This window comes from Pseudomonas sp. NBRC 111130, from assembly GCF_001320485.1.
In the GTDB taxonomy this organism is placed as follows: Bacteria; Pseudomonadota; Gammaproteobacteria; order Pseudomonadales; family Pseudomonadaceae; genus Aquipseudomonas; species Aquipseudomonas vlassakiae.
In genome coordinates this window covers 1-44,642 of sequence record NZ_BCBG01000045.1, presented here as the reverse complement: position 1 = coordinate 44,642, position 44,642 = coordinate 1, and the positions used below count along the sequence as shown (strand labels likewise).

The following is a 44,642-nucleotide window of genomic DNA, read 5'->3' as shown; positions in this document are numbered from 1 at the left end:
GCCGCCCCGCGATCAAAGCTAACGAAGCTGAAACCGGGTGTCAGGCTGCCTGTTGGCGCTTGATCTGGCTTTTGCGCACCTGGGCGCGGCAGGCGTCGCCGAAGGCCTGGAAGATCTTGATCGAATCAGGGTTCTTCGCCGCTTGCCATTCCGGGTGCCACTGCACGGCAAACAGGAACGGCGAGATGCTTGGAGCGTGGATCGCCTCGACCAGGCCATCTTCGGCGTGGGCGATCGGCTCGATGCCGGCGCCGAGGTTGCGCAGGCCCTGGCCGTGCAGCGAGTTGACGCGGATCTCGTCGGTGCCCAGGGTCTCACGCAGCCAGCTGTCCGGCTTGATCTTCACGCCATGCACCTGGGCGTATTGCACATCGACCGGGTCTTCCGGGTTTTCCCGATGGTCGTTGAAGCCAGGCTCGGCGTAGACCTTCTGGTAAATGTCGCCGCCCAGGGCAACGTTGATTTCCTGCATGCCGCGGCAGATGCCGAAGATCGGCAGGCCGCGCTTGAGCGCCGCCTTCACCAGCGGGATGTCGAACAGGTCGCGGTTCTTGTCCTGGCCTTTGCCGGGGGTTTCGTTTTCCTGGCCGTACAGGGTCGGGTCGATGTTACTACCGGCACCGGTCAGGTACACGCCGTCGGCCATGTCCAGATAGGTCTCCAGGTCATCGATGCCACAGCAGGTGGGCACCAGTACCGGGACGCAATCGGCGAAGTCGACCAGCGGGGTGATGTATTTGTGGGTCATGACCTGATAATCATGGCCTTTGCGCTCTTGGCTGCCCATGGTCATCAGGACGACGGGTTTGCGCAGGGAAGGTTGCTTGTTGCCAATGTTGCTGTTGGACATATGTCACCTTATGACAGGGCTCTGCCTGTCGTTGTTGTGCAGGTGCACGGCCGGTGGCCAAATTGTGCTACCTGAAGTCCCGAGCACTGCCGGCTCATCACAGGACGATTCCGGTCGGGGCTTGTAGATAGCTTGCCAGAGCCGTTCGATATGTCAAACGAGCAAAAAGCGGTTAGGGCGCCGAATTACGGGGGTGTAACCCTTGCGAGCCTGAGCCGGCAAGGGTTTGGCGGGGGGTATGGTCAATTATATTTAACGACGCAGTCGGTTCATTGCAGCGCTGCAATGATCGACCGCTCAGTGCAGTATCTGCGCCAGGAAGGCCTTGGCCCGTGCAGTGCGCGGCTGGTTGAAGAACACCTGGGGCGGGCTGTCCTCGATGATCTGCCCGCCTTCGAGGAACAGCACCCGCTCCGCCACCTGGCGGGCAAAGCCCATTTCATGGGTGACGCACAGCATGGTCATGCCGGTGCCGGCCAGTTGCACCAGTACGTCCAGCACCTCGGCGACCATCTCGGGGTCGAGCGCCGAGGTCGGCTCGTCGAACAGCATGATCCGCGGCTTCATGCACAGCGCCCGGGCGATGGCCACGCGCTGCTGCTGACCACCGGACAACTGGCTGGGGTATTTGTGCGCCTGGCTCTCGATACCTACCTTGCTCAGGTACATGCGCGCCCGTTCCTCGGCGTCCTTGCGCGACAGGCCGCGCACGCTGGTGGGGGCGAGCAGGCAGTTGTCCAGCACGCTCATGTGCGGGAACAGGTTGAAGTGCTGGAACACCATGCCGATCTCGCTGCGCACCTGGGCCGCCTGGCGAGTGTTGGCGGCCAGGTCGATGCCGGCAACCCGGATGCTGCCCTGTTCGGCGATTTCCAGGCGGTTGATGCAACGGATCAGCGTCGATTTGCCCGAACCGGACGGGCCACACAGGACAATGCGCTCACCTTCGCGCACCTGCAGGTCGATGTCGTGCAGCACATGGAAGGCGCCATAGTGCTTGTTCAGGCCCTCGATGCGGATCAGCTCCGGACGAGGGTCAGTTTCGGGGGCAAGGCTGGCAACGCTCATGGGGGCGGTCATGTTGTTGTTCTCCCGCTGGGTGTCAGTCGAAACGTGCCGCGCTGTAAGGCGCAGGGTCAGTGAAAGGGCGCTCGCCTGTGAGCAGCTCGGCCACCAGGCGGCCGCTGACCGGGCCCAGGGTGAGGCCGTGGTGGGCGTGGCCGAAATTGAACCAAAGGCCTTTATGCCGTGGCGCAGGGCCGATTACCGGACGCATGTCGGGCAGGCATGGCCGGCGGCCGAGCCAGGGCTTGTCATCAAGGCGCTCACCCAGCGCCGGGAACAGCTTGCGGGCCAGCGCTTCGCAGCGCTTGAGCTGGATCTCGTTGCCCGGTGCGTCACTGGCAGCGAACTCGATACCGGTGGTCAGGCGCACGCCGCGGGCCATCGGGGCTAGCACATAGCCACCCTGGGTGTCGCAGATCGCATGCAGCAGCTGGGTACCCTCGCGGGTGCTGTAGTGCATGTGGTAGCCACGCTTGATGCCCAGCGGAATGCGGTAGCCCAGGCGCTCGAACAGGTCGCCCGACTGTGGCCCGAGGCAGGCCACCACCTCCTCGGCGGTAATCAGCCCCCGTTGGCTGTCGACCTGCCACCGGCCGTCGACCTGGCGCAGGCTGCGCGCATCGCCATGCACGAACTGCCCGCCGCGCTGCACGAACAGTGCGGCATAGCCACGGGTGAGGGCGCCGGGGTTGGTGACGGTCTTCGGATCGAGCCAATGGATGCCGCCAACCACCGTGCTGTCGAGCTGGTGCTCGCGCGCCTGCAGCTGGCCACGCTCGAGGATTTCGTACTGCAGGCCGTAACGGGCCAGGCCCTTGAGCTCGGCCTTGGCCTGCTCGAACAGCGCTGGGGCGCGATACACCTCGATCCAGCCTTTGGCCTGGATCAGCCCTTCAAGGCCGGCCGCCTGGACCAGTGCATCATGTTCCTCGACGCTGCGCTGCACCAGCGGGAGCATGTCGGCCGCCGCCCCGGCCAGGCGCCCGGGCGCCGACTGTTGCCAGTAGCGCAGCAGCCACGGCGCCGCCTTGGGCAAGTGCAGCACGCTGTAGCGCACATCGGGCTGGCGGTTCAGGCCATAGCGCAGCAAGGCGCCGAATTGCCGCGGGAAGGCATAGGGGATCACGCTGGAGCGCTCGATCAGCCCGGCGTTGCCATGGCTGGTGCCGGTGCCGGGGTCGTCGCGGTCGAGCAGGATCACCTGGCGCCCGCGGGCCTGCAGGTGCAGTGCGGTGCTGACACCGACGATGCCGGCGCCGAGGACAAGGGTCTGGCAATGCATGGATATATCCTTCGGTCAGTTCAGGTGGCGGCCCAGGCGGGCTTCCAGGTGTTTGAGCACGCGTCGGACCAGTTCGACGATCACCAGGTAGAGCACCGCGGCCCAGAGGTAGATCTGGAAGTCGAAACTGCGCGAGAACGCCAGCTTGGTCACGCCCATCAAGTCATAGAGGGTCACCAGCGAGGCGATGGCGCTGGCCTTGATCATCAGGATCAGCTCGTTGCCCAGCGGCCCGATGGCCACCAGCAACGATTGCGGCAGGATGACCTTGAAGAAGGTGGTTGAACGCTTGAGGTTCAGCGCCCGTGCCGCTTCGTACTGGCCCGGCGCAACGGCCATCAGGCTGCCGCGGAAGATCTCGGCCTGGTAGGCGGCGGTGTTGAGGGTGAACGCCAGCAACGTGCAGAACCAGGCTTCACGGAAGAACCACCAGAGGCCGAGGTCCTGCCAGAAGCCTTTGAGCGAGCCCAGGCCGTAATACAACAGGAACAGCTGGGCCAGCAGCGGCGAGCCGCGGAAGAAGTAGATGTAGCCGGCCGCCAAGCGTTGCAGCAGCGAGTGGCGCGACAGGCGCGCCAGGGCCAGCAACAGGCCGAGCACGGCGCCCAGGCTGAAGGAGATTGCCACCAGCTTGGCGGTCACCAGCAGGCCATCGACGAAGCGCGGCCCATAGCGCTCCAGCAGGTCCGGGTCCAGTACCAGGCCCAGCAGTTGTTCGGCACTCATGCGCGTGCTCCTTGCAGGTGTCGGTTGCTGCGCCGCTCGATATAGGCGAACACCCGTCCCGAGGCGGCCGAGAACAGCAGGTAAGCCAGGCAGGCGACGCCATAGAAGAACATCGGCTCCTTGGTCACGCTGACCGCAAGGTTGGTCTGGCGCATCAGGTCGACCAGCGAGATGGTCGATACCAGCGACGTGTCCTTGAGCAACGACAGCCAATTGTTCGACAGGCCCGGCAGGGCGATGCGCGTCAGTTGCGGCAGCACCACCTTGAAGAACCCGGTGCGCTTGCTCAGGCCCAGCGCCGAGCAGGCCTCCAGCTGGCCCTTGGGCAGGGTCTTGAACGCCGCCAGCCAGATTTCGCTGGAGAACGCCGCGAATACCAGGCTGAAGGCGATCATGGCGGCCAGGAAGGTGTTGATCAGGAACTCGCCTTCATAACCCATGGCCGCCAGCAGCTTTTGCGCGGCGATCTGGCAGCCGTAGTAGATGATCAGCAAGGTCAGCAGCTCGGGCAGGCCGCGGAATACGGTGGAAAAGGTGGTGGCCCAGGCGCGTGGCAGGCGCTTGCGCGAACGCGCCGCCAGGGCTACGGCCAGGCCCAGCGGCAGGCCGATGGGCAGGCAGGCGAGGGCCAGAGAAACGGTGACCAGGGCGCCGGCCAGCAGCGCCTGGCCCCAGCCACCACTGGCGAAGGACAGCAAGGACAATTGATCGAGCATGACGAACCCCTTGGGCGGGTAATGCGGTCTCTGTGTAGGAGCGGCCTTGTGTCGCGAAAGGGCTGCGCAGCGGCCCCAGGATTTATGCAGCAGCACAGATTGCCGGGGCCGCTATGCGGCCCTTTCGCGACACAAGGCCGCTCCCACAGGGATTTCGCAAAGACTTTCTACGGATCAGTTGTAGATATCGAAGGCAAAGTACTTGCTGGCGATCTTCTGGTAGGTGCCGTTGGCGACAATCTCGGCCAGTGCGGTGTTCAGCCGCTGGCGCAGGGCGTCATCGTCCTTGCGCACGGCTATCGCAGCGTCGGCCTTGGTGTTGGCTACATCGCCAAGGATCTTGCAGCAGTCGCCGCCGTTCTTGTTCATCCACTCGTGCAGCGGGAACTTGTCGGCGATCACCCCGTCCAGGCGGCCGGCGGCAAGGTCGGCGTTGGCCTCGTCCATGGTCGGGTACAGCTTCACTTCGGCGCCGGCCTTGGCATACACGTCTTCGGCATAGATGGCCTGGGTCGAGGACGACTGGGCGCCGACCGTGTAGCCGTCGAACTTGGTCTGGGCGTCGCCGATCTTGCTGTCCTTGGCCACAGCGACGGTCAGCGGGGTGCGGTAGTAGTGATCAGTGAAGGCGATTTTCTTGCGCCGTTCTTCGGTATCGATCATCGAGGCCACCACCGCGTCGTACTTGCGCGCCATCAAGGCGGGAATGATGCCTTCCCAGTCCTGGGCAACCAGGGTGCATTCGACCTTCATCTGTTCGCACAGGGCGTGGGTGATGTCGATGTCGAAGCCGTGCAGCTGATTATCGGCATCGACATAGTTGAAGGGCGGGTAGGCACCTTCGGTGGCGAAGCGCAGGGTCTCGGCGCTGGCGTTGCCCGCCAGCAGCAGGGCACACGCACCCAGCATAGCCATGGTCTTGTTCATCTCGCACCTCTTGCACTCTTGCTATTGTTGTTTGCCCGCCGGCCACGAGGTGTAGCCGACGAACTCGTTATGTAGAGCGGCAGTTGCTTCCAAGCGTTTTTCAACATCAGGCCCGAGCTTCTTGCAGACCTCGTTGACCATCAGGTGCACCCACGACAGCATGGTCGCGGTGGATTCCCAGAACAGGTTGAATTCGGTGGGGATGCGGAACACTTCGTCGGCATGGGCATCGGCCCAGTCGCAGAAGGTGTCGGTCACCAGGGTGACCGGGATGCCGGCGGCGCGTGCCTTCTGGCACAGCTGCAGGGCATGGCGCGAATAGCGGCGGGCCTCGAACACCACCAGCGCGGTGTCTTCGCTGCGGCCGAGCAGCACGTCGCCGAAGTGCCCGGCGCTGCCATCGACCTGTTGCACGCCATCGCGCAGGTACTGCAGCAGGTGGCTCATGCACATGGCAATGCCGCGTTCGGTCTGGAAGCCGGCGATGCACACCCGGGGCTTTTCGGCCAGGCGCTGGGCCACGGCGTGCCAGGCGTCGCTCTGGCGGTATTCGTGCACGCGCACCAGGGCCGCGATTTCCCGCTCGAGGCTGCCGGCGTTGTCGCGGTCATCCTGGTTCTGGCGGTATTCTTGCAGGCGATCACCCATCAGCCAGGGGCCGTCGCCGAGGTCGCTCTGCAGGTCTTGCTTGAGGGCCTTGAGATGGGCATAACCGAGGGAGCGGCAGAAACGCCCGACACTGGACTCGCTGACACCCAGCTTGGCGGCAATGCTGGCCGAGGTCTGGAACGGCAGTTCGTGCAGGTTGGCGAGCATGTAGCTGGCGATCTTGCGGCCTGAGGCTGCGGCCCCTTGCAGGCTGTTTTCCAGGCGTTGCTTGATCGGTTGGCTCATGCTGCGGCTCCAGGTGAGGCGTGGAATAGAAAATGGCTGTTTTCTGTCATCGAGTCAACATTTGACAGATAGCTGTCACTTATCGGAAAGTTTTTGTCGTTGCATACGCTGTTGCCATTCCAATTCCAAGAAAGGAGCTACAGATGTCCGCACCTTCCGCCAGCCCGCTCGTGCGCCTGCCCTTCGCCGAGCTGCAGGGGCTGTTGCAAGCGATCCTCCAGCAGCACGGTTGCAGCGAGGCGGTGGCCAACGTGCTGGCCCACAACTGCGCCAGTGCCCAACGCGATGGCGCCCACAGCCATGGCGTGTTCCGTATCCCCGGTTACGTTTCGACCCTGGCCAGTGGCTGGGTCGACGGGCGTGCCATCCCCCAGGTGACCGACCTGGCGCCAGGCTACGTGCGCGTGGATGCCGCCGGTGGTTTCGCCCAGCCCGCCCTGGCCGCAGCGCGTGGGTTGCTGGTGGAAAAGGCCCGCAGCGCCGGCATTGCCGTGCTGGCGATCCACAACTCGCACCATTTCGCCGCACTGTGGCCGGATGTCGAACCCTTTGCCGATGAGGGCCTGGTGGCGCTGAGCGTGGTCAACAGCATGACCTGCGTGGTGCCGCACGGTGCGCGCAAACCGTTGTTCGGCACCAACCCGATCGCCTTCGCCGCGCCGTGCGCCGGGCATGACCCGATCGTATTCGACATGGCCACCAGCGCCATGGCCCACGGCGATGTGCAGATCGCTGCGCGGGCCGGCCAGGCATTGCCCGAGGGCATGGGCGTGGATGCCCAGGGCCAGCCGACCACCGACCCCAAGGCCATTCTCGAAGGCGGCGCGCTGTTGCCATTTGGCGGGCACAAGGGTTCGGCGCTGTCGATGATGGTCGAGTTGCTGGCGGCGGCGCTGACCGGCGGGCATTTCTCCTGGGAATTCGACTGGTCCGGCCACCCGGGGGCGAAAACACCGTGGACCGGGCAACTGATCATCGTCATCGACCCAAGCAAGGCCGAAGGTGACCGGTTTGCCCAGCGCAGCCGCGAACTGGTTGAGCACATGCAAGCCGCCGGGTTGTCGCGCATGCCAGGCGAGCGTCGCTACCGCGAGCGGAAACAGGCCGAGCGGGAAGGGGTGGCGGTGACTGAACAAGAGTTGCAAGGACTGAAAGAATTGCTTGGCTGATCCGGCCTCTTCGCGGGCAAGCCCGCAGGTACTGCACAGTCCCAAGGGCTGTGATATCCCTGTGGCAGCGGGCATGCCCGCGAAGAATCCAGCGCGAATCCCCAGCTGTGCAAAGTTGCATAGACAACCTTGCACTTATGTGATGTTCCTTGGGCCCGACTCCGGGTATCCTCAGGGCAGTCTTTCCGAACTGTCCTGATCCAAGGAGCTGCACGCTGTGTTCAAACATGTCGATGCCTATGCCGGCGACCCGATCCTCTCGTTGATGGAAACCTTCAAGGCCGACCCGCGCGCCGACAAGGTCAACCTGAGTATCGGCCTGTACTACGATGAGGCCGGTGTGGTGCCGCAGCTGGAAGCGGTGGATGCGGTGGAAAAGCGCATTGCCGGCCAGGCCCATGAAGCCTCGCTGTACCTGCCGATGGAAGGCCTGGCCAGCTATCGCCAGGCGATCCAGGCGCTGCTGTTCGGTGCCGACCACCCGGCCGTGACCGGCAAGCGCGTGGCCACCGTGCAGACCGTCGGCGGCTCCGGCGCGCTGAAAGTCGGTGCTGACTTCCTCAAGCGCTACTTCCCGCAGTCGGAAGTCTGGGTCAGCAACCCGACCTGGGACAACCACCGTGCCATTTTCGAAGGTGCCGGGTTCAAGGTGCACACCTACCCGTACTTCGACCAGGCCAGCCGTGGCGTCGACTTCGACGGCATGCTGCAGGCCCTGCAAGGCCTGCCGGCCAACAGCATCGTGCTGCTGCACCCGTGCTGCCACAACCCGACCGGTGCCGACCTCGAGCCTGCGCAGTGGCAGCAGGTGGTGGAAGTGGTCAAGGCGCGCCAGCTGATTCCGTTTCTCGACATCGCCTACCAGGGCTTCGGTGCAGGCCTGGTGGAAGACGCCTACGCCATCCGCGAAATGGCCCGTGCCGGCGTGCCGTGCCTGGTCAGCAACTCGTTCTCCAAGATCTTCTCGCTGTACGGCGAGCGGGTAGGGGGCCTGTCGGTGGTCTGCGACGACGAAGCCACCACCCAGAGCGTGCTCGGCCAGCTCAAGGCCACCGTGCGTCGCAACTACTCCAGCCCGCCCAACTTCGGTGCCCAGCTGGTGGCAGGCGTGCTCGGCGATGCCGCGCTGAACGCCCAGTGGGCCGCAGAGGTGGAAGTGATGCGCAAGCGCATCCTCGACATGCGCCAGGCGCTGGTCGATGCCCTGGCGGTGCTGCTGCCAGGCCAGGATTTCCAGTTCTTCCTGCGCCAGCGCGGCATGTTCAGCTACACCGGCTTCAGCGTCGAGCAGGTGCGTCGCCTGCGTGACGAGTTCGGCGTGTACCTGATCGACAGCGGCCGGGTGTGCATGTCTGGCCTGCGCCCAGCCAACCTGCAGCGGGTTGCCGAGGCGTTCGCCGCAGTACAGAAGTAATTGCGGTTCTGCGCAGCCCTTGCAGGAGCGGCCTTGTGTCGCCAAAGGGCCGCAACGCGGCCCCAGCAATCTGTGGCTCTGCACAGATCTGGGGCCGCTGCGCAGCCCTTTCGCGACACAAGGCCGCTCCTGCAATCAGCCCCATCTGTGCAACCTGCTTGTAAAGACAAGTGCAACCGCCTCTCGGAAAGGGGCTTCGCAAGTGCAACCTTTCGGTGCACAATCGCGCCCCTCTTTCCCGGTTGAGTTGGGCGATCACGCAATTTCGCCATTCTCAGCCTGTTGCAGTCTTGCGAGTGGAGCTTCACCCGGAATGAATGAGCAGGCCCCAAGCGTTGAACAACGCTTTGCAGAATCGACCCCCGCCACCCTCGGCAGCTGGTCGCGTAACGACACCACCTGGATGCTGGGCCTGTTCGGCACGGCCATCGGCGCAGGCACCTTGTTCCTGCCGATCAACGCCGGTCTGGGCGGCTTCTGGCCGCTGCTGATCCTGGCCGCGCTGGCCTTCCCGATGACCTATTTCTCGCACCGTGGCCTGACCCGCTTCGTGCTGTCCGGGCGTAGCGGCGGCGACATCACCCAAGTGGTCGAAGAGCACTTCGGCGTCAAGGCCGGTGCGCTGATCACCGTGCTGTACTTCTTCGCCATCTTCCCGATCCTGCTTATCTATAGCGTGGCGCTGACCAACACCGTCAGCAGCTTCATGGAGCACCAACTGCACATGGCGCCGCCACCACGGGCAGTGCTGTCATTCGTGCTGATCCTTGGCCTGCTGGCGATCGTGCGCTGCGGCGAGCAGGCCACGGTCAAGGTCATGAGCCTGCTGGTGTACCCGTTCATCGTTGCGTTGGGGCTACTGGGTCTGTACCTGATTCCGCACTGGACCGGTGGCATCCTCGACAGCGCCGCCCAGGTGCCGTCGGGCTCGGCCTTCCTGCACACCCTGTGGCTGGCCATTCCGGTGATGGTGTTCTCGTTCAACCATTCGCCGATCATCTCGGCCTTCGCCGTCGACCAGAAGCGCAGCTATGGCGAACACGCCGACGAGCGCAGCGGCCAGATACTGCGCCGTGCCCACCTGCTGATGGTGGTGATGGTGCTGTTCTTCGTGTTCAGCTGCGTGCTCACCCTGAGCAGCGCCCAGCTGGCCGAGGCGAAGGCGCAGAACCTGTCGATCCTGTCGTACCTGGCCAACCACTTCAGCAATCCGACCATTGCCTTTGCCGCGCCACTGATCGCCTTTGTCGCCATTGCCAAGTCATTCCTGGGCCACTACATCGGTGCCAGTGAAGGCCTCAAGGGCATCATCGCCAAGGCCGGTGCCCGCCCAGGCGCCAAGACCCTGGACCGCGTGGTCGCCGCGCTGATGCTGGTGGTCTGCTGGATCGTCGCCACCCTCAATCCGAGCATCCTTGGCATGATCGAATCGCTCGGCGGCCCGATCCTCGCCGTGCTGCTGTTCCTGATGCCGATGTACGCCATCCGTCGCGTGCCGTCGATGCGCCAATACAGTGGTGCGCTGTCGAACGTGTTCGTGGTGGTGGTCGGCCTGGTTGCGCTGACCTCCGTGGTGTACAGCCTGATCAGCTGACTCACTGCCTGAATCGGAAAAAGCCCGGGGCGTTTGTCGCCATCCGGGCTTTTTTTTGTCCACAGTAATTGTCCGGAAATAGAACAATTTCAATGCCCCCATAGGCACCCGGCCGCCTTCATGATTAACTCAGTGTCCTTTTCAAACCCCCGCATAAGGATTTCGTCATGGCTCAAGTGACCCTCAAAGGCAACCCGGTTCAGGTCAACGGCACTCTGCCACAGGTCGGTGCCCAAGCCCCGGCTTTCTCCCTGGTCGGTGAAGGCCTGGCTGACAAGTCGCTGAAGGACTTCGCCGGCAAGCGCAAGGTGCTGAACATCTTCCCGAGCGTCGACACCCCGACCTGCGCCACGTCGGTTCGCAAGTTCAACGCCCAGGCCAACGACGTGGCCAACACCGTCGTCCTGTGCATCTCGGCCGACCTGCCGTTCGCCCAGGCGCGCTTCTGCGGTGCCGAAGGCCTGGACAACGTGAAGAACCTGTCCACCCTGCGTGGCGCCGAATTCCTGGAGAACTATGGCGTCGCCATCGCCGACGGTCCGCTGGCCGGCCTGGCTGCCCGCGCTGTGGTCGTACTGGATGAGAACGACAAGGTGCTGCACAGCGAGCTGGTTGGCGAGATCGCCGACGAGCCGAACTACGACGCAGCCTTGGCTGTACTGAAGTAAGGATCGCTTAGGGCAGGGTGTGCAGTATCAGCCTGTCCCGGCCTATTCGCGGGTAAACCCGCTCCCACAGGGACGGTGTAATACCTGTAGGAGCGGGTTTACCCGCGAATAGGCCGGGACAGGTGAAGGAACTCTTCAACCCATCACAGCTCAAAGCAATACCCTGTAACGGCCCGGAACCTTTTCCGGGCCGTTTTCGTTTAAAGTTCAGCCTTTTGGCAACGTCAGGCAAAGGTAAACCTCTGGTAAAGGGCCTTTGCTAAAACAGAGCCAGTGCTTATCGTTCAACCTTCCCAAGCCGCCATTTCTGAACAAGGTTCGTTCAACCCATGCAAGTGTCCAATTCCCGATCCCCTCGTCGCTGGCTCGTCGGCCTGCTGATCCTGCTGCTGGTGGCCCTGCTGGCCTGGTGGCTGTGGCCTGCGGCAACGCCTGCCCACAAAGCGGCCAGCGCGGGGCGCGGCAACAAAGGCATGGGGATGGGCATGGGCCGGCCGGGTTTCGGCGGCTCCACCGACCCGGTGCCGGTGCGTGTCGAGCCGGTGCGAGTGGGCGACTTCCCGCTCTACTACAAGGCCTTGGGCACTGTCACGGCGACCAACACGGTGAATGTGCGCAGCCGGGTGGCCGGCGAGCTGGTGAAAATCCTGTTCAAGGAGGGCCAGCAGGTCAAGGCAGGCGACCTGCTCGCGGAAATCGACCCGCGCCCTTACCGCATTGCATTGCAGCAGGCCGAAGGCACCCTGGCACAGAACCAGGCGCAACTGAAGAACGCCCAGGTCGACCTGGCGCGCTACAAGGGCCTGTATGCCCAGGACAGCATCGCCAAGCAGACCCTCGATACAGCCGAAGCTCAGGTTGCGCAGTTCCAGGGTCTGGTCAAGACCAACCAGGCTCAGGTCAACGATGCCCGCCTGAACCTCGATTTCACCCAGATCCGCGCCCCGATCAACGGCCGCGTGGGCCTGCGCCAGCTCGACCTGGGCAACCTGGTGGCGGCCAACGACACCACCGCCCTGGTGGTGATCACCCAGACCGAGCCGATCAGCGTCGCCTTCACCTTGCCCGAGACCGAGCTGAACACCGTGCTTGACCGTTACCGCAGCGGCGCCAGCCTGCCGGTCGAGGCCTGGGACCGCACCGACAGCAAACTGCAGTCGACCGGCGTGCTGGGCAGCATCGACAACCAGATCGACACCACCACCGGTACCCTGAAGTTCAAAGGCCGCTTCGAGAACAAGGACCTGGCCCTGTTCCCCAACCAGTTCGTCAACGTGCGTCTGCTGGCCGACACCCTCAAGCAGGTGGTGATGGCGCCGGCCGCGGCCGTGCAGTTCGGCAACGAGGGCACCTTCGCCTACGTGGTCAATGACCAGGGCACGGTCAACATCCGCAAGCTCAAGGTTGGCGCCAGCGATGGCCAGAACAGTGTCATCCTTGAGGGCCTCAAGGCCGGTGAGCGCCTGGTGCTGGAAGGCACCGACCGCCTGCGTGAAGGGACCAAGGTCGAAGTGGTCGAAGACAGCTCGCAAGTGCCGACCACCCCCGGTCAGCACCTGCAGGGCCAGGACGCCAAGGGATCAGCCCAGAGCGATGAGGCGCCTTCCGGCAAAGCGGCAGCCAGGGCGGGCGCATGAACCTGTCACGCCTGTTCATCCTGCGCCCGGTCGCTACCACGCTGACCATGCTGGCCATCGTCCTGGCCGGGCTGATCGCCTACAAGTTGTTGCCCGTTTCCGCCTTGCCCCAGGTCGACTACCCGACCATCCGGGTCATGACCCTGTACCCGGGCGCCAGCCCACAGGTGATGACCAGTGCTGTCACCGCACCGTTGGAGCGCCAGTTCGGCCAGATGCCCGGCCTTGAGCAGATGGCATCGACCAGCTCCGGCGGCGCCTCGGTGCTGACCCTGCGCTTCAGCCTGGACATGAACATGGACGTCGCCGAGCAACAGGTGCAGGCCGCGATCAACGCCGCCAGCAACCTGTTGCCCAGCGACCTGCCTGCGCCGCCGGTATACAACAAGGTCAACCCGGCCGACACCCCGGTGCTGACCCTGGCCATTTCCAGCAAGACCATGCCGCTGCCCAAGCTCAACGACCTGGTCGACACCCGGGTGGCGCAGAAGCTCGCGCAGATCAGCGGGGTGGGCATGGTCAGCATCGCCGGCGGCCAGCGCCAGGCGGTGCGGATCAAGGTCAACGTCGACGCACTGGCGGCCAACGGCCTCAACCTCGACGATGTGCGCACCCTGATCGGCGCGTCCAACGTCAACCAGCCCAAGGGCAACTTCGACGGCCCGACCCGGGTGTCGATGCTCGACGCCAACGACCAGCTGCGCTCGCCGGAGGAATACGCCAACCTCATTCTCGCCTACAACAATGGCGCGCCGCTGCGCCTGAAGGACGTCGCCGAGATCGTCGACGGCGCCGAGAACGAACGCCTGGCTGCCTGGGCCAACCAGAACCAGGCCGTGCTGCTGAATATCCAGCGCCAGCCTGGGGCCAACGTCATCGACGTGGTCGACCGCATCAAGGCGCTGCTGCCATCGGTCACCGATAACCTGCCGGCCGGCCTCGATGTGTCGGTGCTGACCGATCGCACGCAAACCATCCGCGCTGCAGTCAAAGACGTGCAACATGAGCTGCTGATCGCCATCGTGCTGGTGGTGATGGTGACTTTCGTGTTCCTGCGCCGCTTCAGCGCCACGATCATTCCCTCGATTGCCGTACCGCTGTCGCTGATCGGCACCTTCGGCGTGATGTACCTGGCCGGCTTCTCGGTGAACAACCTGACGCTCATGGCCCTGACCATTGCCACCGGTTTCGTGGTCGACGACGCCATCGTCATGCTCGAGAACATCTCGCGCCACATCGAGGAAGGCGAAACGCCGCTGCAGGCGGCACTCAAAGGTGCCAGGCAGATCGGCTTCACCCTGATTTCGCTGACCTTCTCGTTGATCGCGGTACTGATCCCGTTGCTGTTCATGGCCGATGTGGTCGGCCGGCTGTTCCGCGAATTCGCCATCACCCTGGCGGTGGCCATCCTGATTTCCCTGGTGGTGTCGCTGACCTTGACGCCGATGATGTGCGCGCGGCTGCTCAAGCGCGAGCCCAGGGAGGAAGAGCAGGGCCGCTTCTACCGCGCCAGCGGTGCCTGGATCGACTGGATGATCGAACACTACGGCCGCGGCCTGCAGTGGGTGCTCAAGCACCAGCCGCTGACCTTGCTGGTGGCCGTGGCGACCTTGGCACTCACCGTGCTGCTGTACATGGTGGTGCCCAAGGGCTTCTTCCCGGCGCAGGACACCGGGGTGATCCAGGGTATTTCCGAAGCGCCGCAATCCACCTCGTTCGCCGCCATGAGCGAGCGCCAACAGGCGCTGAGCAAGGTGATCCTGCAAGACCCGGCGGTGCAGAGCCTGTCGTCCTACATCGGTGTCGACGGCGACAACGCCACGCTCAACAGTGGCCGCATGCTGATCAACCTCAAGCCCCACGGCGAGCGTGATGTCAGCGCCGGGGAAGTCATCAGCCGCCTGCAACCGCAGCTCGACAAGCTGGTCGGTATCCGCCTGTTCATGCAACCGGTGCAGGACCTGAGCATCGAGGACCGGGTCAGCCGCACCCAATACCAGTTCAGCCTGTCTTCACCTGACGCTGACTTGCTGGCGCAGTGGAGCGGCAAGCTGGTGCACGCCCTGCAGCAGCGCCCGGAGTTGCAGGATGTGGCCAGTGATCTGCAGGACAAGGGCCTGCAGGTGTACCTGGTGATCGACCGTGACATGGCCAGCCGCCTGGGCATCAGCGTGTCGCAGATCACCAACGCCCTGTACGATGCCTTCGGCCAGCGGCAGATTTCAACCATCTACACCCAGGCCAGCCAGTACCGCGTGGTGCTGCAGTCGCAGGACGCGGCAGTCATCGGCCCGCAGGCGCTGGAATCGATCCACGTCAAGGCCACCGATGGCGGCCAGGTGCGGCTGTCGGCACTGGCGCGGATCGAGCAGCGCCAGGCACAGCTGGCCATCTCGCACATCGGCCAGTTCCCCGCAGTGACACTGTCGTTCAACCTGGCCCAGGGGGCGTCGCTGGGCGAGGCGGTCAAGGTGATCGAGCAGGTGCAGCAGGACATCGGCATGCCGCTCGGTGTGCAAACCCGCTTCCAGGGGGCCGCCGAAGCCTTCCAGGCCTCGCTGTCGAGCACCTTGCTGCTGATCCTGGCGGCCGTGGTGACCATGTACATCGTGCTGGGCGTGCTGTACGAGAGCTACATCCACCCGGTGACCATCCTCTCGACCTTGCCGTCGGCGGCAGTCGGCGCGTTGCTGGCACTGATCCTCAGCGGCAACGACCTGGGCATGATCGCCATCATTGGCATCATCCTGCTGATTGGCATCGTCAAGAAGAACGCGATCATGATGATCGACTTTGCCCTGGAGGCCGAGCGCAACCAGGGCATGAGCCCGCGCGATGCGATTTACCAGGCGGCGCTGCTGCGCTTCCGGCCAATCCTGATGACCACCCTGGCCGCATTGTTCGGCGCCGTGCCGCTGATGCTGGCCACCGGTTCCGGTGCCGAGCTGCGCCAGCCGCTGGGCCTGGTGATGGTTGGCGGCCTGTTGGTCAGCCAGGTGCTGACGCTATTCACCACACCGGTCATCTACCTGTACTTCGACCGTCTGGCCCGCCGCTGGCGCCCGGCCGCTGACGCGCAGCAGGCCGAGGCATGAACCTGTCCGCACCGTTCATTCGCCGGCCCGTGGCGACCATGCTGCTGAGCCTGGCGATCATGCTGCTCGGTGGTGTCAGCTTCGGCTTGCTGCCGGTGGCGCCGTTGCCGCAGATGGACTTCCCGGTGATCGTCGTGCAAGCCAACCTGTCCGGGGCCAGCCCGGAGGTCATGGCCGCCACCGTGGCCACGCCGCTGGAACGCAAGCTTGGCAGCATTGCCGGCGTCACCACCCTGACCAGCAGCTCCAACCAGGGCTCGACCCGGGTGATCATCGGTTTCGAGATGGGGCGCGACATCGACGGTGCCGCACGTGAGGTGCAAGCGGCGATCAATGCCACGCGCAACCTGTTGCCCAGCGGCATGCGCAGCATGCCCACCTACAAGAAGATCAACCCGTCGCAGGCGCCGATCATGGTGCTCTCGCTGACCTCCAGCGTGCTGCAGAAGGGCCAGCTGTACGACCTGGCCGATACCATCCTGTCGCAGAGCCTGGCGCAGGTCAGCGGGGTCGGCGAAGTGCAGATCGGTGGCAGCTCGCTGCCAGCGGTGCGCATCGCCGTGGAGCCTCAGTTGCTCAACCAGTACAGCCTGTCGCTGGACGAGGTGCGCACGGCGGTCTCCAACGCCAACCAGCGCCGGCCCATGGGCTTTGTCGAGGATGCCGGGCGCAACTGGCAGGTGAGGGCCAACGACCAGCTGGAAACCGCCAAGGACTACGAGCCGATCGTGATCCGCCAGTCGAATGGCACCATCCTGCGGCTGTCGGACGTGGCCACCATTACCGATGGCGTCGAGAACCGCTACAACAGCGGCTTCTTCAACGACCAGAGCGCCGTGCTGCTGGTGGTCAACCGCCAGAGCGGCGCCAACATCATCGAAACCGTCGACCAGATCAAGGCGCAGCTGCCGGCCCTGCAGTCGTTGCTGCCGGCCAGCGTCCAGTTGAACGTGGCCATGGACCGCTCGCCCGTGATCAAGGCGACCCTGAAGGAGGCCGAGCACACGCTGCTGATTGCCGTGGTGCTGGTGATCCTGGTGGTCTACCTGTTCCTCGGCAGCTTGCGCGCCTCGCTGATCCCCAGCCTGGCAGTGCCGGTGTCGCTGGTGGGCACCTTCGCGGTGATGTACCTGTGCGGTTTTTCGCTGAACAACCTGTCGCTGATGGCGCTGATCCTTGCCACCGGGCTGGTGGTCGACGATGCCATCGTGGTGCTGGAGAACATCTCCCGGCACATCGAGGACGGCCAGCCGCCGATGCGTGCGGCGTTCTTGGGCGCCAGGGAGGTCGGCTTCACCTTGCTGTCGATGAACGTATCGCTGGTGGCGGTATTCGTCTCGATCCTGTTCATGGGCGGCATCGTGCGCAACCTGTTCCAGGAGTTCTCGGTCACCCTGGCGGCGGCCATCATCGTCTCGCTGGTGGTCTCGCTGACCCTCACGCCGATGCTCTGCGCCCGCTGGCTCAAGCCGCACCGCGCCGAGCCGACACGCCTGCAGCGCTGGAGCGACAGGGCCCACCAGCGCATGGTCGATGTCTATGACCGAAGCCTTGGCTGGGCCTTGCGCCACAGGCGCCTGACCCTGATCAGCCTGTTGGCGACCATCGGCCTGAACGTCGCCCTGTACGTGGTGGTGCCCAAGACCTTGATACCGCAACAGGACACCGGCCAGCTGATCGGCTTCATCCGTGGTGACGACGGGCTGTCGTTCAACGTGATGCAACCGAAGATGGAAATCTACCGCCGCGCCTTGCTCGCCGACCCGGCAGTGGAAAGCGTGGCCGGCTTCATCGGTGGCAACAGCGGCACCAACAACGCCATGGTGCTGGTGCGGTTGAAACCGATCAGCGAGCGCAAGCTCGACGCGCAGAAGATCATCGAGCGCCTGCGCAAGGAAATGCCCAAGGTCGCGGGAGGGCGGCTGTTCCTGATGGCCGACCAGGACCTGCAGTTGGGCGGCGGTGGCCGCGACCAGTCCTCCTCGCAATACCTGTATACCCTGCAGAGCGGCGATTTGGCGGCCCTGCGCCAGTGGTTCCCCAAGGTGGTCGCGGCACTGCGCGCATTGCCCGAGCTCACCGCCATCGATGCCCGCGACGGTTCCGGCACCCAGCAGGTGACCCTGGTGGTCGACCGTGACCAGGCCAAGCGCCTGGGCATCGACATGGACATGGTCACCGCCGTGCTGAACAACGCCTACAGCCAGCGGCAGATCTCGACCATCTACGACAGCCTCAACCAGTACCAGGTGGTGCTGGAGATCAACCCGAAATACGCCTGGGACCCGAGCACGCTGGAACAGGTGCAGGTCATCACCAGTGACGGTGCGCGGGTGCCGCTGTCGACCATCGCCCGTTACGAGAACAGCCTGGCCAACGATCGGGTCAGCCATGAAGGCCAGTTCGCCTCCGAAGACATTGCCTTCGACATTGCCGAAGGCTACAGCCCCGACCAGGCCATGGCTGCCGTGGAGCGGGAGGTTGCCAAGCTGGGCTTGCCCGAGGAAGTAATCGCCAAGCTCGGTGGCACGGCCAGTGCCTTCGCCAAGACCCAGGAAGGGCAGCCGTTCATGATCCTCGGCGCCCTGGTGCTGGTGTACCTGGTGCTGGGCATCCTCTACGAAAGCTACATCCACCCGCTGACCATCCTGTCGACCTTGCCCTCGGCTGGCGTCGGTGCCTTGCTCGCCCTGTACGCCACCGGCGGCGAGTTCAGCCTGATCTCGTTGCTGGGCCTGTTCCTGCTGATTGGCGTGGTGAAGAAGAACGCCATCCTGATGATCGACCTGGCGCTGCAGCTGGAGCGTCACCAGGGCCTGAGCCCGGAGGAGTCGATCCGCCGCGCCTGCCTGCTGCGCCTGCGGCCGATCCTGATGACTACCCTGGCCGCCATCCTGGGCGCCTTGCCGCTGCTGATCAGCCGTGCCGAAGGTGCGGAGATGCGCCAGCCGCTGGGCCTGACCATCATTGGCGGCCTGGTCGTAAGCCAGCTGCTGACCCTTTACACGACGCCGGTGGTTTACCTTTACCTGGACCGCTTGCGTCACCGATTCAACCATTGGCGCGGTGTACGCACCGACGCCGCCCTGGACACACCGCTATGAACTTCGCCCAGACCCGACTTCACCGTGCCTTGCAGCTCTTGACCCGTGGGCGGGGCTCTCGCCTGGCCGGCACCGGTCTGTGCGTGGCCATGCTCAGTGCCTGTACCCTGAGCCCGGACTACCACCGCCCGCAGCTGAGCACCCCGGCGCAGTACAAGCAGGCCGAAGGCTGGACCCAGGCCAATCCGTCCGATGCCATTGCCCGTGGCGCCTGGTGGGAAATCTACGGCGACGCCGGGTTGAATGCGCTGGTCGAGGAGCTCAACCGCAGCAACCAGACCGTCGCGCAGTCCGAAGCCCAGTATCGTCAGGCCCAGGCCCTGGTGCGCAGCAGCCGGGCGTCGCTGTTCCCCAGCCTGGACCTGAGTGCCAGCAAGAACCGCTCGGCACAAGGCACCGGCAGTTCCAGTTCGAGCCTGTCCAACAACAGCAGCGGCATCCGCAACACCTACAACGCGCAGCTCGGCGTAAGCTGGGAAGTCGACCTGTGGGGCAAGCTGCGCGAGACCCTGAACGCCAACGAGGCCAGCGCCGAAGCCAGCTTCGCCGACCTGGCCGCGATTCGCCTCAGCCAGCAGTCCGAACTGGTACAGAACTACTTGCAACTGCGGGTGATCGACGAACAGAAGCGCTTGCTCGAAGCCACCGTCGCAACCTATGAGCGCTCACTGCGGATGAACGAAAACCAGTATCGCGCTGGCGTTGCCGGCCCGGACGCGGTGGCGCAGGCGCGTACCCAGTTGAAGTCCACGCAAGCGGACCTGATCGACCTAGTCTGGCAGCGCGCACAGTTCGAGAACGCCATCGCCGTGCTGCTGGGCAAGGCCCCGGCGGAGTTCTCCCTGGCCGACAGCAAAAGCATTCCGGCACTGCCGCAGATTCCGCTGACGCTGCCGTCGCAACTGCTCGAACGCCGCCCGGATATCGCCTCGGCCGAGCGCAACGTGATGGCCGCCAACGCCAATATCGGCGTGGCCCGTGCTGCCTACTTCCCGGACTTGAGCCTGAGCATGAGCGGTGGCTATTCCAGCAGCAGCTTCAGCAACTGGATCGAACTGCCCAACCGTTACTGGTCGGTGGGGCCGCAACTGGCGATGACTTTGTTCGACGCTGGCAAGCGCAGCGCCGAGGTTGATCGCACCCGGGCGGTGTATGACCAGACCGTGGCGCAGTACCGCCAGACCGTGCTCGACGGCTTCAAGGAGGTTGAGAACTTCCTGGTGCAGTTGAAGGTGTACGCCGATGAAGCCGTGGTGCGCCAGGAAGCGCTGGACGCGGCACGCGAATCGTTGCGCCTGACCGAGAACCAGTACCGGGCGGGCCTGATCGGTTACCTCGATGTGGTCAACGTGCAGACCACCGCGCTGAGTAACGAACGCAGTGCTTTGACCCTGTTGCAGGGGCGGCTGGTGGCCAGCGTGCAACTGATAGCCGCGCTGGGCGGCGGCTGGGATGCCGAACAGGCGTTTGCCCGGCAGGACTAAGGCACGTTCATTGTAGGAGCGGCCTTGTGTCGCGAAAGGGCTGCGGAGCAGCCCCACGATGTTGGCGTTTACCCCATAACTGCTGGGACTGCTCCGCAGCCCTTTCGCGACACAAGGCCGCTCCTGCAAGATGCGGGTCAACCGACAAATGGCAATGTGCCTTCATTCGGTGCTGAAAGCGCTCTAGATCAAGCATTCCGAAATCTCGTGTCGTTCGTTGGATCCATTCCCATTCGCACAAAGCCCGTGCGTTTCGCCAAAGCTTGAGTACAATCGTCAGTTTTTTCGGGCCCCCTGTCCCGAGCTGGATTTTCCAATGCTGACCGGTACTTACTCCTCCGCGCTGGTGCTCATATCACTCTGCGTGGCCATCCTTGCTTCCTACACCGCTCTCGACCTGACTGGCCGTATCGCCACGGCCAAGGGCCGTGCCGTGCATCTGTGGATGGGCGGCGGCGCGTTGGCCATGGGCATCGGCGTCTGGTCGATGCACTTCATCGGCATGCTCGCTTTCAGCCTGCCCATCGCCCTGGGCTACGACATCGGCCTGACCGCGTTGTCCCTGCTGATTGCCGTACTATCTTCCGGTTTCGCCCTGTGGCTGGTCAGCCAGCCCAGCATGCCCCGGTTGCAGCTGGCGTTTGGCGCCCTGATCATGGGCACGGGCATCGCCTGCATGCATTACGTCGGCATGGCGGCGCTGCGCATGCTGCCCGGCATCGATTATGACCCGGCCTTGTTCGGCGCCTCGCTGGCCATCGCGGTAGGTGCCTCGGCGGCCGCGCTGTGGATTGCCTTTCGCCTGCGTCAGCACACGCCATACGTGCGCCAGATCCGCGGCCTGGCGGCGATGGTGATGGGTGTTGCGATCGTCGGCATGCACTACACCGGCATGGCGGCAGCGAACTTTCCCGAGGGCAGCTTCTGTGGTGCGTTGAGCGATGGCCTGCAGGGCGATGGCCTGGTCTATCTGGTGCTGATCACTACCTTGGCGGTGCTGGCTGTGGTGCTGCTCACCTCGGTGCTGGATGCACGCCTTGAAGCGCGAACGGCAGCGCTGGCTCATTCGCTGACCCTGGCCAACCAGGAGCTGACCCAGCTGGCCTTGCACGACACCTTGACCGGCTTGCCCAACCGCACGCTATTGTCCGACCGCATCGAGCAAGCGATTGGCAAGGTGGCGGAGCAGGGCGGCTGCTTTGCGCTGATGTTCATCGATCTGGACGGTTTCAAGCCGGTCAACGACGCTTTTGGCCACCATGTCGGCGATCTGCTGCTCAAGGCCGTCGCGGCCCGCCTGCGTGGCCACCTGCACAGCCAGGACACCCTGGCGCGGATCGGCGGTGACGAATTCGTGCTGCTGGTGGAGCTGCAGGAGCCTGAGGACGCCATGGACGTGGCGGCCAAGCAGGTCAACCTGGTGTCGCGCGCGTTCCGCGTTGCCGAGCATGACCTGCAGCTGACCGCCAGCCTGGGTATCGTGTTGTACCCCGGCAATGGCCAGGACCAGCTTGAGCTGCTGCGCAATGCCGACGCCGCCATGTACCACGCCAAGAGCGCCGGCAAGAACGGCTACAGCTTCTTCGATGCCTCGATGAACAGCAATGCGCGCCAGCAGTTGCAGCTGTTGCAGGACTTGCGCACGGCCCTGGAGCAGGGGCAGTTCCGCCTGCACTACCAGCCCAAGTTCGCCGCCCAGGCCTGCCTGCCGATCGGCGCCGAAGCCTTGCTGCGTTGGGAACACCCACAGCACGGCCTGATGCTCCCGGACCGTTTCATTGGCCTGGCGGAAAAAACCGGCCTGATTATTCCCATCGGCGAGTGGGTACTGGGTGAAGCCTGCCGACAGATGCGCCAGTGGCTCGAGCAAGGCCACAGCCAATGGCGCATGGCGGTCAACCTGTCGGCTATCCAGTTCTGCCATGCCGGCCTGGTCGACAGTGTCGCCCGCGCCCTGCAGGAAAACGGCCTGCCGGCCAACCGCCTGACCCTGGAGATCACCGAAACCACTGCCATGCACGACGCCGATGCCAGCCTGGCCGTGTTGCAACGGCTTTCCGACATGGGCGTGGACCTGTCCATCGACGACTTCGGTACGGGTTATTCGAGCCTGATGTACCTCAAGCGCTTGCCGGCCAACGAGCTGAAGATCGACCGTGGCTTCGTGCGTGACCTGGAGCAGGACAGCGATGACGCCGCGATTGTTTCGGCGATCGTCGCCCTGGGCCAGGCGCTGGGCTTGCGTATCGTGGCTGAAGGCGTGGAAACCGACCGCCAGCAGGACTTCCTGACCCGCCTGGGCTGTGATTCGCTGCAGGGCTACCTGTTGGGCCAGCCGGTGCCGGCGGAGCAGTTCATGGCAAGGTTGCAAACATTGCGCGAAGAAAGCGTCGCGGCTGTCTAGCCTGCGTCACGCAAGGCAAAGGCCGGTGCAAAAGCATCCATCTCGGCTTCCACGGCTTCGATGATGCGTTCGACATCCGCTGCGGCCATGATCGCCGTGCAGGGGATTCCTGCAATGGCCAGCAGGGTCTCGCCCGTGGCCCGGTCGAACAGCCGGGCAACCATACTGCGTGGGGCATCCATGGTGGCTTCGAAGCCCAGCGGATGGAAGTGCCAGCGCATCACCTGGCAGGCGTTGGGGAACGTCATCTTGTTCATGCCAGCCTCCTTGTCCTTGCCTGGTCAGGGTGATGGGCAACCTTGCGTGGTTGCCGGGAAGGTAACCATAGCACCTGCCACAGCGCATGTTCCGTGTAAATCATGACAAATGTGCTAATGCATGACGGTGATCACAAGGTGAGCAATGGCGCCGGCAGCAAGCAGAGCGCCGTGGCTGACGCTCTCTGACGGAGGGTGGGCGAAATTGCACCGGTTTTCGAGGATCCCCGGCCGCTTTTGTTTCGGACGAATGGCCTTGGACGTCGGCTACCGTTCATTCAACCCAGCAGGCCGGCAGCGATGTTGATGGTGAAGCCGAGAATCGCCGTGTTGAACACAAAGCCCACCAACGAATGCGCCAGCACCACCCGGCGCATGCCGCGCCCGCCGACGCCGACGTCGGAGGTTTGCACGGCAACGCTGATGGTGAACGAGAAGTAGTGGAAGTCCCAGTAATCCGGGTTGCACTCGCCGTCGGGGAAGCGCAGCGCCGGCGCATCGCGCTCGCCGGTGTAGAACAGGCGGGCGTAGTGCAGGCTGAAGATGCAACCGATCAACAGCCATGAACCGGCCACGGTCAGCCCGGTGTACAGGTAGTGCAGCGCCTGCGCGCTGCCTTGCAGGCCGCGGCTGGAAACCAGTTGCAGCGTCACGGCGGCCAGGCTGGCGATGGCGGCGATGCACACGGTGAACAGCACCAGGCCGGCGTTTTCGTCTTCGACCCGGGCGACTTTGCGCACCTTGTCGGGGGTGGCGCGGCAGGTCAGCCACAGCACCAGCAACAGATACAGCCAGACGCCCAGGTTCCAGCCCGCAAGGATGCGCTGGACGATATCGTCGGCCGGGATCAGCCAGGCGCCGAGCAGGCCGACCAGTGCGGCGATGCTCAGGCGCGGGTGAGTACGGGTCAGGCGGTGGAATACCATGGGGGCTCGCAGGTGGGGGCTTGGGCTGAACTCTAGACCACAGATCACTTGGCAAGGCGAGGGTTCGATCAAGCCGCCTGGTTTACGGTACCATTGCGCGCCGTTGCTTCGATTCGCTTCAGGATTCACGTTTTGTCCGACCTTTCACAAAATCCACTGCTGCAATACCTGGCCCGGCTGGCACCGTCCAGCCAGCAGACCATGCGTTACATCCTGCAGGATGCGGCCGACCGGCTTGGTTTCGTTGACTGCAACCTGGTCGATGTGCCGTGGCACCGGCTTGAGCCTGGCCATGTGATTGCGCTGGTGGCGGCATTGCGCGCCGATGGATACGCGCCAAACAGTTCCTCGCTGTATGTCAACGCGGTACGCGGGGTGATGAACGAAGCGTGGCGCCAAGGTCTGATCGACCATGAACAGCTGTTGCGTATCCGTGAAGTCAAGCCGGCGTCGGGCAGCCGCCTGCCGCCCGGGCGCAACCTGCGGCGCAGCCTGATCCGCGAACTGATGGACTTGTGCGAGGCCGACCCGCGGCCCCAGGGTGTGCGCGATGCGGCGATCATCGCCTTGCTCTACGGTACCGGCATGCGCAAGTCGGAGTCGGTGGACATCGACCTCAGCCAGGTCGACTTCGAGGCGCGCAGCCTGCAGGTCACGGGCAAGGGCAACCGGCAGCTGATCAAGTACGCCCCGGCCTGGGCTTTCGAGAAGTTGCAGGCCTGGCTGGACCTGCGCCGGGACGCGTTGCCCGAAGGGGCCTCGGATGACCCGTTCCTGTTCAACCGCATCCGCCGGGGCAACCACATCACCCGTGCACGCATCACCAAGCATGCGATCTACTACATCGCCCGCCAGCGCGGTGCCCAGGTCGGGGTGAAAATCATGCCCCATGATTTTCGCCGCGCGTTCATCACCCGGGTGATCGAGGAGCATGACCTGTCGATCGCGCAGAAGCTTGCGCACCATGCCAACATTCAGACCACGGCCGCATATGACCGGCGCGATGACAACGAGCGGCGGCGTGCGGTGGATCGCTTCGACTATTGATTCGCCTGCACCGGCCCTTTCGAGGCGTCGAACCGCCGCGAAGAGGCCCTGCAGGCTAGTGAATACTTGAAGCCAGGTCGAAGATCGGCATGTACATCAGGATCACGATCCCGCCGATCAGCAGGCCGATGAAGGTCATCAGCAGCGGCTCGAACAGTTTCACGAACCACTCCACCCAGCGGCCGATTTCCTGATCATGGAAATCCGCGCAGCGTTCGAGCATCTCCCCCAGGTTCCCCGATTGTTCCCCGGCCCGCAGCAGGCGCAGTGACACCGGAGTGACCAACTGCCCGGCCTCCAGCGCGTCCGACAACGGCAACCCTTCACCGACGCGTCGGCTGGCCTGCTCAAGGCCCTGCGCCGAAGCGCTGCCGAGCAGCCCGTGGGCCATGCCCATGGCGGTAAGGATCGGGATGCCGCCCTGCAGCAGAATGCCCAGCGAGCGGTAGAAGCGCGCCAGTTCATACATCAGCAGGCGTTGATGCAAGGCTGGCAAGCGCCGCAGTTGTCGGGAGGCACAGCGCCGCACCAGGGGGTTGCGCCGCAATATCAGCAAGGCCCCGATACCGCCGGCAACCGCCAGTGCCAGTGGCATCTGCTGGGCATGCAGGAACAGGCCGACATCCATCAGCACCCGGGACAACCAGGGCAGGTCGCTGCCCATGCCCTCGAACACCAAACTGAAGCGCGGCACCACATAGCCGAGCAGGAACAGCACCACACCACCGCCCACCAGCAACAGCAGCAACGGGTAGACCGAAGCCCCCACCAGCTTCTGCCGAACCAGGTCCAGGCGCTGGCGATAGCCGATGTAGCGGGCCAGGGCATCGCCCAACGCGCCGGTACGCTCGCTGGACTGCACCAGCGCCACGTACAACGTCGGGAATACCCGCGGTTGCTTGGCCAACGACTGCGACAGCGAATGGCCTTCATAGAGCTGGCGTACCAGCTCGGTCAGGACCTTGCGCGTAGCGCCGACGGGGGACTTTTCCGCCAGGCTTTCCAGCGCATCGATCAGCGGCAGGCCAGCGTGCAGCAGGGTGGTCAGTTCCTGGCTGAACAGCACCAGGTCGAACGCCGCCGCACGGCGCCAGGCCAGGCCGCCCAGGGTTTTGCCCTGTCCGCGCACGCTGACCACTCGCAGCCCCTGGTTCTCGGCCTGGCGACGCGCGTGCTCGGCATCCTCGGCGTCGATCTGCAACTGCACAATGCCCTGCCTGCCGAGGGCCTTGAGGCTATAGCGCATGGCGGTTCTCCTCATTGCCAGCTGGTGATTTCGGCGTTTTCACCATCGCCGCCGGGCTGCCCGTCCTTGCCCATCGACAGCAGGTCGTATTCGCCGCCGTTTTCCCCGGGTTGGCGGTAGATGTAAGCGCGGCCCCAAGGGTCCTGCGGCACGGCCTTCTGCAAGTAGGGCCCCGACCAGTGCGCCTCGCCACTGGGGGCGGTGACCAGCGCCTGCAGGCCTTGCTCACTGCTGGGGTAATGGCCCACCTCCAGGCGATACAGGTCCAGGGCCTTGCCCAGGCCTTCGATCTGCGCCTTCGCCACCTTGGCTTCCGAGCGACCGAGCTGGCTGAAGTACTTGGGCGCGACGATACCGGCCAACAAACCGAGCACCACCAGGACCACCAGGAGTTCAAGCAGGGTGAAACCACGTTGGGGGTTGGATTTGCGCTGCATGGTGAAGCCCTCCGCTGCATGGGGACACAGGTTGCCCAGCTCCATGCAACAGCCGTGCACGTCTGTCACGGGGCCTTGCGCCATGCGTCACGGCTGGCGGCACGGTGCTTGCGTCGTAGCAGAAAAGCCCGGGTTTTCCGGGGCATTTCCCCCACATCGGGGGAGCACGGCGGGGAGGTAGCCGACATGCGTGTGGTGATCCTGGTAGTGACCTGGCTGGTGGCGGCAAGCGCCCAGGCCGACATGTACATTTCCATCGATGCCAACGGTGGTTATGTACTGAGCAACGTGCACCGGCCAGGACGCCATTACGAAAGGGTGATCAGTGAATCGCTTGCCCAGGCGGGCCCGGTCGACGCGCAGATGATCACCGGGCGACCCTATGCCGAACTGGTGGCGGCGGCGGCCCGTGATTTCGATGTGCCGCTGGCGCTGCTGCATGCCCTGATCAAGGCCGAGTCAGGCTACAACCCGACGGCCCGGTCGGCGGCCGGAGCGGTGGGGCTGATGCAACTGATGCCGGACACGGCCAGGGAGATGGGAGTGGAAAACCTTCTGGACCCCGAAGACAACGTGCAGGGCGGGGCACGCTACCTCAAGCGCATGCTGACCCTGTTCGACAACGACATTACCCTGGCCGTGGCCGCCTACAACGCCGGCCCCGATGCCGTGCGGCGGCGCGGCGCGGTCCCCCCGTACGCCGAGACCCGCCGTTACGTGCCAACCGTGTTGCGCGAATACCGCAAGCTGCAGGGGCTGGCTGATGACTCGCCACTCTGAATGGGGCCAGCGTCGCGAAAGTGACGCAACTCGTCCTCAAGCAATGCCATGGTTACCCAACTCTGGACTATAACCTTTGAAAGGTGCCCGGCAGTGGAGTCCGTCATGGTCATCGCCCCCCGTTCCGAAGTACTCGAGGCGCCCGCGGGCACCGAAGGCGCTGCTGCGCACCGGTCATTCAACCTGTTGCGCTGGTACGCCTGGGTGAGTTTGGCGGTCATCCTGTCTGTGGCCGCTGGCCTGGGGCTGATCTCCAGTCGCTTCATCATCGATGAAAGCATCGAGCGCGACGCCTTGCTCACCGCGCAGTTCATCACCTCGATCGCCGACGCCGAAGTGCGCCATGTGGCGATCCCCAATGTGCGCACCATGGGCGAACTGCTTGACCCACGCACCGACCGTGCGGCAATGCCCGATGTCGACCCCGAAGCGCGGCGCAAGGCTCGCGGTGAGTTCCTGGATCATATCGCCCACCTGCCGGACATGCTGCTGGCCAACATCTATGCCCCGGACCGGACGGTGATCTGGTCGACCAACCCGGCGCTGGTGGGCAAGCTGATCGAAGGCGATGGCGACCTGGACCGTGCCTTCGAATACAAGATGCGGGTCTCGGCCAGTTACCACAATTTCGAGCAGGCCCGTGCCGAGCAGAAGTTCGTGACCCCGCCGCAACAGCTGTTGATCGAAAACTACATCCCGTTGTTCGATGCCGACGGCGATACCGTCACGGCGATGGTGGAGATCTACAAGGAACCCCGAGACCTGATCGTGCGCATCGAGCACGGGCTGATTCTAATCTGGCTGGCCATCACCGTCGGTGCCGGGCTGGTCTATATCGGCCTGTACGGCATCATGCGCCGCGCCGCGCGGGTGATGGCGGTGCAGCAGAAACGCTTGATCAACAGCGAGACCTTCGTGGCCCTCGGCGAGGTGTCCTCGGCGGTGGCCCACAGCCTGCGCAACCCACTGGCCAGCATCCGTTCCAGCGCCGAGCTGGCCCAGGCCTTCGATGAAGGCCCGGCGCAACGCAACATCAATGACATCATCAGCCAGGTCGATCGCATGTCGCAGTGGATTCGTCAGTTGCTGCAATCCTTGCGGCCGCTCAATGACGAAGCGGTGCCGGTCGATTTACCCCAGGTCCTGCAAGAAAGCCTGCAGAGCTTCGCCGTGCCGCTGGCCCGCAGCGGGGTAACCCTGGACCTGCGGCCATTACCGCCAGTGCAGGTGCTTGGCCAGCCGGCGTTGCTCGCCCAGATCTTCAACAGCCTGATCGCCAATGCCCTCGAGGCGATGGAGAACGGTGGGCGGTTGCGCATCGAGGTGGTCAAACGTGACCGGCGCAGCCTGACCCTGCGCCTTGCCGACACCGGCAAAGGCATGAGCGAGCAGCAGCAGCGTTTGGCGTTCCGGCCGTTTTTCAGCACCAAGCAAGGTGGGCTGGGTGTGGGGCTGGTACTGGTCAAACGCATCATGGAGCGCTTTGGCGGCTCGGTCCGCCTGAGCAGCAGCCAAGGCCATGGCACGCGGGTCTCGCTCGGCTTCCGGCTGGCACGCTTGTGAAGACAAATATCAAGAAATACGTGTAAGTGTTTGATCCATAAGTATTTACAAACTTATGGGTATACGGCACCCAAATGTGGGGGGTGAACCTCCAACCTAAATCAGTAATGCGGCTTAAGCTGTTGATTTATAGAGATTTGACGATTGGTTATAGGGCATGGCGAAGTTCTTGCAGTGTCCCGCAACAGGTAACGCGCGACATTGGCGGCAATAGCTACCCGGGTGGGATGGCGTCAATTTGCTACTATCGGTAGCAATGCGGTGACCACCTTCTGAACGGACTCCCTGTACGGGAACGACGCGATGCAGATGCTCGATGAAGATGTTCCCGTGAAGCCCGCTGGACTGCCTGGCAGCACCGGCTTGGCCGTACCGCTTCGCGAGTTCAACCTGCTGCGCTGGTTTTCGCTGATCAGCCTGTTGATCATCGCTTCGGTGGCTGGCGGGCTGGGCTACGTGTCGACCCGCTTCGTGGTGCGCGACAGCGTCGAGCGGGATGCCATGCTTACCGCCCAGTTCATCCAGTCCCTGGCGGTGGCCGAAGTGCGTCATTCGCAGCTCCCTCCGGGCACCACCATGGGCGAACTGCTCAACCCGCAACTGGACCAGCAGCATCTGCAGATCAGCCCGGGCCTTGTCGCGGCGACCCGGGCGGAGTTCCTCGACCACATCGAGCACTTGCCGGATACCTTGCTGGCCAATGCCTATGCCCGAGACCGCACCATCGTCTGGTCCACCAACCCCGAGCTGATCGGCAAGCGTATCGAAGACGATGGTGGCCTGAACCGCGCATTCAGCTCGCGCAAGGCGGTATCTGCCAGCTATCACAAGGTTCTAGGCGGCCGTGAAGAGCAGAAATTCCTCCGTGAACCCAAGTACCTGTTCATCGAAAACTACATCCCCTTGTTCGATAGCCAGGGCGACCAGGTCCTGGCCATGGTCGAGATCTACAAGGAGCCGCAGGACCTGGTACGGCGAATCCAGCGCGGTTACGTGCTGATCTGGGCTTCGACGCTGGTGGGTGGCGCGCTGATCTATTTCGGCCTGTTCTGGATCGTGCGCCGCGCTGCATTCATGCTGAATCAGCAGCAGAACCGGCTGGTGGCCAGCGAAACTTACGTAGCCCTGGGCGAGATGTCCAGCGCAGTGGCCCATAGCTTGCGCAACCCGCTGGCCAATATCCGCTCCAGCGCCGAGCTGGCCGAGGGAATAGCCAGCCCGCTGGCGCAGAAGAACATCAATGACATCATCTGCCAGGTCGACCGCATGTCGCGTTGGGTGCGCGAGTTGCTGGTGTCGCTGCGCCCGGCCAGCGATACCGCCGAGGCAGTGGACCTGGTGGCAGCCATTGAAGATACCCACCAGGCCTTCGCCCAGCAGATCGAGCGCAACGGCGTGCACTTCAGCTTCGAAGGGCCGCACATGCTATGGGTGGCCAGCCAGCCCCTGCAATTGACGCAGATTCTCAACAGCCTGTTTTCCAATGCCCTGGAAGCCATGCCCAAGGGCGGCGTCCTGCATGCGCAGGTCAGCGTGCAGGAGGGGCAGCGTGCGCAACTGGTGCTCAGCGACACCGGCAAGGGCATGAGCCAGCAGCAGGAAAGAATGGTGTTCAAGCCATTCTTCACGACCAAGCAGGGCGGCCTGGGTGTTGGCCTGGCCCTGGTCAAGCGGATCATGGAACGGTTTGGCGGCTCGGTCAGCCTGAGCAGCCGTGAAGAGGAAGGAACCCGCGTCAGCCTCACTTTCAATATCGCAGCGGGAGAGGACCATGGAGCACAGCATCCTGGTAGTTGAGGATGACGAAATCCTCGGCGACAACATTCGCACCTACCTGAGCCTCAAGGGCTTTGAGGTGACGCTCTGCAACAGTGCGGAGCTGGCGCTGGAACAGATCAAACGGGCCCAGCCCGATGCGGTATTGACCGACAACTCATTGCCGGGCATGAGCGGGCACGACCTGCTACGCACCCTGGTGGAGCGGGCGCCGGACCTGAAGGTGATCATGATGACCGGGTACGGCAATGTCGAAGACGCCGTGCAGGCCATGAAAGAGGGCGCATTCCACTACCTGACCAAACCGGTGGTGCTGGCCGAACTCAAGTTGACCCTGGAAAAGGCCCTGGCGGCCGAGCGCATGGAGCGCACCTTGTCGTTCTACCAGGAGCGCGAGGCACAGAAGTCCGGGTTTCAGGCGCTGATCGGCGAATCGCCGGCGATGCTCACCCTCAAGCACACCTTGCATCAGGTGCTGGACGCCGAGCGGCGCATGGCCAGTGACGACCTGCCGCCGGTGTTGATCGAAGGCGAGACCGGGACCGGCAAGGAGCTGGTCGCCCGTGCGCTGCATTTCGACGGTTCGCGCAGCAAGGGGCCGTTCATCGAATTCAACTGCGCGTCGATCCCGGCCAATCTGCTCGAGGCCGAGCTGTTCGGCCACGAGAAGGGTGCGTTCACCGACGCCAAGGAGCGTCGTGTCGGCCTGGTGGAAGCGGCCGATGGCGGTACGCTGTTCCTCGACGAGATCGGCGAGATGGACCTGGTGCTGCAGGCCAAGCTGCTCAAGCTGCTGGAGGATCGCAGCATCCGCCGCATCGGTGCGGTCAAGGAGCGCAAGGTCGACCTACGGGTGATCAGTGCCACCAACTGCAACCTTGAACAGATGGTGCAGCAAGGCAAGTTCCGCCGTGACCTGTTCTTCCGCCTGCGCATCATCGCCCTGAAAGTGCCACGGCTATACGCCCGCGGCCAGGATGTGCTGCTGCTGGCCCGGCATTTCCTGGCGCATCACGGGCGCCGCTATGGCAAGCCGAACTTGCGCTTCAATGCCGAGGCGGAAGCCTTGATGTTGAGCTACAGCTGGCCGGGCAACGTGCGTGAATTGCGCAACATGCTGGAGCAGACCGTGTTGCTGGCGCCCAATGAAGTGATACAGGCGCATCAGCTGAACCTGTGCCTGACCTTGGTCGACGAGCCGCTGGTGGCTCAACCCACGGCGACCGTGTACGAATTGCCGCGCCATGAACCGGAGCCTGGCACCAGCCTGCCGGACATGGAGCGTGACCTGGTATGCAAGACCCTGGATCGAACTGACTGGAACGTCACCAAGTCGGCGCGGATGCTGGGGCTGTCGCGGGACATGCTGCGTTATCGCATCGAGAAGCTGGGGCTTACCCGGCCTGACAAGCGTCAGTGGTGAGGCTGGGGCCGCTTTGCGGCCCTTCGCGGGCTTGCCCGCTACCACAGGAGCCGCGCATTTTCTGAGCTCAGTGGGAGCGGGCAAGCCCGCGAAGGGCTGCAAAGCAGCCCCGATGAAAATGACTGCGCGGGACTTTATTGCTGACTACCGCCTGAATTATTACCACCTTGCCGCCCAGTACCCTCGGAGCCACTGCCATCCATCCCCGGCAGGTCGCGGTTTTCATTCTGCCTGGCTGGCGGGCTTTCCGGGTCATTGCCCTGGATGCGCGGGTCGGTATCCCGAGGCATGGGCTTCTCGATCGGATTGAGGGTGCTGTCGACTCCCGGCTGCGGCGCCGGGTTGTGCGGGTCATCGGGGTAGGTTGGCCCGGTGCCGACCGCCAGGGCCAGCGGTGAAGTGAGCAGGGCAACCAGCAGCAAGGTTGAACGGGGCATGGCAAGCTCCTTTGCGTTGGGTAGGGCGCATACTTGCGTTGGGCCCCACCGTGCTGCTCAGGTGCCATCCCCCCGATCAGCGGTCACACCACCGTCGACAAGGCCATGATGAAGATGATGCCGACGATGGACAGGATCGTCTCCATCATGCTCCAGGTCTTGAAGGTTTCCGCCACGGTCATGTTGAAGTACTGCTTCACCAGCCAGAACCCGGCATCGTTGACGTGGGACAGGATCAGCGAGCCAGCCCCGGTAGCGAGCACCAGCAATTCGCGGTTGACCCCCGGCACCAGGTCGATCACCGGGGCGACGATGCCGGCGCCGGTGATGGTAGCCACGGTCGCAGAACCGGTGGCGATACGGATTACCGCTGCCACCAGCCATGCCAGCAGGATCGGCGAGATCTGCGCCTGCACGGCCATCTGCCCGATGACGTTGCCCACGCCGGTATCCACCAGCATCTGCTTGAAGCCGCCACCGGCGCCAACGATCAGCACGATGGCCGCTGTCGGTGCCAGGCTCTGGTCGAGCATTTTCATGATCTGCTGGCGGTTGAAGCCACGGGCCGAGCCAAAGGTGTAGAAGGCCAGCAACAGGGCGGCGAGCAGGGCGGTGATCGGGTGGCCGATCAGGTCCATCCACTGGCGCACGATGTGCTCGGCCGGCAGCACCACGTCAGCCAAGGTCTTGAGCAGCATCAGCACTACCGGCAGCAGCACGGTGATCAAGGTGACACTGAAGCTTGGCAGGTTGTTCTGGTCCGATTCCTTGGCGATCTGGTCCATCAGCTCCTGTGAGGGGCTGCCGGGAATGTAGCGGGCAATGAAGTTGCCGAACAGCGGGCCGGCGATGATCGCCGTGGGCAGCGCAACCAGCAGGCCATAGAAGATGGTCTTGCCGATGTCGGCATGGAAGATGCCGATCGCCAGCAGCGGCCCCGGGTGTGGCGGGACCAGGCCATGGACCACCGAAAGGCCGGCCAACAGCGGGATGCCGATCTTGATCAGCGACACCCCCGAGCGCCGGGCGACGATGAACACCAGGGGAATCAGCAGCACGAAGCCGATCTCGAAGAACAGCGGGATGCCCACCAGGAAGGCGGCGAACATCATCGCCCAGTGCACGTTCTTCTTGCCAAAGGCGCGGATCAGGGTCTGGGCGATCTGGTCGGCGCCACCGGAGTCGGCCATCAGCTTGCCGAGCATCGTCCCCAGGGCGAGGACGATGCCGACGAAGCCGAGCACGCCACCGAAGCCGTCCTGGAACGATTTCATGACCTTGGCCACCGGCATGCCGGAGGTCAGGCCGAGGAAGCCGGCCGCCAGGGTCAGGGCGACGAAGGGGTGGACCTTGAAATGGGTGATCAGCAGGATCAGCCCGACGATGGTGACCAGCGCGTCGAGCAGCAAATAGGTATCTGTAGCCAGTCCGAACATGGTTTTGATGCCTCGGTCTTATCGTTGTTTTGGGCGTAGCTTCAAGTGAATTTCAGAGACAGCGCTGTCTTTGGTGGGCTGGACAACCGCCGGGTCAGGCAGTGCGCGCCAGATTCCGCTCACCGCAGGGCTTTAGCCAGGCGTCGACCGTTTCGGCGAGTACCGCAATCGGCTGAGTGGCATCCAGCGCCAGGGTCAGGGGCTCGCCACGGGGTGACTCGAGAGCGGCGAACTGGCTGTCGATCAGGCTCGCCGGCATGAAGTGGCCTGGGCGGGCGAGCACACGTTTTTCTGCCTCGGCGGGAGTCAGTTCGAGGAACACGAACACCAGTTCGGGCATCGCCGCGCGCAAGGTGTCGCGGTAACGACGCTTGAGGGCGGAGCAGGTGAGGACCGGCCGTTCGCCAGCTTTCACCGTCGCTTGCAGTTCCTGGCCCAGGCGCACCAGCCAACCGGCACGGTCATCATCGTCCAGGGGGATGCCTGCGCTCATCTTGCGGATGTTTTCGGCAGGGTGGAATGCGTCGCCTTCGATCAGGCGACCGCCGCTTCGCCTGGCAATGGCATCGCCGACGCAGCTTTTGCCGCAGCCGGCCACACCCATCACCACGATGGCGGACAGGGGAGAATTCATCAGTACCTCCTGCGGGGTGAGACAGCGCTGTCCCGTTGCAAACGAAACGCCATCTTCCCGGTGTTATTGATCTTGTCCTTACGCAGTATGGACGCCTGGCAGCGTGCTGCAGTGGCCACTACCAAAGATTACATTGCCTGCGTCCTGAGACAGCGCTACCTTAGTGGCCGTTCCCCATTCCTGCAAGTAGTAAAATTACAACATCCATGTCCCGCACCGGCTCTCGCACCACAGGTCGTCCCACACTGGCTGAAGTCGCCAGGCTCTCAGGGGTTTCCCCGATCACTGCTTCGCGCGCACTGCGCGGGGTCAGCACGGTTGCACCTGAACTGGTGGAAAAGGTCATGGCTGCCGCCACGTCCCTGGGCTATGTCGCCAACCCGGCGGCGCGGGCGCTGGCGTCGGCGCGCAGCCAGTCGGTGGTGGTGCTGATTCCGTCATTGTCCAACCAGTTGTTCATCGACACCCTGGAGGCCATCCATGAGGTGATGCGCCCGCGTGGGCTAGAGGTGCTGATTGGTAACTACCACTACGATCTCGACGAAGAAGAAAACCTGATCCGCAATTACCTGGCCTATCAGCCGTGCGGCATGCTGCTGACCGGCTTCGATCGCAGCGATGCCGCGCGGCAGATGCTGGCAGCCAGCGGCGTGCCCTGCGTGCACATGATGGAGCTGGGTGGCGAGGCTGGCGCGTTGTCGGTGGGCTTTTCCCAGCAGCAGGCCGGGCGGGCCGCAGCAACGCACTTGATCGAGCGCGGCCGACGGCGCCTGGCGTTCATTGCCGCGCAGCTCGACCCACGGGTGATGCAGCGCGCTGAAGGCTTTCGCCAGGCCCTGGCCGAAGCCGGCATGCAGGCCACCGAGCTGGAGATTCTGGCGCCGCAACCGTCATCCATCGCACTGGGCAGCGAACTGTTCAGCCAGTTGCTGGCACAGGCGCCGGATGTGGATGGGATCTTCTTCTGCAACGACGACCTTGCCCAGGGCGCGGTATTACAGGCATTGCGGCAAGGGATCGAGGTGCCACGGCAGGTGGCCATGGTCGGTTTCAACGATTTGCCGGCTTCGGCACACATGGTGCCGCGCCTGACCTCCATTCGCACCCCGCGGGCAGCCGTTGGTCGGGGCGCCGCACAGGCACTCCTGGCGTTGCTCGATGGCAAGCGTGTAGCGACCGAACAGCAGGACCTGGGCTTTGAACTGATGGTGCGCGAGAGTTCATGAAATGCCTGAGGAAACATCGCTAACTGGCTAATCAGAACGTGATATCAAGTTGCTTGCACGCCATCAAAGCCGATCTATGCTCAGAAAACACTGGGCATCAAGGATCATGGCGCCATGTTCGACTTCCACCGCAAATCTGATTTGATCGAGATTCAGCGCACCCGCAAGGCCCTGGCCGACGCCCAGGCCAAGCTCGCGGCAATAAGCCGCTGCATGGCGATGATCGAGTTCACCCCCGACGGATCCATTGTTGATGCCAATGCCCAGTTCTGCCAGGCCATGGGCTACAGCGTGGACGAATTGCGCGGTAAGCACCATCGCCTGTTCTGCGACCCAACCTACGCCAAAAGCGCTGAATACCAGCAATTGTGGAGTGAACTGGGGCAAGGCAAGGCTATCAGCGGTACCTTCGAGCGTGTCGACAAGGCGGGGCGCGAAGTATGGCTGGAGGCCAGCTACATGCCGGTGCTCGACGAGCAACAGCAGGTGACCAGTGTGATCAAGGTGGCGGCCGATATCAGCCAGCGGGTGAAGGACGAGCACGAGAGTGAAAGCCTGCTCAAGGCAATCGGACGCTCCATGGCGGTGGTCGAGTTCACCCCGCAAGGCCGGGTGATCAAGGCCAACCCGAACTTCCTGGCGACCATGGGCTATCGCCTGGAGGAAGTCGTCGGGCGTCATCATGGACTGTTCTGCCTGCCCCATGAGCGCGAATCAGGCGCATACCGTGACTTCTGGGCTTCGCTCAATCGTGGTGAATATCACTCGCACCGCTTCGAACGCATCAACAAGCAGGGCCAGACGGTTTACCTGGAAGCTTCGTATAACCCGATCTTCGACAACAAAGGCCGCTTGTACAAAGTGGTCAAGTTCGCCAGCGATATCACGGCGCAGGTCAGTACCCAGCAGAGTGCCGCCGATGCGGCCCATGCCAGTTCGGTGCAGACCGATGCCTGCGCGCGCAAAGGCACCGAGGTCGTCCAGCAGACCGTAGCGGTCATCGAGCAGATCTCCCAGGAACTCAATGACGCTGCCCGCAGCATCGATGCGGTAAGCAAGCAGTCGGATGTGATCGGGCAGATCGTGCTGACCATCCGCGGTATTGCCGACCAGACCAACCTGCTGGCTCTGAACGCTGCCATCGAGGCGGCCCGGGCCGGTGAGCACGGTCGCGGCTTTGCCGTGGTGGCCGACGAGGTGCGCAGCCTGGCGGCGCGCACCAGCAAGGCGACACTGGAGATTGTCGATGTGGTGCGGCAGAACCATGACCTGTCGTTGACCGCCGTGGCCAGCATGCAGTCGAGCCTGTCACGCACGGGGCGTGGCGTTGCCCTGGCCAACGAGGCGGGGACGGTGATCATGGAGATCCAGCAAGGCTCGCGGCATGTGGTCGATGCCATCAGCCAGATCAACTCGACGCTGCAATTGCACTGAGCGTGTCGCCCAGTTCACGCAGCAAGGCCTGCAGGCTAGCCTCGAGCTGCAGGTGCAGAGCGTCTGTTGGCAGCCCCTGGGCATGGGCCTGTTCGATGGCTTCGCAATCTTTCACCACCTCGCGTACCCGCAGCATCCTGGCCCCCCCTTTGATGCGGTGGGCAAGGGTACGCAATGCCTCGCGGTCACTGGATTGTTCAAGGGCTTGCAAGGCGTTGAGGTCTTCGCGGGCGCTTTGCGTCAGTTGCTCAAGCAGCTGCCTGGTCAACTGTGGGTCATCCTGGGTCAGGTTGCGCAGTTCGTCCAGGTTGAATCCGCTTGAGAGCGGTGCCGTGGCGCGTACCTGCGACAGGTAAGCCTTCAGGGTTCGCAGCCCAATGGGCTTGAACAGGCAATCGTCCATGCCGCTTTCCCGGCAACGTTGGCGCTCTTCGGCCTGGGCATTGGCGGTCACCCCGAGAATGCAGCAGGCGGTCTGCCCGCGCTGGCGCTCCAACTGGCGAATCCTGCGGGTCAGTTCATGGCCGTCCATGACCGGCATGCTGCAGTCCGTGATGACCAGGTCGAAAGCATGCGTTTGCCACAAGGCCAGCGCTGCTTCGCCATGCTCGGCCAGCGTCACCAGGTGGCCGAGGTTGTCGAGTTGTTTTTCCAGCAACAGCAGGTTGGCCGGATAGTCATCGACCACTAGCACATTCAGTGTCCTGACGTCGGCTTCGTCGTCGGCAGCGTTGTGCATCTCGGGTATTGGGGGCTCACTTAGCGGCAGCGTCAACTCGACCCGCACGCGCGTGCCGACACTTTCAACGCTTTGCAGGTCGAGCCTGCCCCCCATCAGTTCGGCCATGGTCCGGCTTATCACCAGACCCAGCCCCGCCCCTTGACTCGCCCTCGGGCCTGAAACCTGGGTGAAGCTGTTGAAGAGCCGAGCCTGGTCCTGCGCGGCTATGCCGATGCCGGTATCGCTCACAGCCAGTTCGACCACTGCGCTATCGCCTGCCGTCGAAGCTTTGAACTTGAATTGGGCCAAGACCTCGCCACGGTCGGTGAACTTGATTGCGTTACTCAACAGGTTGGAGAGGATCTGCTTGATCCGCAGTGGGTCAGCCAGGACCCAGAGTGGCCCTTCAGGCAGTTCGCCTCGCAGGTGCAGGCCCTTGATTCGGGCATTGCCCTCGAACACACGCAAGGTACTGCGGACCAGGTCCAGCAGGTCGGTTGCCACCGGCTGCAGCGTCATCTGCCCGGATTCGATGCGCGAAATGTCCAGAATGTCGCCGATCAGCCCGAGCAGGCCGACCGCTGAGTCGTGAGCGGTCTGCAAGGTCTGGGTGTCGCAGCGACCGGTACGGTTGTCTTCCAGTGCCAGCTCCAGCAGGCCGATTACCGCGTTCATGGGCGTGCGGATTTCGTGGCTCATGGTTGCCAGGAACGCGCTTTTGGTCTTGCTGGCCTGTTCGGCTTCGTCCTTGGCCTGGCGCAGTTGCTCCAGCAGCCCCCGGCTGAATGCCAGTTGTGTCTGCAGCGCCCGTTGAGCTTCGGTGCGCTGCTGGATCAGCTTGCGCAAGTAGCTGTTCCAGAACACTACGCCCGCCAGCAGCAGGGCAGAGAGCACCAGCACCTGCAGGGCCAGCGTACGGTAGTCGCGCCATGGGCTGTCGCTGACCAGGGTGCTGGTGTGCCAGCGGTTCAACAGCTGGTCCAGCTCATCGGGGGGGATGCTTATCAGTGCCTTGTCGAGGATAGCTTGCAGTTGCGGCTGGTCAGGGGCCACGGCAAATGCGGCGACGGCCGGTTCGTCGTCCATGACGCTGGCGATACGCAACCGCCCCTTGAACACTTGATTGATGTAGTAGGAAGCATTGATATAACTGCTGTAGGCAGCGTCAGCATCGCCATTGGCCACGGCCTCCATCAGGCCAAGGGGATTGTTGACCATCACCAGTGTCGCCTGCGGAAAGCGCCGCAGTACCTCGGCACGCAGGTGCGAACCATGGAGGAGCGCGATGCGCTGGCCGTCGAGATTCTTGGCTTGCAACGACGAGGGCCCTTGGTTACGGGTCACCCACACCCTGGGGCTGACCAGATAGGGGCGGGTGTAGCGCAGCCGCGTCGCGCGCTCTGTGCCATAGCCCAGCGCGCCGATCATTTGTGCCTTGCCGTGGGTGACTTTTTCAACCATCTCCTGCACGGTGTCCTGCTCGATGAACTTGAATTGCAAGCCGGTGCGCAGGGTGATCTGCTTGAGCAGGTCGACGGTGATACCGTTGACATGCTGCTGGGCGTCGTTGAACGTCAGCGGGGCGAGGGCCGTGTCGACCAGTACGGTCACGGTCGGATGCTGGGCGATCCAGTTTTTTTCTTCCTCGGTCAGCGCTGACAGGTGTCGCTCCAGCAACAAACTGGTGTTGCTGCTGCTCCAGCGGCGCAGGATGTTCAGGCGCTCGCTTTCGCTGATCCTGGCCAGGGCGCTATCGACCAGGCGGCGCAGCCGCAGGTTGTCATTGGCAAAGGCAAAAGCAAAGGTGCCAGACGCCATCTGGGAAAAGTGGTCGATCTTCACTGTGCCCTGGTAGCTTTTGCCAATCTGGTAGTCGGTGCTGATGGCATCGCCCAGATAAGCGTCGGCCTCACCCAGGTCGACTGCTGCCAGGCCTGCCAGCGTGGAGCGATACAGACTCAGTTGCACCTCTGGATAGAGCACCCGGACTGCCTCGCCCGGCAGGTAGTGATCGACCATTGCCAGGCGCAAGCCGGCCAGCGTCTTGTCTTGCCTCAGCTCGGCATCCTTGCGTGTCGCGATAACAGGCAGGTCTTCGGCATAGGGTAGGCTGAGGCTGAGCTTGGCATCGGCGGCCTCAAAGCTGTTGGAACTGCCCAGCAGGTCGATCTTGCCAGCGCGTAGAGCGCCGATCGCCTCGTGGCGACTGGCGTAGCGCCTGACTTCGACCGGTACCCCCAGTTGTTCGGCAATCAGCCCGGCATAGTCGGCACTGAGGCCTTCGTAATCATCCAGGCTGACGTTAATTTCGAAAGGGGGGTAATCCGGCCGTGAAGTACCCAATAACAATGCGCCGCGTCGCTGCAGCCACTGGCGGTCGGCATCATTCAATTGCAGCGGCTGTGCGGCGCTGGTGGCGCGTGCCAGCAAATGCCGCGGCTCACCGTCGGCGAGCGACATGAGCGGGCAGCCGAGCAGGGCGACGAACAGGATCAGGCCAGCCAGGACAGGTTTCATACGCGCCGCGCGCTCAGTTGACGTGGTTGCGTTTGGCCAGATCGACCATCTCCACCAATGACTCGGTCTTGAGCTTCTCCATGATGCGGCCACGGTAAGTGCTGATGGTCTTGGCACTGAGGTTCATGCTTGCGCCGATGTTCTTGTTGTTTTCACCACGGCTCAGGCGCCGCAGTACTTCCATCTCACGGTTGGACAGGCTGCCCAGGCGGGCGGGCTCGCTCTCCAGGGTATTGCTGTTGACCGCCATCTGGGGGAAGGTCGAGTAGCCTTTGATCAGTGCCTTGAGGGCGAAGACCACAGCCTCAAGGTCTTCGCCCTTGGTGACGAAGGCACCGATACCGGCGTCCAGGCAGCGGCGCACGTAAAGATCGGTGGCTTGCCCGGTCAGCACCATGATTTTCGGTGCCGGCTCCTGTTGTTGCAGGCGCTTGATGACTTCCATGCCATCCAGCCCGGGAAGCCCTATGTCCAGTACCACTACATCCGGGCGTAATTCGCGCACCTTCTGTGCCACTTCGCTGCCATTGTCCAGTTCGCCGACGATACGAAAGCGCTCGCGCTCGAACAGTATGCGCAGGGAAAAACGAACGATGGCGTGATCATCAACGATCAGCACGGTTGTCATGTCATCAACTCCTGTCGGAATGTGGTCGGCTTCCTGAAGTAATCAGGGGGGTACGTCTGCAAGCTTTTTCGGCAGTGCAGCACGATACGACCATTCCGGATCCGTAGTAATGGCGAGTATAGATGTGTTGAACAAGCGAGCCGGTATTGTGGAAATTTCCTACAAGAATGTTGTTACAGGCCTCGTCGCAAGTGGCGAGGCCTGTGAACGGCAGAGGGTCAGGCGCAGGCGGGGTGAGGCTTGAGCACGCGCTGGGTCGAGGCGGGGTTGTTGTTCAAGGCCTGGCCCACCCGCGCCGGGCGGGCCAGCAACTGGCCGCCGCAATTCGGGCAGCGGCCCTGCAAGCGATCGTCAGCGCAGTTGCGGCAGAAGGTACATTCGAACGAGCAGATCATGGCGTCAGGGCTGTCGCCCGGCAGGTCGGCATCGCAGCATTCACAATTAGGGCGCAGCTCCAGCATGGATAGTCCTCCGGTGGTGGAAAGCGCAGTCTGCGCCGTCCTTCGCAGGCTTGGCAATGCTAGTCGCCGGGGCGGAACAAGTGCGCGTGGCCGGCGCGGTACAACGCTGACTCGGTGAACGGGGCATCGCCGAGTACATGGCCGACGAGGATCAGGGCGGTGCGTCTGAAACCCTTGCTGGCGACCTGTTCGACGATATCGGCCAAGGTGCCGCGCACCGAGTCCTGGTCTGGCCAGGTGGCACGATGTACTACGGCGACCGGGCAGTCGGGGCCGTAGTGGGGAAGCAATTCTTCGACGATGCGCGGCAGGTGCTTGACCCCCAGGTGAATGGCCAAGGTACTGCCGTGCCGGGCCAGGTCGCCGAGCTGTTCGCCTGCAGGCATCGGAGAGCTGTCGCCGTAGCGGGTGAGTATGACGGTCTGCGCGACCTGTGGCAGGGTCAGTTCGCAGCCGAGCAGCGCCGCGCTGGCGGCAGTGGCGGTGACCCCTGGGACGATCTGGTAATCGATGCCCAGTTCGCGCAGGTAGCGGATCTGCTCGCCGATGGCACCATACAGGCTGGGGTCGCCACTGTGCACCCGGGCCACGTCCTGGCCGTTGGCGTGTGCGGCGCGAATGGCGTCGATGATTTGTTCGAGGTGCAGTCCGGCACTGTTGATGACCTTCTCGGCCTGGTGGCCTTCGAGTACCGCGGCGGGTACCAGCGAGCCGGCATAGATGATCACAGGGCACTGGCGGATCAGGCGTTGGCCCTTGACCGTGATCAGTTCCGGGTCGCCGGGGCCGGCGCCGATGAAGTAGACCGTCATGGCAAATCCTTGAAAAAAGAAGCAATTATCCGGCGCAGGCCAGAGCCAGGGTAGCGGGGCCACGCACCTGGCGGGCCACCTTGAGTGTGACGCTGGGGTGACTGAGGCTGGCCAGGGCCAAGGCGGTGCTCTCGGCGACACCCCAGCAACCGCTGTGCGCGAAGGCCACGGCGGAGCGGTGGCTGAGCTGGGGTTGGAACCGCTGCAGTTGCTCGGCCGCGAAAACCACCAAGGGCAAGGCGTGACGTGCGGCGAGTTGCTGCAAGCCTGGCTCGTCGGCCTTGCCAGCGATGCTGGCAAAGCCACGAAGTGCTGTGATGTTCAGGCCGTGATGTTCCAGCACTGCTTGCAGCAGGGCTTCGAGCACGTCCAGCGGACAGCCCCGGCGGCAACCGAAGCCGGCGTACAGCACCGGCATTGACGGGGCGGTCATCAGGCGTGGCTGGAGCGGCGATACAGCCAGGCGCTGAGCAAGCCCAAGGCCACCCAGAAGGCCGCGTTGGTCAGCCACGAAGCGATCATGAACTGGGTTTCCAGGGCGTGCGGTGCCAGGCTTTCGTGGACCTGCGGCTGCGGCGCGCCGATTACGTGCGGTACCACCAGCAACACGGCACCCAGGGCCTTGAGCAGGCCATGACGTGCGAACACCAGCATGGTCAAGCCCAGTGCCGTCGCGGCGGCAGTGCCGACCCACCAGCTCTGGCGCTGACCGAGATCGGCGGCGGCAGTGCCGGGCAGTTCGGGTGGCAAGCCCAGGGTAGGCGCGAGGCAGAACACGGCAAAACCGGCCAGCCCCCACAGTGCGCCCGTGCTGGTGCGGGCTGGCTCCCGCAGGCTGTACAGGGCGGCGAGGATCAGGGCGAAGCCGACGGCAACCACCAGGTTGCCGCCGGTGGTCGAGAGGGTGCGCTGCCAGCCATCTTCGGGCGACCAGGCTTCTTCGCCATGGGTGTGGCCAGTGCCAGATTCTTCGCCGTGGCTGTGGTGCGCAGCTGCCGGGCTGGCCGATTCGTAGGTTTCCGCCTCAAGGATCAGCGGTGCGACCCAAAAGCTTTGCAGCAGGGTCAGCAACAGGGCAGCGAGCAGGCCGCTGAACCCGGCTGTGCGGGCAATACGCTTGATCATGGCAGCCTCAGTGGCAGGGGAAGGCGGCGCTATGGCGTGTGTCGTGCGCGGCGTTGTGCACGGCTTCGATGTGCGAGAACCCGGCGAAGTAGACCAGGCACAGGCCGAGCAGGCTGGCACCGACGGCGATGACCACCCGCTGGCTGAGGGTGATGGGGGTGGCGATGCTGTGTTTGGCGCTGGTGATGGGCATGACGCGATCCTCTGCTTTTTTGTAGGGGCAACGGACAGGCGCGGCAGTCCCGGGGGCAAGGCGCCCGAGGAGATGCGACAGCGCCCGCCCACCGCGGGGTGTTCATGGACGACAGGCCGGTCTCCGGGCTTGCGAGGAGGAGCAGGGCTCCTTGAAAAACATCACCTTCCCATGCCTGACTGCGTGGCACAGTGGTCTGGACGCTTCGCTCGCTTACCGTTGCGGGGGCAGCACCGGATTTGCCCGGCCCTGGAGGGCCTGCGACGCACCGATTTCCCGTTTCACCCCCGCTTGGGGGCACCTGACGCAAGGCGTAAGGAGAGCACGGGGCGAGGGAGACGTCAAATGTCATACAGATGCAATGCTTGCTCTTGCTCTTGCTCTTGCTCTTGCTCTTGCTCTTGCTCTTGCTCTTGCTCTTGCTCTTGCTCTTGCTCTTGCTCTTGCTCTTGCTCTTGCTCTTGCTCTTGCTCTTGCTCTTGCTCGCTCTTGCTCTGCTCTGCTCTTGCTTTGGCTTTGGCTTCTAAGCGCGCA

The 44,642-nt window shown here is 63.7% G+C and carries 38 protein-coding genes, 1 pseudogene and 1 riboswitch; of the genes and pseudogenes, 17 read left to right on the top strand and 22 right to left on the bottom strand.

What is annotated here, in order from left to right; all coding sequences use genetic code 11:
* Positions 1 to 40: 40 nt before the first annotated feature.
* The 7 genes from APH33_RS18790 to APH33_RS18760 form a co-directional block, all read right to left on the bottom strand.
* On the bottom strand, positions 41 to 850 hold the full coding sequence (locus APH33_RS18790) for a gamma-glutamyl-gamma-aminobutyrate hydrolase family protein (RefSeq protein ID WP_054886601.1): 810 nt from the start codon (positions 848 to 850) through the stop codon (positions 41 to 43).
* A gap of 297 nt (positions 851 to 1,147) precedes the next feature.
* Positions 1,148 to 1,930 carry an amino acid ABC transporter ATP-binding protein gene (locus APH33_RS18785; protein ID WP_054886600.1) on the bottom strand — a complete coding sequence of 261 codons (783 nt, stop codon included), beginning with the start codon at positions 1,928 to 1,930 and terminating at the stop codon, positions 1,148 to 1,150.
* 22 nt (positions 1,931 to 1,952) lie between these two features.
* Positions 1,953 to 3,197: an FAD-binding oxidoreductase gene (locus tag APH33_RS18780; RefSeq protein WP_054886599.1), complete on the bottom strand. Its 1,245-nt coding sequence runs from the start codon at positions 3,195 to 3,197 to the stop codon at positions 1,953 to 1,955.
* A 15-nt stretch (positions 3,198 to 3,212) separates the two neighbouring features.
* Entirely contained in the window at positions 3,213 to 3,923 is a 711-nt protein-coding gene (locus APH33_RS18775) for an ABC transporter permease (RefSeq protein WP_054886598.1), read from the bottom strand.
* The gene (locus APH33_RS18770; protein ID WP_054886597.1) at positions 3,920 to 4,639 is read right to left on the bottom strand and encodes an ABC transporter permease; all 720 of its coding nucleotides are present in this window, start codon (positions 4,637 to 4,639) and stop codon (positions 3,920 to 3,922) included. Before APH33_RS18770 ends, APH33_RS18775 begins: the two co-directional genes overlap by 4 nt.
* A gap of 174 nt (positions 4,640 to 4,813) precedes the next feature.
* The gene (locus APH33_RS18765; RefSeq protein WP_054886596.1) at positions 4,814 to 5,566 is read right to left on the bottom strand and encodes a transporter substrate-binding domain-containing protein; all 753 of its coding nucleotides are present in this window, start codon (positions 5,564 to 5,566) and stop codon (positions 4,814 to 4,816) included.
* Between the two features lie 21 nt (positions 5,567 to 5,587).
* Positions 5,588 to 6,460 carry a MurR/RpiR family transcriptional regulator gene (locus tag APH33_RS18760; protein WP_054886595.1) on the bottom strand — a complete coding sequence of 291 codons (873 nt, stop codon included), beginning with the start codon at positions 6,458 to 6,460 and terminating at the stop codon, positions 5,588 to 5,590.
* 143 nt (positions 6,461 to 6,603) lie between these two features.
* On the opposite strand from APH33_RS18760, the gene APH33_RS18755 reads away from it, so the two are divergent.
* The 9 genes from APH33_RS18755 to APH33_RS18715 all read left to right on the top strand — a co-directional run bounded on the left by APH33_RS18755 (position 6,604) and on the right by APH33_RS18715 (position 23,029).
* Positions 6,604 to 7,629 (top strand): Ldh family oxidoreductase, encoded by a 1,026-nt coding sequence (locus tag APH33_RS18755; RefSeq protein WP_054886594.1) that lies wholly within the window; start codon positions 6,604 to 6,606, stop codon positions 7,627 to 7,629.
* 217 nt (positions 7,630 to 7,846) lie between these two features.
* The gene (locus APH33_RS18750; RefSeq protein ID WP_054886593.1) at positions 7,847 to 9,043 is read left to right on the top strand and encodes an amino acid aminotransferase; all 1,197 of its coding nucleotides are present in this window, start codon (positions 7,847 to 7,849) and stop codon (positions 9,041 to 9,043) included.
* A 313-nt stretch (positions 9,044 to 9,356) separates the two neighbouring features.
* Positions 9,357 to 10,637 (top strand): serine/threonine transporter, encoded by a 1,281-nt coding sequence (locus tag APH33_RS18745; RefSeq protein WP_054886592.1) that lies wholly within the window; start codon positions 9,357 to 9,359, stop codon positions 10,635 to 10,637.
* A 167-nt stretch (positions 10,638 to 10,804) separates the two neighbouring features.
* Entirely contained in the window at positions 10,805 to 11,305 is a 501-nt protein-coding gene (gene tpx, locus APH33_RS18740) for a thiol peroxidase (protein ID WP_054886591.1), read from the top strand.
* A 329-nt stretch (positions 11,306 to 11,634) separates the two neighbouring features.
* Entirely contained in the window at positions 11,635 to 12,942 is a 1,308-nt protein-coding gene (locus APH33_RS18735; RefSeq protein WP_054886590.1) for an MdtA/MuxA family multidrug efflux RND transporter periplasmic adaptor subunit, read from the top strand.
* Positions 12,939 to 16,037 carry an MdtB/MuxB family multidrug efflux RND transporter permease subunit gene (locus APH33_RS18730; protein WP_054886589.1) on the top strand — a complete coding sequence of 1,033 codons (3,099 nt, stop codon included), beginning with the start codon at positions 12,939 to 12,941 and terminating at the stop codon, positions 16,035 to 16,037. The genes APH33_RS18735 and APH33_RS18730 overlap by 4 nt, the downstream gene beginning before the upstream one ends.
* Entirely contained in the window at positions 16,034 to 19,141 is a 3,108-nt protein-coding gene (locus APH33_RS18725) for an efflux RND transporter permease subunit (protein ID WP_054886588.1), read from the top strand. Before APH33_RS18730 ends, APH33_RS18725 begins: the two co-directional genes overlap by 4 nt.
* Complete coding sequence (locus tag APH33_RS18720; RefSeq protein WP_054886587.1) at positions 19,138 to 20,625, top strand: efflux transporter outer membrane subunit; 1,488 nt, start codon at positions 19,138 to 19,140, stop codon at positions 20,623 to 20,625. The genes APH33_RS18725 and APH33_RS18720 overlap by 4 nt, the downstream gene beginning before the upstream one ends.
* Positions 20,626 to 20,941: 316 nt before the next feature.
* Complete coding sequence (locus tag APH33_RS18715; RefSeq protein WP_054886586.1) at positions 20,942 to 23,029, top strand: bifunctional diguanylate cyclase/phosphodiesterase; 2,088 nt, start codon at positions 20,942 to 20,944, stop codon at positions 23,027 to 23,029.
* Here the strand turns inward: APH33_RS18715 and APH33_RS18710 are convergent.
* Together APH33_RS18710 and APH33_RS18705 are read right to left on the bottom strand one after the other, a co-directional pair.
* Entirely contained in the window at positions 23,026 to 23,286 is a 261-nt protein-coding gene (locus APH33_RS18710) for a DUF1652 domain-containing protein (RefSeq protein WP_054886585.1), read from the bottom strand. The genes APH33_RS18715 and APH33_RS18710 overlap by 4 nt on opposite strands.
* A gap of 278 nt (positions 23,287 to 23,564) precedes the next feature.
* Complete coding sequence (locus APH33_RS18705) at positions 23,565 to 24,212, bottom strand: DUF1345 domain-containing protein (protein ID WP_054886584.1); 648 nt, start codon at positions 24,210 to 24,212, stop codon at positions 23,565 to 23,567.
* Positions 24,213 to 24,344: 132 nt separating this feature from the next.
* On the opposite strand from APH33_RS18705, the gene xerC reads away from it, so the two are divergent.
* Entirely contained in the window at positions 24,345 to 25,259 is a 915-nt protein-coding gene (xerC, locus tag APH33_RS18700) for a tyrosine recombinase XerC (protein ID WP_054886583.1), read from the top strand.
* Positions 25,260 to 25,314: 55 nt separating this feature from the next.
* Here the strand turns inward: xerC and APH33_RS18695 are convergent, their stop codons facing one another.
* Together APH33_RS18695 and gspG are read right to left on the bottom strand one after the other, a co-directional pair.
* Positions 25,315 to 26,505 carry a type II secretion system F family protein gene (locus tag APH33_RS18695; protein WP_054886582.1) on the bottom strand — a complete coding sequence of 397 codons (1,191 nt, stop codon included), beginning with the start codon at positions 26,503 to 26,505 and terminating at the stop codon, positions 25,315 to 25,317.
* A gap of 11 nt (positions 26,506 to 26,516) precedes the next feature.
* A complete protein-coding gene (gspG, locus tag APH33_RS18690; protein ID WP_054886602.1) occupies positions 26,517 to 26,942 on the bottom strand; it encodes a type II secretion system major pseudopilin GspG in 426 nt (141 codons plus the stop codon).
* Positions 26,943 to 27,128: 186 nt separating this feature from the next.
* Here gspG and APH33_RS18685 point away from each other — a divergent pair, with 186 nt between their 5' ends.
* From APH33_RS18685 to APH33_RS18670, 4 genes are all read left to right on the top strand, one after another.
* Entirely contained in the window at positions 27,129 to 27,722 is a 594-nt protein-coding gene (locus APH33_RS18685) for a lytic transglycosylase domain-containing protein (RefSeq protein ID WP_054886581.1), read from the top strand.
* A gap of 105 nt (positions 27,723 to 27,827) precedes the next feature.
* Positions 27,828 to 29,285: a HAMP domain-containing sensor histidine kinase gene (locus APH33_RS18680; protein WP_054886580.1), complete on the top strand. Its 1,458-nt coding sequence runs from the start codon at positions 27,828 to 27,830 to the stop codon at positions 29,283 to 29,285.
* A gap of 303 nt (positions 29,286 to 29,588) precedes the next feature.
* The gene (locus APH33_RS18675) at positions 29,589 to 31,082 is read left to right on the top strand and encodes a HAMP domain-containing sensor histidine kinase (protein ID WP_054886579.1); all 1,494 of its coding nucleotides are present in this window, start codon (positions 29,589 to 29,591) and stop codon (positions 31,080 to 31,082) included.
* Positions 31,057 to 32,484, top strand: coding sequence for a sigma-54 dependent transcriptional regulator (locus APH33_RS18670; RefSeq protein WP_054886578.1), 1,428 nt, complete (start codon positions 31,057 to 31,059; stop codon positions 32,482 to 32,484). The genes APH33_RS18675 and APH33_RS18670 overlap by 26 nt, the downstream gene beginning before the upstream one ends.
* 134 nt (positions 32,485 to 32,618) lie before the next feature.
* Here APH33_RS18670 and APH33_RS18665 read toward each other — a convergent pair whose 3' ends face one another.
* From APH33_RS18665 to APH33_RS18655, 3 genes are all read right to left on the bottom strand, one after another.
* Positions 32,619 to 32,921 carry a hypothetical protein gene (locus APH33_RS18665; RefSeq protein WP_054886577.1) on the bottom strand — a complete coding sequence of 101 codons (303 nt, stop codon included), beginning with the start codon at positions 32,919 to 32,921 and terminating at the stop codon, positions 32,619 to 32,621.
* An 83-nt stretch (positions 32,922 to 33,004) separates the two neighbouring features.
* A complete protein-coding gene (locus APH33_RS18660) occupies positions 33,005 to 34,357 on the bottom strand; it encodes a GntP family permease (RefSeq protein ID WP_054886576.1) in 1,353 nt (450 codons plus the stop codon).
* Between the two features lie 94 nt (positions 34,358 to 34,451).
* The gene (locus tag APH33_RS18655; RefSeq protein WP_054886575.1) at positions 34,452 to 34,991 is read right to left on the bottom strand and encodes a gluconokinase; all 540 of its coding nucleotides are present in this window, start codon (positions 34,989 to 34,991) and stop codon (positions 34,452 to 34,454) included.
* Positions 34,992 to 35,197: 206 nt separating this feature from the next.
* On the opposite strand from APH33_RS18655, the gene APH33_RS18650 reads away from it, so the two are divergent.
* The 3 genes and pseudogenes from APH33_RS18650 to APH33_RS28000 all read left to right on the top strand — a co-directional run bounded on the left by APH33_RS18650 (position 35,198) and on the right by APH33_RS28000 (position 37,651).
* Entirely contained in the window at positions 35,198 to 36,217 is a 1,020-nt protein-coding gene (locus APH33_RS18650; RefSeq protein ID WP_054886574.1) for a LacI family DNA-binding transcriptional regulator, read from the top strand.
* 114 nt (positions 36,218 to 36,331) lie between these two features.
* Positions 36,332 to 37,114: pseudogene (locus APH33_RS28005) on the top strand (PAS domain-containing protein); the annotation flags it as partial.
* 42 nt (positions 37,115 to 37,156) lie between these two features.
* Positions 37,157 to 37,651, top strand: coding sequence for a methyl-accepting chemotaxis protein (locus APH33_RS28000; RefSeq protein ID WP_371263259.1), 495 nt, complete (start codon positions 37,157 to 37,159; stop codon positions 37,649 to 37,651).
* Here the strand turns inward: APH33_RS28000 and APH33_RS18640 are convergent.
* The 8 genes from APH33_RS18640 to APH33_RS18605 form a co-directional block, all read right to left on the bottom strand.
* A complete protein-coding gene (locus APH33_RS18640; protein ID WP_054886572.1) occupies positions 37,626 to 40,889 on the bottom strand; it encodes a transporter substrate-binding domain-containing protein in 3,264 nt (1,087 codons plus the stop codon). The two genes, APH33_RS28000 and APH33_RS18640, sit on opposite strands and share 26 nt — an antisense overlap.
* Before the next feature lie 13 nt (positions 40,890 to 40,902).
* Entirely contained in the window at positions 40,903 to 41,517 is a 615-nt protein-coding gene (locus APH33_RS18635) for a response regulator transcription factor (protein ID WP_054886571.1), read from the bottom strand.
* A 218-nt stretch (positions 41,518 to 41,735) separates the two neighbouring features.
* Complete coding sequence (locus APH33_RS18630) at positions 41,736 to 41,978, bottom strand: DUF1272 domain-containing protein (RefSeq protein ID WP_054886570.1); 243 nt, start codon at positions 41,976 to 41,978, stop codon at positions 41,736 to 41,738.
* 59 nt (positions 41,979 to 42,037) lie between these two features.
* A complete protein-coding gene (gene cobM, locus APH33_RS18625) occupies positions 42,038 to 42,790 on the bottom strand; it encodes a precorrin-4 C(11)-methyltransferase (protein WP_054886569.1) in 753 nt (250 codons plus the stop codon).
* 25 nt (positions 42,791 to 42,815) lie between these two features.
* Complete coding sequence (locus tag APH33_RS18620) at positions 42,816 to 43,208, bottom strand: cobalamin biosynthesis protein (protein WP_054886568.1); 393 nt, start codon at positions 43,206 to 43,208, stop codon at positions 42,816 to 42,818.
* Between the two features lie 14 nt (positions 43,209 to 43,222).
* The gene (locus APH33_RS18615) at positions 43,223 to 43,915 is read right to left on the bottom strand and encodes a CbtA family protein (protein ID WP_054886567.1); all 693 of its coding nucleotides are present in this window, start codon (positions 43,913 to 43,915) and stop codon (positions 43,223 to 43,225) included.
* Between the two features lie 7 nt (positions 43,916 to 43,922).
* Positions 43,923 to 44,108: a CbtB domain-containing protein gene (locus APH33_RS18610; RefSeq protein ID WP_054886566.1), complete on the bottom strand. Its 186-nt coding sequence runs from the start codon at positions 44,106 to 44,108 to the stop codon at positions 43,923 to 43,925.
* A gap of 96 nt (positions 44,109 to 44,204) precedes the next feature.
* A riboswitch (cobalamin riboswitch) is annotated at positions 44,205 to 44,428 on the bottom strand.
* A gap of 21 nt (positions 44,429 to 44,449) precedes the next feature.
* Positions 44,450 to 44,642: hypothetical protein (locus tag APH33_RS18605; protein ID WP_218187133.1), on the bottom strand; the 193-nt coding region annotated here is incomplete at its 5' end.

Bases quoted from the DNA above. Each gene is read 5' to 3' on its own strand.
- APH33_RS18730 (WP_054886589.1), top strand. From the start codon at position 12,939: ATGAACCTGTCACGCCTGTTCATCCTGCGCCCGGTCGCTACCACGCTG.
- APH33_RS18715 (WP_054886586.1), top strand. From the start codon at position 20,942: ATGCTGACCGGTACTTACTCCTCCGCGCTGGTGCTCATATCACTCTGC.
- APH33_RS18705 (WP_054886584.1), bottom strand. From the start codon at position 24,212: ATGGTATTCCACCGCCTGACCCGTACTCACCCGCGCCTGAGCATCGCC.
- APH33_RS18775 (WP_054886598.1), bottom strand. From the start codon at position 3,923: ATGAGTGCCGAACAACTGCTGGGCCTGGTACTGGACCCGGACCTGCTG.
- APH33_RS18610 (WP_054886566.1), bottom strand. From the start codon at position 44,108: ATGCCCATCACCAGCGCCAAACACAGCATCGCCACCCCCATCACCCTC.
- APH33_RS18785 (WP_054886600.1), bottom strand. From the start codon at position 1,930: ATGACCGCCCCCATGAGCGTTGCCAGCCTTGCCCCCGAAACTGACCCT.
- APH33_RS18735 (WP_054886590.1), top strand. From the start codon at position 11,635: ATGCAAGTGTCCAATTCCCGATCCCCTCGTCGCTGGCTCGTCGGCCTG.
- APH33_RS18780 (WP_054886599.1), bottom strand. From the start codon at position 3,197: ATGCATTGCCAGACCCTTGTCCTCGGCGCCGGCATCGTCGGTGTCAGC.
- APH33_RS18675 (WP_054886579.1), top strand. From the start codon at position 29,589: ATGCAGATGCTCGATGAAGATGTTCCCGTGAAGCCCGCTGGACTGCCT.
- APH33_RS18710 (WP_054886585.1), bottom strand. From the start codon at position 23,286: ATGAACAAGATGACGTTCCCCAACGCCTGCCAGGTGATGCGCTGGCAC.
- APH33_RS18670 (WP_054886578.1), top strand. From the start codon at position 31,057: ATGGAGCACAGCATCCTGGTAGTTGAGGATGACGAAATCCTCGGCGAC.
- APH33_RS18745 (WP_054886592.1), top strand. From the start codon at position 9,357: ATGAATGAGCAGGCCCCAAGCGTTGAACAACGCTTTGCAGAATCGACC.
- tpx (WP_054886591.1), top strand. From the start codon at position 10,805: ATGGCTCAAGTGACCCTCAAAGGCAACCCGGTTCAGGTCAACGGCACT.
- APH33_RS18620 (WP_054886568.1), bottom strand. From the start codon at position 43,208: ATGCCGGTGCTGTACGCCGGCTTCGGTTGCCGCCGGGGCTGTCCGCTG.
- APH33_RS18685 (WP_054886581.1), top strand. From the start codon at position 27,129: ATGCGTGTGGTGATCCTGGTAGTGACCTGGCTGGTGGCGGCAAGCGCC.
- APH33_RS18660 (WP_054886576.1), bottom strand. From the start codon at position 34,357: ATGTTCGGACTGGCTACAGATACCTATTTGCTGCTCGACGCGCTGGTC.
- APH33_RS18765 (WP_054886596.1), bottom strand. From the start codon at position 5,566: ATGAACAAGACCATGGCTATGCTGGGTGCGTGTGCCCTGCTGCTGGCG.
- gspG (WP_054886602.1), bottom strand. From the start codon at position 26,942: ATGCAGCGCAAATCCAACCCCCAACGTGGTTTCACCCTGCTTGAACTC.
- APH33_RS18635 (WP_054886571.1), bottom strand. From the start codon at position 41,517: ATGACAACCGTGCTGATCGTTGATGATCACGCCATCGTTCGTTTTTCC.
- APH33_RS18770 (WP_054886597.1), bottom strand. From the start codon at position 4,639: ATGCTCGATCAATTGTCCTTGCTGTCCTTCGCCAGTGGTGGCTGGGGC.
- cobM (WP_054886569.1), bottom strand. From the start codon at position 42,790: ATGACGGTCTACTTCATCGGCGCCGGCCCCGGCGACCCGGAACTGATC.
- APH33_RS18665 (WP_054886577.1), bottom strand. From the start codon at position 32,921: ATGCCCCGTTCAACCTTGCTGCTGGTTGCCCTGCTCACTTCACCGCTG.
- APH33_RS18650 (WP_054886574.1), top strand. From the start codon at position 35,198: ATGTCCCGCACCGGCTCTCGCACCACAGGTCGTCCCACACTGGCTGAA.
- APH33_RS18615 (WP_054886567.1), bottom strand. From the start codon at position 43,915: ATGATCAAGCGTATTGCCCGCACAGCCGGGTTCAGCGGCCTGCTCGCT.
- APH33_RS18655 (WP_054886575.1), bottom strand. From the start codon at position 34,991: ATGAATTCTCCCCTGTCCGCCATCGTGGTGATGGGTGTGGCCGGCTGC.
- APH33_RS18755 (WP_054886594.1), top strand. From the start codon at position 6,604: ATGTCCGCACCTTCCGCCAGCCCGCTCGTGCGCCTGCCCTTCGCCGAG.
- APH33_RS18630 (WP_054886570.1), bottom strand. From the start codon at position 41,978: ATGCTGGAGCTGCGCCCTAATTGTGAATGCTGCGATGCCGACCTGCCG.
- APH33_RS18695 (WP_054886582.1), bottom strand. From the start codon at position 26,505: ATGCGCTATAGCCTCAAGGCCCTCGGCAGGCAGGGCATTGTGCAGTTG.
- APH33_RS18680 (WP_054886580.1), top strand. From the start codon at position 27,828: ATGGTCATCGCCCCCCGTTCCGAAGTACTCGAGGCGCCCGCGGGCACC.
- APH33_RS18640 (WP_054886572.1), bottom strand. From the start codon at position 40,889: ATGAAACCTGTCCTGGCTGGCCTGATCCTGTTCGTCGCCCTGCTCGGC.
- APH33_RS18790 (WP_054886601.1), bottom strand. From the start codon at position 850: ATGTCCAACAGCAACATTGGCAACAAGCAACCTTCCCTGCGCAAACCC.
- APH33_RS18725 (WP_054886588.1), top strand. From the start codon at position 16,034: ATGAACCTGTCCGCACCGTTCATTCGCCGGCCCGTGGCGACCATGCTG.
- APH33_RS18760 (WP_054886595.1), bottom strand. From the start codon at position 6,460: ATGAGCCAACCGATCAAGCAACGCCTGGAAAACAGCCTGCAAGGGGCC.
- APH33_RS18720 (WP_054886587.1), top strand. From the start codon at position 19,138: ATGAACTTCGCCCAGACCCGACTTCACCGTGCCTTGCAGCTCTTGACC.